We start from the raw sequence: 57303 nt of genomic DNA on the forward strand, positions 1-57303 counted from the left end.
TCATGAAGCAAATCACCTTTACGCCGCGTAATCATCAGCTTACCAATATCAATACCTGGACACCGGACAGCCAGTGGCTGGTCTTTGATGTGCGCCCTTCCGGCGCTTCCTTTACCGGTGAAACAATTGAGCGCGTCAATATCCATACTGGCGAGCTGGAGGTGATTTACCGGGCTACTCAGGGATCGCACGTTGGCGTGGTGACCGTTCATCCAAAGTTGGAAAAATATATATTCATTCACGGGCCTGAAAATCCTGATGAAACATGGCATTACGACTTCCATCATCGTCGTGGGGTGATTGTTACGCAGGCTGGGGTGGAGAATCTGGATGCAATGGATATTACCGCGCCGTACACGCCAGGCGCGCTGCGCGGCGGGAGTCATGTGCATGTCTTTAGCCCGAACGGTGAGTTTGTCAGTTTCACCTATAACGACCATGTTCTGCATGAGCGCTCTCCGGCGCTCGATTTACGCAACGTCGGTGTGGCCGCACCGTATGGCCCGGTGAAGGTCTTCGCGCAGCATCCGCGTGAATACAGTGGCAGCCATTGGTGCGTGCTGGTGAGCCAGACGACACCAACGCCAAAACCGGGTAGCGATGAGATTAACCGCGCCTATGAAGAGGGCTGGGTTGGAGAAAACAGGCTGGCGTTTATCGGTGATACGCTATCAGCCACTGGCGAGAAAGTACCGGAGCTGTTTATTGTTGATTTGCCACAGGATGAAAGTGGCTGGAAACAGCCGGGGGACGCGCCTCTGGAGGGGACTGACATGACCATGCCTGCGCCACCATCCGGTATTCGCCAACGCCGTCTGACGTTTACCCATGAGCGCGCCTTCCCGGGGCTGGTGAATCAGCCTCGCCACTGGGTACGCAGTAATCCAAAGGCATCAGAGATTGCGTTTTTAATGCGTGATGACAACGGTATTGTACAGCTATGGCTGATTTCTCCACAGGGTGGATCGCTGCGTCAGCTTACCCAGTGCGCTACGAATATTCAGTCAGCCTTTAACTGGCACCCATCGGGGAAATGGCTGGGATTTGTACTGGAGAACAGAATTGCCTGTTGTGATGTTCAAACGGGCGAGATTGATTTTTTAACGGAACGTCATGATAACCCGCCGTCGGCCGATGCGATCGTCTTCTCCCCTGATGGTCGACAGGTTGCGTGGATGGAAGACGTCGAGGGTTTCCGCCAGCTGTGGGTGACTGAAACCGGGCGTTAATTTATGGAGCAGACATTTCTGCCGGGGGAATAACGGCGTTCGTGGCCTGGGTTCTCTCCTCGCTCTTTTCTACGCGGGATCTCACCGAGTTATCTTTGCGAAAGAGATCCCAAGGTAGCAATACCGTATCGAGCACCGCGGTAAAAGGCATATCCAGAATCGCCAGCGACTTGGTTCCCCAGTTTGTATCACTTTCGCTAATCATTGTGGCACTGGCTCGCGTGCCAGGATACGTCCCTTCTTTACCACCTGTATGCGACATGATGCTGGAACAACCGCTTACAAACGCCATCCCACTACACATCGTCAGTGTTACCAACATTTTTTTAATCATCATTTATTCATCTGTATTTATCGTGTTTGCATGGTGAGTTAAAGCGATCCGTTGCGAAAATAACATCACCATTTCGTCGCACTGTGGCGGCCATCGCGATTTAACGAGAACAACTGCTCCCCCCAGTGTATGCAATAGACAACAAACTGCAAAAAAAGTCAGATGAATACGCTTGAAAAGTTTGTATTAAGACCCATTTTTAGAGTGTAGACAAATGAAGGGCATGCCTGATGGGTGTCCTGGCTACCTGACCTGTCCATGATGGAAGGTCAATTATTCTCGCTGATTTCAGGAGCTATTGATTATGCGTAACTTTGATTTATCCCCGCTGTACCGTTCTGCTATTGGTTTTGACCGTCTGTTTAACCTGCTGGAAAACAATCAGGGCCAGAGCAATGGCGGCTACCCTCCGTACAACGTTGAGCTGGTAGACGAAAACCATTACCGCATTGCAATTGCTGTTGCCGGTTTTGCTGAAAGCGAACTGGAAATTACTGCCCAGGACAATCTGCTGGTGGTAAAAGGCGCCCATGCGGACGATCAAAAAGAACGTACTTACCTGTATCAGGGTATTGCCGAGCGCAACTTTGAACGCAAGTTCCAGTTAGCGGAGAACATTCATGTTCGCGGCGCAAACCTGGTAAATGGTCTGCTGTATATCGATCTTGAGCGCGTGATTCCTGAAGCGAACAAACCGCGCCGCATCGAAATCAACTAATTCTGTAGGCCGCTTCAGGCGGCCTTGCTAAGTCATCGGCTTGCCGTCAGGGAGCCGAAAGGTACCTACTCGCTTCTTAGAAGGAGATTATTATGCGTAACTACGATTTATCCCCACTGCTGCGTCAATGGATCGGTTTTGACAAACTGGCCAATGCCTTGCAAAACACCGGTGAAAGCCAGAGCTTCCCGCCTTATAACATCGAAAAGAGCGATGATAACCACTACCGCATTACCCTTGCGTTAGCCGGTTTCCGCCAGGAAGATCTGGATATTCAACTGGAAGGCACGCGCCTGACCGTGAAAGGTACGCCGCAGCAGCCGGAAAAAGAGACCAAATGGTTGCATCAGGGGCTGGTCACTCAGCCGTTCAGCCTGAGCTTTACGCTGGCTGAAAATATGGAGGTCTCCGGCGCAAGCTTCACTAACGGCTTGCTGCATATTGATTTGACCCGGAATGAACCTGAAACCATTGCTCCACAACGTATCGCCATCAGCGAACGTCCTGCATTAGATAGTTAAATAGCTCCATGCCTTTGCCCCGCCAGAAATGACGGGGCTTTTTTGTGCTTTACCACCCATACATTGCGACTGTACTCTGCGAGAATCCATTTACTTAATGATGTTATTCACAGGGAACAGGATATGAGTGATATAGCATTGACGGTCAGCGTTCTGGCATTAGTGGCAGTTGTCGGGTTATGGATCGGCAACATAAAAATACGTGGCGTGGGTTTTGGCATTGGAGGCGTGCTGTTCGGCGGTATTATCGTCGGGCATTTTGTCGATCAGGCAGGGATGACCCTGAGCGGCGACATGCTGCATTTTATTCAGGAATTTGGCCTGATTCTTTTCGTCTACACCATTGGTATTCAGGTGGGGCCGGGCTTTTTTGCTTCTTTGCGCGTTTCGGGCCTGCGGCTGAATCTGTTTGCTGTGCTGATTGTCATCATGGGTGGCCTGGTCACCGCGATCCTGCATAAGATTTTTGCCATTCCTCTCCCTGTGGTGCTGGGAATATTCTCTGGAGCGGTCACCAATACTCCGGCGTTAGGTGCGGGGCAGCAAATTCTGCGCGATTTAGGTACGCCTGGCGATGTGGTTGACCAGATGGGGATGAGCTATGCCATGGCTTATCCTTTCGGCATCTGCGGAATTTTACTGACCATGTGGCTGATGCGCCTTATTTTCCGCGTTAACGTCGATGCTGAAGCCCAGCAGCATGAATCCACGCTGACCAACGGGCACGCACTGATTCAGACGATGAACATCCGCGTGGAAAACCCAAACATCAACAATATGGCGATTCAGGATGTCCCGATTCTGAACAGCGACAAAATCATCTGCTCGCGTCTGAAACGTGACGAGACATTGATGGTGCCGTCGCCAGGGACTGTTATCCAGATGGGCGACCTGCTACACCTGGTCGGGCAGCCTGCTGACCTGCATAACGCGCAGGTGGTGATTGGGCAGGAGGTAGACACATCGCTGTCCACGCGAGGTACCGATTTACGCGTCGAACGCGTGGTGGTGACCAACGAACAGGTACTGGGTAAACGAATCCGCGACCTGCATTTCAAAGAGCGTTACGACGTGGTGATTTCCCGCCTGAACCGTGCGGGTGTTGAGCTGGTAGCCAGCAGTGACGCCAGCCTGCAATTCGGGGATATCCTCAATCTGGTGGGGCGTCCCGCGTCCATTGATGCCGTCGCCAATGTTGTCGGCAACGCGCAGCAAAAACTGCAGCAGGTGCAGATGCTGCCGGTATTTATCGGTATCGGGCTGGGGGTTCTACTGGGTTCAATCCCGCTGTTCATCCCGGGGTTCCCGGTGGCGTTGAAACTGGGGTTGGCCGGCGGGCCGCTGATTATGGCCCTGATCCTGGGGCGTATTGGTAGCATCGGTAAGCTGTACTGGTTTATGCCTCCCAGCGCTAACCTGGCGTTGCGAGAGTTGGGTATCGTGCTGTTTCTTGCAGTGGTGGGTCTGAAGTCAGGCGGTGATTTTGTCGATACCCTAACACAGGGAGATGGTCTGAGCTGGGTGGGCTACGGTATTTTCATTACCGCGATTCCGCTTATTACCGTGGGCTTGCTGGCGCGAATCTTTGCCAAAATGAACTATCTGACACTGTGTGGCATGTTGGCTGGCTCAATGACCGATCCCCCGGCTTTGGCGTTTGCTAATAACCTGCATGCCACCAGCGGGGCAGCAGCGCTCTCCTACGCTACCGTTTATCCACTGGTCATGTTCTTGAGGATTATCACCCCGCAACTGTTGGCGGTGCTCTTCTGGGGATTAGGTTAAAACTGACGTATCCGGCCTGCATCTCCTGTAGGCCGGATAAAACGCAACTCTCCATCCGGCATTACAAACACCCTCTCTCTTTCCCATTGTCTCATCACCCGACTCGCCCTCTCGTTTGAGAATCAGGTTCATACTCCTTAACTGTTCCGGTATAACGACCAGACAACAATATTTAAGGAGCTGTCATGAAGATTTCTCGCCTTGGAGAAGCACCGGATTATCGCTTCTCGCTGGCAAATGAGCGTACTTTTTTGGCGTGGATCCGCACCGCGCTCGGATTTCTGGCGGCGGGGGTTGGCCTTGATCAACTGGCCCCGGATTTTGCCACGCCGGTCATCCGTGAGGCGCTTGCCTTGTTGCTGTGTCTGTTTGCCGGCGGTCTGGCGATCTACGGCTACCTGCGCTGGCTACGTAACGAAAAGGCGATGCGACTGAAAGAGGACTTGCCCTACACCCACAGCCTGCTGATTATCAGCGTCATGCTGACTATTGTGGCGGTGATTGTCATGACGCTGGTGCTGTATGCCGGATAGCCGCAAATCCCGACGCATCGCTGACCCAGGGTTACAACCGGAGCGGACTTCACTGGCCTGGTTTCGCACGTTGTTGGGCTATGGCGCGTTAATGGCGCTGGCGATTAAGCACAACTGGCACCAGGCGGGAGCGTTGTTCTGGATATCGGTAGTTGTGCTGGCGATAGTGGCGATTATCCTCTGGCGCTACACTCGCAGCCGTAATCTGATGGATGTGAGTCATAGCGATTTTTCTGAATCTCGCGCGGTGCGTGACAAATTTATGATCTCCCTCGCGGTGTTATCCCTCGCAATGCTGTTTGCTGTAACGCATGTTCGCCAACTTATCGTATTTATCGGGAATTTTGCATGGCAGGATGTGAGAACATGGATGTTAGTGATGATGTTTTAAACGTGGTGATTGACCATCAGAAGTGTTTACAACCGGTTGAAGTGTACCGTGGTTTGCAACAAGGAAATGTTCGCCTGGTACAATTTATTCCGCTGGTTAAGCACGATGGTTCAGGTCATCTGACAGACGAATCGGTTACGTCTGAGGCATGGGGCCGATTTTTAATTACGATATTTGATATCTGGGTACGTGAAGATATTAATCAGATATCTATCCAGCTTTTCGATAAAACGCTTCGCCAGTGGTGTGGTCTGACGGCACAGATTGAACGACAGACCATGTCATCAATGAATACGCGTTGCCAGACATGCTCATTGTTTCAATATTACCACGGTGATTGTCCTGCGTACTGCGAGGAAAATGGAAAGGGCGTGCTGTGTGCAGGCTATCAGGCTTTCTTCAGCCACACCGCACCGCATATGCGCGTGATGCGTGACCTGCTTAAGCAGCATCGCTCACCGATGGAGCTGATGGCGATGCTGCGTTAAGCTCAGCGGTATTTAACGTCCTTTGGCCAGATACTGCGCCATTTCATCTTCCGGGACCATTCCACCGCCGGTCGCCCACACCAGATGAGTGGCGTTATTGAGCTGATCCGCGCTGAAGCCGTGCATGTGCTGATAGTCAGCAGAGGCGCAAACGTGTTGCGGACCGGCCATCCCTGCCAGCGCTGACGGTTCGAGGCGAATACCTTCTTCCTGCGCCAGCCAGCCCAGCATGTCGTACATAGTCTGATCGTCCAGGGTGTACAGACCGTCGAGCAGACGTTCCATTGCCCGGCCAACAAAGCCAGACGCACGGCCGACAGCCAGCCCATCAGCCGCCGTCAGGTTGTCGATGCCAATATCCTGCACGGAAATCGTATCGTGCAGCCCGGTATAAATCCCCAGTAGCATGCACGGTGAATGGGTTGGTTCTGCGAAGAAGCAGTGCACGTTATCGCCAAACGCCAGCTTCAGGCCAAACGCCACGCCGCCAGGGCCACCGCCGACGCCGCATGGTAGGTAAACAAACAGTGGATGGTCTGCATCCACCACGCGCCCCTGCTGGGCAAACTGCGCCTTTAAGCGCTGTCCGGCCACCGCATAGCCTAAAAACAGCGTGCGGGAATTTTCATCATCGATAAAGAAGCAGTTTGGATCGGACTCCGCCGCCTTACGGCCCTGTTCAACCGCCACGCCGTAATCTTCTTCATACTCCACGACCGTCACACCGTGACTGCGCAGTTTGGCTTTTTTCCATGCGCGGGCGTCGGCCGACATATGCACCGTCACCTTAAAGCCGATACGGGCGCTCATTATACCGATCGACATGCCGAGGTTACCGGTGGAGCCTACCGCGATGCTGTACTGGCTAAAGAACTGTTTGAATTCGGGCGAAAGCAGAACGCTGTAATCGTCTTGTGTGGTCAGCAGACCGGCTTCCAGCGCCAGTTTTTCCGCGTGGGTCAGTACTTCATAAATGCCACCACGGGCTTTAATCGAGCCAGAAATTGGCAGGTGACTGTCTTTCTTCAGCAGAATTTCGCCATTGATGCGCTGCCCGTACTCTTTCTCCAGCCGCTTTTGCATGGCCGGAATCGCGGCCAGCTCAGATTCAATAATGCCGCCGGTGGCCGCGGTTTCCGGGAATGCCTTTGCCAGGTACGGCGCAAAGCGCGTCAGACGGGCGTGAGCATCCTGAACATCGTGTTCAGTCAGGCCAACATACGGTAAACCTTCCGCAAGAGAGGTGGTGCCAGGGTTAAACCAGGTTGTCTCCTTGAGAGCAACCAGATCTTCCACTAAAGGATACTGGGCGATAAGTGTTTGAATGTTTTCCATAGTCAGTCTCTTTGCGCTTAGATAATAAAGGAAAGCAGGAATGTGCAAGCCAGTGCAATCACGGACGCGATAAATGTCGCGGTCGTATAGTATTTAAACGTTTCATTCAGGGTGGCACCGCAGTATTGCTTCACCAGCCAGAAGAGGGAATCGGTAACGATCGTGCAGCCAATAGCGCCGGAACCGATAGCAATGGCGATGATCTCCGGGCTGACGTTGGGATAGAGCGGCAGCATCGGTGCAACGATTGCCGTGGCACCCATCATTGCCACCGTGGCGGAACCCACCGCGGCATGCAGGATTAACGCCACCAGCCACGCCAGCAGAATCGGGTGCATATGCATGTTCGAGAGGATCAGCGCAAGAGTATCCGCCAGCCCACTGCTCTTGAGGATAGCGTTGAATGAGCCGCCTGCGCCGATAATCAGCAGAATGTTAGCGATGGAGCCAAAACCGTTTTCAGTGTGGGTCAGCAACGTACCCATACCGATGTGCTGACGCAGGCCGAGAATGTAATAGGCAACGAAAACGGCAATAAACATCGCGGTGATCGGGTTACCAATAAACTCCAGCAGCGTATATACCGTGCTGCCTTTCTCCATGTTCAGCTCAGCGACGGTTTTTACCAGCATCAGGCCAATCGGCAGCAGAACGGTAAACAGCGTAGCACCCAGCGACGGTAGCGTACTTTCGTCACGCACTTTAAGGTCAGAAAACTCAGCCGGAACCGGTTTAAACGGGAGACGGTTACCCAGGAGCTTCAGGTACAGAGGACCACCGATCAGCGAGGCCATCAAGCCGACCAGTAAGCCGTAGACAATCACGGTGCCAATGTCTGCGCCCAGCTTGTTCGCCACGAACAGGGCAGCCGGGTGCGGTGGTACCACGCAGTGCACCGCCATCAGCGCCGTACACAGCGGAATCGCCAGCTTCAGTAATGAAGTATTGGTTTTCTTGGCAATTGAAAAGGCCAGTGGAATCAACAGCACCACGCCGACTTCAACAAACAGCGTGATCCCGCAAATCAGCCCAACCAGAACCATAATGACGTCGGCGGATAGCCAGCGGCAGCGCTGCAGCGTCAGGCCAATGCGTTCGGCTGCGCCAGACACTTCCATCATTTTGCCCAGAATGGTCCCAAGGCCGATAACCGCGGCGAGGAAGCCCAGCGTACCGCCGATGCCACTCTCAATGGCATTGACCATATCCAACGGCCCCATGCCCATCATCGTACCCACGAAGAAGCTGGCTAACAGTAGCGCCAGAAACGGGTGGAATTTGAACTTCACGATGGTCAAAACGATTAACACGATGCTTATCAGCAGCGTGCTCACAACCCAGATTTGAGAGTGCATAACTCACCTTGCCCTGTGATTAATATAGGGTTATTGGACAAAAATAAGGCATGGTCTGACAAACGATATAAATCCCCATTCACATGAGCCAGATTGCATCAAATGCGTGATTTATGTCTAATTGCGCTTTGTTTATGCGATATGGTTCACTCTGATTCACCTTTGAGCTGATTTTTGCAGCGAACTTTTTTACACTCCAGCGCATGAATCAGAAGGAAAGGAGGTGAGAATGGATCCCCTACGCGAAGTCAGAAACCGGCTGCTCAACGGCTGGCAGCTATCAAAGCTGTATACTTTTGAAGTGGCGGCCCGGCATCAGTCTTTTGCGCTGGCGGCAGACGAGCTGTCATTGAGCCCCAGTGCCGTCAGCCATCGCATAAATCAGCTTGAAGATGAGCTTGGTATCCAATTATTTGTTCGTTCTCATCGCAAAGTGGAACTCACTCATGAGGGTAAGCGGGTATTTTGGGCTCTGAAGTCGTCGCTGGACACGCTTAACCAGGAGATTCTTGATATTAAGAATCAGGAGCTCTCGGGGACGCTCACCGTCTACTCACGGCCTTCTATCGCCCAGTGCTGGCTGGTTCCGGCGCTCGGCGACTTTACCCGTCGCTACCCGTCAATTTCGCTAACCATGTTGACCGGGAACGACAACGTCAATCTACAGCGTGCGGGTATCGATCTCGCCATCTATTTTGACGATGCACCCTCCGCGCAACTCACGCATCACTTCCTGATGGATGAAGAGATCCTGCCGGTGTGCAGCCCGGACTACGCCCGCCGCCATGACCTTACCGGTTCGCTGGTGAATTTGCCGCACTGTACGTTGCTGCACGACAGACAGGCGTGGAGTAACGATTCCGGGACCGATGAGTGGCACAGTTGGGCGCAGCATTTTGCGGCGAATTTGCCGACATCGTCGGGGATTGGTTTTGATCGTTCGGATTTAGCAGTAATTGCGGCAATGAACCATATCGGCGTGGCGATGGGCCGAAAACGGCTGGTGCAAAAACGCCTCGACAGCGGAGAGTTGATTGCGCCTTTTGGCGATATGGCGCTGAAATGTCATCAGCATTACTACATCACCACGCTGCCCGGCAGGCAGTGGCCGAAAATCGAGGCGTTTATTGGCTGGCTACAGGAGCAGGTTAAATAAGCGGGTCGCGAATATTTTTTACGCTTTCGCTCTACACTGAAAGTGAAAAAGCGTGCTAAATACGTGATATCACTCCTGATGATTTGCGTAAGGACGACCGTGTTAAAGCCGATTGTTTCCCTTTTACTGTTGGCCAGCGCCACCGTGTGTGCCGCGCAACCTGCGTTGACGGCGGCGCAGTATGTGCAGCAGCTTGGGGTTGGGATGGACGTAGATTGGGCGCGTACCGATCGGGGCATCCGTGAATTCGATCCGCTGGTGGTGAGGGATTATAAGGCGAAAGGGTTGACCCACGTGCGCATTCGCGTGGCGGGTGAGCCTACGGAGGCGCGGCTCATTCATCTGCGCAAGCTGGTGGAAGCCTGCGAGCAGTATGGCGTGATCCCGATAATCGCCTATCAGGCTGACGAGTATAAAAAAGACCCCAGTGCCAGTAACGAAAAAGAGGTGGTTAACTGGTGGGTGGCAGTGGCGCATTACTTTGGTCAAAGTTCGCCGTTGCTGGGTTTCGACCTGATTTATGAACCTGCCGATAAGCTCAACCATAATCAGGCGTCGCTCAATAGGGTGTATGACAAAACCATCCGTACCATCCATGCCATCGATCCACAGCGAATGATATTTATCGCGCCGAAACTGCATGCCGCTCCGGAAGATTTGCCCAACCTAAAGTTGCCGCCGCAAAGTCAGAATACCGTGCTGGCCCAATGGCATATTTTCCCGTGGGGGCCGCTGAAAAATAACGGTAAATACCCGTGGACCTCAGGGACAGCGGCAGAAAAGGCCGCCATTCGCGCCCGTATCAATACCGCCATTCACTGGCAGCAGAAAACCGGTCATGTTAGTTGGGTAGGAGGCTGGTCGCCGGGAGAAACCATCAGGAATGCGCCTTCTGCCTCGCAAATGGCGTTTGCCCGCTTTATGGCTTGCGAGCTGAAGAAAGCGAAAATTCCCTATGCTATCAATGCGGATACGCAGTTCTATGATGGTGAGGAAGGGGCATGGAGACCGGCGCTGGAGCCGTTGTTGAATACCATGATTGCCCCTGAGTGTGAAAAGCCCGGCGAGAAGCCGGGCCATCATACGCTTAAACCGCCTGTCCCTGATGCGACACGCGTGACGCCAGCGGAAGCCAGCAAACAAAAATCAACAGCCCCATAAGGGTCATCAGCAGGCCCAGACTGGCTTGCCCGGTCTGCGGTAGCATGGCAGAGAACCACGCCAGCACGCCGGAACCAATGTTCTGTAATCCACCAACCAGCGCACCAGCAGTACCGGCCAGGAACGGGAAAGGCTCCATTGCGCCGCTGGTTGCCAGCGGAAACAGCATCCCGGCGCCGAAGAAAAACAGTGCGGCGGGAACCAGCAGCGTCCAGACGTTCATCACGTCGAACAGACCAGGGATCCACATCATCAAACCGGCGACCAGACAGCAGATAACCGACTGCCACATTAGCGTCGAGAAACGTTTATTCGGGCGACCTGCGAACCAGGCACCAAAAAATGCCGCCGGAATGGGCAGAATAAACAGGATACTGACCACCATGCTGCTTAAGCCGAGACGCGCGCCTAACAACACCCCGGAACAGGCTTCGAAGACCGCAACGCCCGCCAGGCCGCCGATCAGCATCAGCACGTAACAGGTGAAAGAGCTGTTGCCAAACAGCGTTTTGTAGCTGGCGATAAGCCGTGGACGCGGCGCACCTGCGGGGCGCGTTTCCGGCATCCAGCGCGCCATGCTAAACGTGACGCCTGCGCACAGCACCAGCAGAAAGATGTAACAGGCACGCCAGTTCCACAGGGTATCCAGCATACCGCCAATCAATGGCGCCAGCAGTGGGCTGACCAGAATCCCCATGTTTAACAGGCTATTAGCGTGGCGTAACTGCGTGCCTTCATACAAATCGCGAGGTAACGTTCGCGCCATCACACCGCCGACGCCCGTTCCCATCCCCTGTATTGCGCTGGCGATAATCAATACCGTCAGGCTGTGGGTGGTTATGGCGACCAGCGTAGCCAGCATAAAAATGGACATCCCGGCGAGGATCACCGGGCGGCGGCCAACGCGATCGGAAAGTGGGCCGTAAATCAGTTGTGACAGGCCGTAGGTCAACAGATAGGCGGCCATTACGCTTTGCACCGCCCCTTCGCGAACGTTCAGTTCACGCGCCATATCAGCAATCGCGGGGATATAAATGGTTTGCGCCATCTGACCTACCGCCACCAGTAATACCAACATCAACAACAAATTGACGCTTCTATGCCTTTTCATTTCGCTGATTACTTTTCAAAAAGTGAAAAAATAAGAATAAGGTGCTGCACTTTCCCGTAAATGCGCGTGGAATCTACCACAACAGAAAAAGAAGGCCAGATAGTGGGCTGGAATGTTTAAACGATGAACGGCAGGAAATGTAAACAAAAAGCGGCAACAAATGTTGCCGGATTGCATCGGGTTTACAGAGGTCATGATAAGCGTAGCAAAACTGCGCCTATGGCAATGCCTCCAGCCGCAACAAGACGTATTCCGGCAACCTTCTCTTTCAGTAGCAGCCACGCGAGCAGCGCGCCAAACAGGATGGAAGTTTCACGCAGCGCAGCGACTACCGCCAACGGAGCCTGAGTCATGGCCCACAGCGCCAGACCGTAAGAACCCATTGTGCCAATCCCGCCAAGAATACCTTTCTTCCACTGCTGTACCAGATAGCGCGACGCTTCCCGGCGTCGGACAATCATCGCCCAGCCCAGCAGGCAGGAGCCGTTCAGAAAGAAGGTCCACAGCGTATAACCCAGCGCAGTTTCTGATAAACGTACGCCGGTGCCATCAACCAGCGTATATCCGGCGATAAAGCAGGCGTTAATGAGCGCCAGCACGATCCCGCGTTGCGAGCTGCTGCGTCCGTTAAACGCCATGCCGAGGATCGCCAGACAGATCGTGGCAATCCCCACCCAGGCTAGCACAGAGAGGCTATCGCCAAGAAACAGGACGCTGATAATTGCGACCAGCAGCGGCGCTGTGCCGCGCATTAACGGATAGGTCTGGCTCATATCCGAAACCTGATAGGTTTTGGCGACCAGGACGGTATATACAATTTGCAACGCAGTTGAGACAGCTAAAAATGGCAGGCTGGCGGCGGAAGGTTGCGGCGCAAAGGGTAAGCAAATCAATGCCATAATTGCAGCAGAACCGCTGACACCGATCGCTGAGTACAGTTTATCGTTTCCAGCTTTAACAATGGCATTCCAGCTGGCATGCAGCAGCGCGGCGAACAGCAAAATGCAGAAAACAGAAAGCGTCATGGTGGAATTCTTCCCTGAGAATGTCATAAAAACGTAACATATTGGCGCGACACAAGCACCAGGGAGAAGGTGAAAGGGGAGCGGAGTGTTACCCGCCCCCCTTAGGTGCGACTTGAATCCGAATTACTTAACGTATTTCAGAACGGCATCAAGTAGTTGCAGTGCTGCAACAATGAGTTTGAGGATAAGAATAGCGATATCCACGAGGCTCATACGCTCTCCTTTTGGTACAAGGAGCACGGTGCTGACGTACCTCGCCGCTGCCTGTTGCCAGCACCTTTGTTGACATAACACAGTGTGCTCACACGGGGGTTAAGGCGCTGACGGCACCACCCGTTTCAGCCAGGACTTTGATGCGCCGGTTTACGATGCGGCCCCCGCATAACACATTGCGTACCGAGACATTATAGATAAATACTGTATAAATTAACAGTATTTTATGGACGTTACGCTATTCATGTTCCATACTCAAAACCATCAAAATTCGTGCCGAAATTGCGTGTTCTTCGCAGAACGCGTATACTTTTTTCGTTGACATAACACAGTGTGTTCGGCGGCTACCAACCGCACAGCACTGAAAAAAACCTCGCTCCGGCGGGGTTTTTTGTTTTTCAGCAATGCACAACGAAATGTGATCGTTGACGCATTTTTATGCAGATGAAAATTTTTCCATTGTCACGCTGAAAAACCTGTGTTTGTATAAATCCAGTTAATCAACAAACAGACAGGTCCCTAATGAACCCTTCCATGCTGACTGCGACCCTACTAAAAACTGCGCCATCTCGCGCAGCGGTCGTCGTGCGTGTGGTGGTGGTCGTCGGCAATGCGCCGTAGGGTCCGAATCAACACACGATTCCAAAACCCCGCCGGCGCAAACCGGGCGGGGTTTTTCGTTTCAGAGACCTGCCCGGAGCAAAGGCCCAGAATAAAAGGACTGGAGCATGGCAAGTTCGGGCATAACATCCAAGCGTACGCGTTTTACGGGCGCAGAATTCATCGTTCATTTCCTGGAACGCCAGGGAATTCAGGTTGTTACCGGTATTCCTGGCGGATCGATTCTTCCCGTCTATGACGCCTTAAGTCAAAGCACGCAAATCCGTCATATCCTGGCGCGCCACGAGCAAGGAGCTGGGTTTATCGCTCAGGGAATGGCGAGAACCGATGGCAAACCCGCCGTCTGTATGGCCTGCAGCGGACCGGGCGCAACCAATCTGGTGACCGCCATTGCTGATGCGCGTCTGGATTCCATCCCGCTGGTGTGTATCACCGGGCAGGTTCCGGCCTCAATGATAGGCACCGACGCCTTCCAGGAAGTCGACACCTACGGCATTTCTATCCCCATCACTAAGCACAACTATCTGGTCCGACATATCAGTGAATTACCTCAGGTCATGAGCGATGCGTTCCGCATTGCGCAGTCCGGACGTCCAGGCCCGGTGTGGATAGACATTCCTAAGGATATTCAAACCGCCGTTTTTGACATTGAAGAGATGCCGGAGCCTGCGCAGAAAATGGCGGCACCAGCGTTCAGCCAGGACAGCATTCGCGATGCCGCAGCCATGATTAACGCCGCACAGCGTCCGGTGCTGTACCTCGGCGGCGGCGTGATTAACGCACCTGAGCGCGTACGTGAACTGGCAGAAAAAGCGATGCTGCCCACCACTATGACCTTAATGGCGCTCGGTATGTTGCCGAAAGCGCATCCGCTGTCGTTAGGCATGCTGGGCATGCACGGCGCGCGTAGCACTAACTTTATTCTGCAAGAAGCGGATTTATTGATTGTTCTGGGCGCACGTTTTGATGACCGGGCGATTGGTAAAACGGAGCAGTTCTGCCCGAACGCCAAAATCATTCACGTGGATATCGACCGCGCGGAGCTGGGTAAAATCAAACAACCGCACGTGGCGATTCAGGCGGATGTCGATGAGGTTCTGGCACAATTGATCCCATTAATTGACGCGCAGCCGCGAGAGTCGTGGCATCAGACGGTGGCCGATTTACAACGTGAATTCCCTTGCACTATTCCGCAGGAAAGCGACCCGCTCAGCCACTATGGATTGATCAACGCCGTGGCTGCCTGCGTAGACGATAGCGCCATTATCACCACCGACGTAGGCCAGCATCAGATGTGGGCGGCACAGGCTTATCCGCTGAACCGTCCGCGTCAGTGGCTGACCTCCGGCGGTCTGGGAACTATGGGCTTTGGCCTGCCAGCGGCAATTGGTGCAGCGCTGGCCAATCCCGACAAAAAAGTGCTGTGCTTCTCCGGCGACGGCAGCCTGATGATGAATATTCAGGAAATGGCGACAGCCAGCGAAAATCAGCTGGATATTAAAATCATCCTGATGAATAACGAAGCGTTGGGTCTTGTATATCAGCAGCAGAGTCTGTTCTATAAGCAGGGTGTTTTTGCCGCGACCTATCCGGGGATGATTAACTTTATGCAGATAGCCGCCGGGTTTGGTCTCGAAACCTGCGATCTGAATAACGAAGCGGACCCACAGGCAGCGTTGCAGGAGATTATTAATCGCCCTGGGCCTGCGCTGATTCACGTGCGCATCGATGCCGAACAGAAAGTGTACCCGATGGTGCCGCCGGGCGCGGCAAACACAGAAATGGTGGGGGAATAAGCCATGCAACAGCAGACTCATGACAACGTAATCCTGGAACTCACCGTACGCAACCATCCGGGCGTAATGACTCACGTTTGCGGGCTGTTCGCCCGCCGCGCGTTCAACGTGGAAGGCATTCTCTGTCTACCGATTCAGGACAGCGATAAGAGCCGCATCTGGCTACTGGTCAACGACGATCAACGTCTTGAGCAGATGATAAGCCAGATCGACAAGCTGGAAGATGTGGTGAAAGTGGCCCGCAACCAGTCCGATCCGTCGATGTTTAACAAAATTACCGTGTTCTTTGAGTGAGTTAATCGCCGTCTGAATCCGGGGTGATCACTTTGACAGAGCCGTTCCGGCAGTGGGTTGCGTAATCTGCCGGTAACGGACGGTCGCTTATCAGTACGTCAAAGGTGGAGAGTGGACCAATGCTGGCGGGGGCGACCTCATCGAACAGGGCGTGGCGCGTCAGCAGAATTTTGCGTAATCCGCGTTCCATCGCTTTGCGTTTTGTGGCCAGATCGTCCGGATTGAACCAGCTAACGCCGAAATGCTCATGGACTCCGCTGGCGGAGATAAAGACTTTCCGTGGGTTGAGTGCATCCAGCGGGGAGGGATTGCTGGTGTCGTAAAAGGCGTCACTTTTCGCCCGGTAGGTCCCCCCGCAAAGAATCGCTGTGGCGTTGGGCTTTTCATTTAGCGCTACGAACACCCGGTGCGAGTAGCAAATCCCGGTAAAGGAAATATCGTCCGGGATCATGCTGACCACCAACGGCATTTCCGCACCATTATCAAAAAAGACCAGATCATTTTCACTCACCAGTCCCGCAGCCAGAATGGCAACCGGTAAATCGTCGCGGTGATACTGTTTTTGCGCGGGGAGTGGCGCGTTAACGATGGCAGCAGGTTTGTTCACCATCACAATGTAACCACCGAGCAGCGTGAGTGGTAACGGTTCGTCATCCTGACTGAGATCCCGACGAATAGTCATCACGGAAACTTCCAGCATTCGTGCCGCCTCTTTCAGATGGATTCGGTCGGTCTTCTTCAACAATTCCATCAGACGTCGAATACGTTCTTTTTGCTTAGTTTCCATGTGCTTCTCCACGAATCATGTTCCCATGTTCCTTCAGTAACATTTTTGTGTTTCTGAGAACATGACATTGCCGCATTACTATACGTCTGACTATCCGGAAATAAAAGCGTGTTTTTTCACGTTTTATTGATTATATCCAGTTGATTTTCAGTCAATTGTAAGCAACTTCATCATTTGTATTGTGATGTGGGTGTAACGTTTAGTGCAATAAATAAACAATAAAATGATCTTCCAATCGCGATCCTAGTCACAAATGATACGAAAGTAACATGATAATGTTATTTTAATATCATTGTTGTGTGATTGTTTCTGAGAGGTAGTAAAATGGATATCGCGGTTATTGGCTCCAACATGGTGGATCTCATCACCTACATCAACCAGATGCCCAAAGAAGGGGAAACGCTGGAAGCACCGGCGTTCAAAATTGGCTGCGGGGGCAAAGGCGCAAATCAGGCCGTTGCGGCCGCTAAGCTCAATTCCAAAATGCTGATGCTGACAAAAGTCGGTGATGATATTTTTGCGGATAACACTATTCGCAATCTCGAATCCTGGGGAATTAATACTACCTATGTCGAAAAGGTACCCTGCACCAGCAGCGGTGTCGCACCGATCTTTGTTAATGCGAATTCCAGCAACAGTATTCTGATTATTAAAGGAGCGAACAAATTTCTCTCCCCGGAAGATATCGATCGTGCGGCGGAAGATCTGAAAAAATGTCAGCTTATTGTCCTGCAACTGGAGGTGCAGCTGGAAACTGTTTATCACGCGATTGAATTTGGCAAAAAACACGGTATTGAAGTGTTACTAAATCCCGCCCCTGCATTACGGGAATTAGATATGTCTTATGCCTGTAAATGTGATTTTTTTGTGCCGAATGAAACCGAGTTGGAAATATTAACCGGTATGCCAGTGGATACTTATGACCATATTCGCGCAGCAGCACGTTCTCTGGTTGATAAAGGTCTGAACAATATTATCGTCACCATGGGTGAGAAAGGTGCGCTGTGGATGACGCGTGACCAGGAAGTCCATGTTCCAGCGTTTAAAGTGAACGCTGTCGATACCAGTGGTGCAGGCGACGCTTTCATCGGTTGTTTTGCTCACTATTACGTTCAAAGCGGTGATGTGGAAGCCGCCATGAAAAAAGCCGCTCTCTTCGCTGCTTTCAGCGTTACCGGGAAAGGCACTCAATCATCTTATCCAAGCATCGAACAATTTAATGAGTTTCTTACCTTAAACGAATAATACTCCTGCACTGTAAAAGGTAGCACTATGAACGATAAAAACATCATTCAGATGCCTGACGGCTATTTGAATAAGACCCCTCTGTTCCAGTTTATTTTGTTATCCTGTTTATTCCCGTTATGGGGATGCGCAGCCGCATTAAATGATATTCTGATTACGCAATTCAAAAGCGTATTTTCACTCAGCAACTTTGCCTCGGCATTAGTTCAGAGTGCCTTTTATGGCGGTTATTTTTTAATTGCGATTCCGGCATCTCTGGTGATTAAAAAGACCAGTTATAAAGTCGCCATCTTAATGGGGCTGACCCTTTATATCGTTGGGTGTACGCTCTTTTTCCCAGCATCGCACATGGCCACCTACACCATGTTCCTTGCGGCGATTTTCGCGATTGCGATTGGTCTGAGCTTCCTGGAAACAGCAGCCAACACCTACAGTTCAATGATCGGACCAAAAGCGTATGCCACTTTACGCCTGAACATCAGTCAGACTTTTTATCCTATTGGTGCGGCTGCTGGCATTCTGCTAGGTAAATATCTGGTCTTCTCTGAAGGTGAAAGCCTGGAAAAACAGATGGCCGGGATGAACGCTGAGCAGATCCATAACTTTAAAGTGTTGATGCTGGAAAATACCCTTGAGCCATACAAGTACATGATTATGGTACTGGTTGTGGTGATGGTGTTATTCCTGCTGACTCGCTTCCCGACCTGTAAAGTCGCGCAAACCACGAGTCATAAACGCCCGTCAGCGATGGATACACTGCGTTATCTGGCCAGCAATGCCCGTTTCCGTCGTGGAATTGTGGCGCAATTTCTTTATGTGGGGATGCAGGTCGCGGTGTGGTCATTCACCATCCGTCTGGCACTGGAATTAGGTGATATCAACGAGCGCGACGCCTCAACCTTCATGGTCTATAGCTTCGCCTGCTTCTTTATCGGCAAGTTTATCGCCAACATTTTGATGACGCGCTTCAATCCGGAAAAAGTGCTGATTCTCTATTCCATTATTGGTGCGCTGTTCCTCGTCTATGTTGCACTGGCGCCAAGCTTCAGCGCTGTGTATGTCGCAGTGCTGGTGAGTGTCCTGTTTGGACCCTGCTGGGCGACAATCTATGCGGGTACGCTTGATACCGTGGATAACGAGCATACCGAAATGGCGGGTGCCGTCATTGTCATGGCGATTGTCGGCGCGGCGGTGGTTCCGGCGATTCAGGGCTATGTGGCAGATATGTTCCATTCATTGCAACTTTCGTTCCTGGTTTCCATGCTGTGCTTCGTGTACGTCGGTATCTATTTCTGGCGTGAAAGCAAAGTGCGCAACAACCTGGCTGAAGCGACCGTTTCCTGAGGAGAGCGATCATGACAACACGTATAACGCTGTGGCGAGAACTCTTTGCAGAGCATCCGCGAATCTTACTGAAGAATAACGACTTCACGGTTACCGCATTTCGTTACGCCAGCGGAGTGGAAGGGCTGAAGGTAGAAAACAGTCGTGGACATCTGGTTATTCTGCCCTGGATGGGGCAGATGATCTGGGATGCTCAGTTTGATGGCCATGACCTGACCATGCGTAACATGTTCAGTCAGCCGAAACCGGCGGCGGAAGTGGTGGCGACCTACGGCTGTTTTGCCTTCCACTCAGGTCTGTTGGCAAATGGCTGCCCATCACCAGAGGATTCACATCCTTTGCACGGTGAAATGGCTTGTGCCGCGATGGATGAAGCCTGGCTGGAGCTGGAGGGTGAGAATTTGCGCGTGGGTGGACGCTATGAGTATGTGATGGGGTTCGGTCATCATTATCAGGCGCATCCTGCGGTGGTAATGCACAAAGCGAGCGCGCTGTTTGATATTCAGATGGCGGTTACCAACCTCGCCTCAGTGGCAATGCCGTTGCAGTACATGTGCCATATGAACTATGCCTACGTACCGGAAGCCACCTTCAGCCAGAATATTCCGGATGAGGCCATGAAGCTGCGTGAGTCAATACCCGCGCATGTTAAGCCGACTGAGCAGTGGCTGGCGTTTAATCAGCGGATTGTACAGGGCGAGGCTTCTCTGGCGCGGCTCAATGAACCCCATTTTTACGATCCGGAAATTGTCTTCTTTGCTGACCAACTGGACAGGTACACCGATAAGCCAGAATTTAGCATGATCGCGCCTGATGGCACCACGTTCGTTACGCGTTTCTCCAGCACGGAGCTGAATTATGTGACGCGTTGGATCCTCTATAACGGCGATCAACAGGTTGCGGCATTCGCCTTGCCTGCAACCTGTCGACCTGAAGGATTCCTGGCAGCACAACGCAATGGCACCTTGATTGAAATAGAACCGCAGCACACCCGAACATTTACAGTCACAACTGGCATAGCCTGATCGCTCAAGGCTTGAACACCAAAGCACTTATCGTTAAGGTAAGCGCTTTTGCTGGGTGGAGGCATTAATGCCTTATCCGGCCTACAACGGCACCCGCCCGTAGGCCTGATAAGCGTAGCGCCATCAGGCATGCCTTAGCGCCAGGATGAACCCATGATTACCGTTGCCCTTATTGACGACCACCTCATCGTCCGCTCCGGCTTTGCCCAACTGCTGGGGCTGGAACCTGATTTGCAGGTGGTCGCTGAGTTTGGCTCAGGCAGTGAGGCGCTGGCGGGATTACCGGGACGCGGCGTGCAGGTGTGTATCTGCGACATCTCGATGCCTGATATCTCCGGTCTTGAACTGTTAAGCCAGTTGCCAAAAGGAATGGCGATTATCATGCTCTCTGTCCACGACAGCCCGGCGCTGGTGGAGCAGGCGCTCAACGCGGGCGCGCGTGGTTTCCTTTCTAAACGTTGTAGCCCGGATGAGCTGATCGCGGCGGTGCATACCGTAGCGACCGGCGGCTGTTACCTGACGCCGGACATCGCCGTCAAACTGGCGGCCGGTCGTCAGGATCCTCTCACCAAACGTGAACGTCAGGTGGCGGAAAAACTGGCGCAAGGTATGGCGGTCAAAGAGATTGCCGCTGAACTGGGTCTGTCGCCGAAAACGGTGCACGTGCATCGCGCTAACTTGATGGAAAAGCTGGGGGTCAGCAACGACGTCGAACTGGCCCGCCGGATGTTTGACGGCTGGCAATGAACACGCTCTGTTCCCGGTTAATCACCGTTGTTGCCTGCTTTTTTATCTTCTCCGCCGCGTGGTTTTGCTTGTGGAGCATCAGCCTGCATCTGGTTGAGCGCCCGGAGCTGGCGGTACTGCTGTTTCCGTTTGGCCTGCGTCTGGGGTTGATGCTGCAATGTCCGCGCGGCTACTGGCCGGTGCTGCTGGGCGCGGAATGGCTGCTTCTTTTCTGGCTGGCGCAGGAAGTGGCGCTGGCCCATTTACCACTTTTGATGATCGGCAGCTTCCTCACGTTACTCCCGGTGATGTTGATTTCGCGATACCGCCATCAGCGCGACTGGCGCACGCTGTTGTTGCAGGGCGCGGCGCTCACGGCGGCGGCGTTGCTGCAATCGCTGCCCTGGCTTGGGCAAGGTGAAGAGGCGTGGAACGCGCTGCTGCTGACGCTCACCGGCGGATTAACGCTGGCGCCGATCTGCCTGGTGTTCTGGCACTATCTGACCAGCACGACCTGGCTGCCGCTGGGCCCGGCGGTGGTGTCGCAGCCGGTGAACTGGCGCGGGCGACATCTGGTCTGGTACCTGCTGCTGTTTAGCGTCAGCCTGTGGCTACAGCTCGGTTTACCCGCCGAACTTTCGCGCTTCACGCCGTTTTGCCTCGCGTTGCCGATCATTGCGCTGGCCTGGCACTACGGCTGGCAGGGGGCGCTGATTGCGACGCTGATGAACGCCATCGCGCTGATTGCCAGCCAGACCTGGCACGATCATCCCGTTGACCTGTTGCTCTCGCTGCTGGTGCAAAGCCTGACCGGGCTGCTGCTCGGTGCGGGTATTCAGCGTCTGCGCGAACTTAACCAGTCGCTGCAAAACGAATTAGCGCGCAACCATCGTCTGGCGGAACGCCTGCTGGAAACCGAAGAGAGCGTGCGCCGGGATGTGGCGCGCGAACTGCACGATGATATCGGCCAGACCATCACCGCCATTCGCACCCAGGCGGGTATTGTTCAGCGGCTGGCGCCAGAAAACGCAGGGGTGAAGCGCAGCGGGGTGCACATCGAACAACTTTCTCTCGGCGTGTACGATTCGGTGCGTCGCCTGTTAGGCCGTCTGCGACCACGTCAACTGGACGATCTCACGCTGGAGCAGGCCATCCGCTCACTGATGCGCGAAATGGAGCTGGAAAGTCGCGGTATCGTCAGCCATCTCGACTGGCGAATTGATGAATCTGCACTTAGCGAAAGCCAGCGGGTGACGCTGTTTCGCGTCTGTCAGGAAGGGCTGAACAACATCGTTAAGCACGCCAACGCCAGCGCGGTGACGCTTCAGGGCTGGCAACAGGATGAACGGCTAATGCTGGTGATTGAGGATGACGGTAGCGGCCTGCCGCCAGGGTCGAATCAACAGGGATTTGGCCTTACGGGGATGCGTGAACGGATTAGCGCCCTCGGCGGATCGCTCTCGATTTCCTGTACGCATGGCACGCGGGTCAGCGTGTCGTTACCCCAGCGATATGTGTAAGGCGCGGTCATGTTTTCGTTTTTAAAAGCTCCGGCCAGTGCGCCGCTCATTACTGATAAGCGTGAAGTGGATGCCCTCTACCGCTACTGGCGGCGGCATATCCTGACCACCATCTGGCTCGGCTACGCGCTGTTCTATTTCACACGCAAGAGCTTCAATGCCGCCGTACCGGAAATCCTCACCAGCGGCGTGCTGACTCGCAGCGACATTGGGCTGCTGGCGACGCTGTTTTACATCACCTACGGCCTGTCGAAGTTTGTTTCCGGTATCGTCAGCGACCGATCCGACGCTCGCTATTTTATGGGCATCGGACTGATTGCCACCGGCGTGGTAAACATTCTGTTTGGATTCTCCACCTCGCTATGGGCCTTTGCGGTGCTGTGGGCGCTGAACGCCTTTTTCCAGGGCTGGGGATCGCCGGTCTGCGCGCGTTTATTGACCGCGTGGTATTCGCGTACTGAACGCGGCGGCTGGTGGGCGCTGTGGAACACCGCGCACAACGTCGGCGGGGCGCTGATCCCTATCGTGATGGCGGCGACAGCGCTGCACTACGGCTGGCGCGCCGGGATGATGATCGCCGGGCTGCTGGCGATTGTGGTGGGGATTTTTCTCTGCTGGCGGCTGCGAGACAGGCCGCAGGCGATTGGTCTGCCGCCGATTGGCGACTGGCAGCATGATGAACTGGAAATTGCCCAACAGCAGGAAGGTGCTGGGCTGAGCCGCAAAGAGATCCTCACCCGTTATGTGCTACTGAATCCTTATATCTGGCTGCTGTCACTGTGTTATGTGCTGGTGTACGTGGTCCGTGCCGCGATTAACGACTGGGGCAATCTGTATATGTCGGAGACACTTGGCGTTGATTTGGTCACTGCCAATACCGCCGTGACCATGTTCGAACTGGGCGGCTTCATCGGCGCGTTGGTCGCGGGCTGGGGCTCGGACAAGCTGTTTAACGGCAACCGCGGTCCAATGAACCTGATTTTCGCCGCCGGAATTTTGCTCTCCGTTGGCTCGCTGTGGCTAATGCCGTTCGCCAGCTATGTGATGCAGGCCGCGTGCTTCTTCACCACCGGATTCTTCGTCTTTGGCCCGCAGATGCTGATCGGCATGGCGGCGGCGGAGTGTTCGCACAAAGAGGCGGCGGGCGCGGCAACCGGATTTGTCGGGCTGTTTGCTTATCTGGGGGCATCGCTCTCTGGCTGGCCGCTGGCGAAGGTGATGGAGGTCTGGCACTGGACCGGATTCTTTGTGGTGATCGCTATTGCGGCGGGAATTTCCGCGCTGCTGCTGCTGCCGTTTTTAAACGCCCAGGCTCCGCGCGAACTCAACGAAGCGTGATGTACCTCACCTTTTTGCCCCGAGTGGAGCAAAACTAAGAAATTTTCCCGGTTTCACCTGGACGCTGTCTCAGGCGCGTCTTCCGGCTGATTTTTACAATGCCTGCCATTCGCAGGTATAAAAATTAGCTCGGGAGTGTCAAATGCTGGCCTTTCTAAACCAGGTGCGCAAGCCGACCCTGGATCTGCCGCTCGATGTGCGGCGCAAAATGTGGTTCAAACCGTTCATGCAGTCCTATCTGGTGGTCTTTATCGGCTACCTGACCATGTACCTGATCCGCAAAAACTTCAACATCGCGCAGAACGACATGATCTCCACCTACGGGCTGAGCATGACGCAGCTGGGGATGATTGGCCTGGGCTTCTCCATCACCTACGGCGTGGGTAAAACGCTGGTTTCCTACTACGCGGATGGAAAAAACACCAAGCAGTTCCTGCCGTTTATGCTGATCCTCTCCGCCATCTGTATGCTTGGCTTCAGCGCCAGCATGGGCGCGGGTTCAACCAGCCTGTTTTTGATGATCGCTTTCTACGCGCTGAGCGGTTTCTTCCAGAGTACTGGCGGCTCATGTAGCTATTCCACCATTACTAAATGGACGCCGCGTCGCAAGCGGGGTTCTTACCTCGGTATGTGGAATATCTCCCACAACCTCGGCGGTGCGGGTGCAGCGGGCGTGGCGCTGTTTGGCGCTAACTATCTGTTCGACGGTCACGTCATCGGTATGTTTATCTTCCCGTCGATTATTGCTCTGATTGTTGGCTTTATCGGCCTGCGCTACGGCAGCGACTCCCCGGAATCTTATGGCCTCGGTAAAGCCGAAGAGCTGTTCGGTGAGGAGATCAGCGAAGAAGACAAAGAAACCGAAGAAAACGAGATGACCAAATGGCAGATCTTTGTTGAGTACGTGCTGAAAAACAAAGTGATCTGGCTGTTATGTTTCTCGAACATCTTCCTGTACGTAGTGCGTATCGGTATCGACCAGTGGTCCACCGTCTACGCTTTCCAGGAGCTGAAGCTCTCCAAAGAAGTGGCGATTCAGGGCTTTACCCTGTTTGAAGTGGGCGCGCTGGTTGGCACGCTGATGTGGGGTTGGCTCTCCGACCTGGCTAACGGTCGTCGTGCGCTGGTGGCCTGTGTAGCGCTGGCGTTGATTATCGCCACTCTGGGCGTTTATCAGCACGCCAGCAACCAGTACGTTTATCTGACTTCGCTGTTTGCGCTGGGCTTCCTGGTGTTTGGCCCACAGCTGTTAATCGGCGTTGCGGCAGTCGGGTTTGTGCCGAAAAAAGCGATCGGCGCAGCCGATGGGATTAAAGGCACTTTCGCTTATCTGATTGGTGACAGCTTCGCCAAGCTCGGTTTGGGGATGATTGCCGACGGCACGCCGATTTTCGGGCTGACCGGCTGGGCAGGCACTTTCGCCGCGCTGGATGCTGCCGCTATCGGTTGTATCTGTTTGATGGCCATCGTGGCTGTGTTTGAAGAACGTAAAATTCGCCGCGAGAAAAAGATTCAACAATTGAAAGTAGCTTAAGTTAAGTGTGCATTGGTAACTTTTGCCCGCCTTAATGGCGGGCTTTTTTATGCTCTCAACTGGCTGGTTTCATGTACCAGATTGCGCAGCCACTGATGAGCGGCATCGCGGTGCGTGCGTTCATGCCAGGCCATGCTTTTTGTAAAACCGGCTATGGGCAGCGGGGGCGGTAAAACGTGCATACGGGTGTCGTCATACGCCAGACGGGCAGGAACAACGGCAATCATATCGCTGATAGCGAGGATGTCCGGCAATACCAGGAAGCTGCTAACCGACAAACCAATCTGCCGTTGGCGTCCGACGCTTGCCAGTGCCTCATCGGTGATGCCCCAGAAACTTTCACCCTCATAAGAAACCAGCACATGCTCCAGCGCGCAGAAGCGATCGAGCGTCAGCGGTTGCCCCGCATCAGGATGCGCATGACGCATGAGACAAACGTACTCTTCATCATATAACGCCCGGCTATGCAGGTTGTCGGGCGTGGAATCCGGCGTCAGCAATGCCAGGTCGATTTTCCCCTGCTCAAACTGTGTGGTGAGCAGCACTGGCTCAACCGGGATCACTCGTACACGAATGCCCGGTGCGCGCACGCGAAGCGCGGCAATAAATGGCACGATAACCGCTTTGAGCGCGTAATCCGTAGCGGCGACGGTAAAGGTGAGCGCTGCGGTGAGCGGGTCAAATTGTGTCGGTTTAAGCAGGATATCGATATCGCTGAGGATCTGTTTGACCGGGGCGGCCAACTGTTGGGCACGCAGCGTCGGAACAATGCCATGCGGTGTGCGACTAAACAGCGGATCGTCAAAATAGTCGCGCAGGCGGTTGAGCATACCGCTTACCGCAGGCTGAGTGAGCGATAGCCGCTGCGCCGCCCGGGTTACGCTGCGTTCATCCAGCAGGGCATCCAGCGTTTTTAACAGATTGAGATCGAGCGTTCTGATATCAGATTTCATGATGTCTGCCTGCGAGTTCGATAAGTCACATTATGACACGTTCAGTCGTCGACAGAGGTGAATTTGCCGCTATGATGGGCGTCCTGTCTGGTAATGGATGTGCGCATGATTTGGATAATGCTGGCCACGCTGGTGGTTGTTTTTGTGGTGGGATTTCGGGTGCTAACGTCCGGGTCGCGGCGGGCAATTCGCCGTCTGAGCGAGCGGCTGAACATTGATGTCGTGCCGGTAGAATCGATGATCGATCAGATGGGAAAAGTACAGGGTGAGGCTTTTTTACAGTACCTCCATCGTCCTGATGAATCGCATCTACAAAATGCTGCCCAGGTGCTGTTGATCTGGCAAATCGTTATTGTCGACGGCAGTGAGCAGAACTTGTTGCAATGGCACCGCTGGCTGCAAAAAGCCCGGCTGGCTGCACCGATTACCGACGCGCAGGTGCGTCTGGCGCTCGGTTTTCTGCGCGAGATGGAGCCGGATATGCAGGAGCTTAATGCGTTCCAGATGCGCTATAACGCCTTTTTCCAGCCCGAGGATGGCGTGCACTGGCTGCACTGATATCAAAATTTATGATGACGACTATTTTGAATCGTCATTATCTTTATATCTTACGCGAAAGCATGATGTACCTCGTTAACTCACACGACGAGGTACATCATGAATCAAGCGACTCAACAACGTGCAATTATCTGGCCTGCAGCGTATCTGCCGGGGACGACTGATAACTTTGCCTCAAATGAAATTATCGTTGCCGGACTGAGCGCCCGTGCCGTCTGGGCACAGCTTAATGACACAACGCGCTGGCCGACGTATTACAGCAACGTGGCGGATATCCGTTTTCACGACGGTTCCGGTCCATTGTTAAGCATGGATGCCCGCTTTCGTTTTACGACTTTTGGTTTCCCCATCGAAGCGCAAATCACCGAGTATGTGCCGCCGGTTGACGGCCAGGCCGCGCGTGTTGCCTGGCATGGCTGGGCGGAAGGCGATGCCACTACACGTCTGGATGTGATCCACGCCTGGCTCTTTGAGGATTTACCCGGCGGGCGCGTACGTATTCTGACCCAGGAATCACAAATTGGCGTTCCGGCACAAGAACTGGCACGTACGCTGCCCAATCCGATGATCAACGGTCACCAGGAGTGGATAACCGGCCTGGCCCGGGCTGCGCGTGACGCTTAATTGAGCCAGAAAGGGCTCTCTGTCCTGGGCCGGATAAGGCGCAGCCGATCTCTGGTGAATAGTTGTCAAAACGTTAATTACGTCACAAATTTAATGTTACACTGCGTAACTTTTCTACAATAACCCCACGCAGGTAACAAAATGAGTGAAGCTGTTGAACAAAAATCCCGCGCTGAGGCAAATTCCCGACCTAATTGGTCGGCGGTATTTGCCGTGGCGTTCTGCGTTGCCTGCCTGATAACCGTTGAATTTCTCCCCGTTAGCCTGTTAACGCCGATGGCGCAGGATTTGGGGATTTCTGAAGGCGTGGCCGGACAATCGGTGACCGTGACGGCATTTGTCGCCATGTTCGCCAGCCTGTTTGTGACGCAAATTATTCAGGCGACCGATCGTCGCTATGTGGTGATCCTGTTTTCGGTGCTACTGACGCTTTCCTGTCTGCTGGTTTCCTTTGCCAATTCTTTTTCGCTGCTGCTCGTTGGCCGCGCCTGCCTCGGTCTGGCGCTTGGCGGCTTCTGGGCGATGTCGGCGTCGCTGACCATGCGTCTGGTTCCTGCACGTACGGTGCCGAAAGCGCTGTCGGTTATTTTTGGCGCGGTCTCCATCGCGCTGGTAATTGCCGCGCCGCTGGGGAGCTTTTTGGGCGGCATTATCGGCTGGCGTAACGTGTTTAATGCGGCGGCGGTAATGGGCGTGCTGTGCACGATTTGGGTGGTGAGAGCGTTGCCTTCGCTGCCTGGTGAACCTTCGCATCAGAAACAAAACATGTTCAGCTTGTTGCAGCGTCCAGGGGTGATGGCCGGGATGATTGCCATCTTCATGTCCTTTGCTGGTCAGTTCGCCTTCTTTACCTATATTCGCCCGATCTATATGAATCTGGCGGGCTTTGACGTTGATGGCCTGACGCTGGTGCTGCTGAGCTTCGGTATTGCCAGTTTCGTTGGTACGTCGTTCTCGTCGATGATTTTGAAGCGTTCGGTCAAACTGGCGTTAGCCGGTGCGCCACTGGTGCTGGCGCTCAGTGCGCTGGTCCTGATCCTGTGGGGCAGCGACAAAGTGGTCGCGGCGGGTATTGCGATTATTTGGGGGCTGTTGTTTGCGCTGGTACCGGTCGGCTGGTCGACGTGGATCACCCGTTCGCTTGCCGATCAGGCAGAAAAAGCCGGATCCGTCCAGGTCGCCGTGATCCAGCTTGCCAATACCTGCGGGGCAGCGGTGGGAGGCTATGCGCTCGATACCCTCGGACTGCTGTCGCCCCTGATGCTTTCCGGCAGCCTGATGCTGCTGACGGCGCTTTTGGTGGCAGCGAAAGTTCGCATAAAAGGTATGCAATAATCTCGGTGTTGTTCGCCGGATAAGGCGTTCTCGCCGTATCCGGCACTTCACGACTCACTAATCAGAACCATGCTTCCCACATGGCACCAAGGTTAAAGTCGTCCAGCGTTTCATCCTGCGTGCCGTTGACCCGCGCGGTGCGATCGTTATCCACCTTGCCGCCGGTGACGTAGAAGCGCAGCATCGGGCGGAACTCCGGTCCCATGGCGATTGACATGTTCTGCGACAGCGTCAGTTTCCAGCCGTGGTTATCCCCGCCGTTGTCGTAATCTACGCGCTGATAGCCCGCTTCCAGCCAGGTGGAGTGAACGTCGTTCCAGAAGTACATTGGACGCACAATCGCGCCGTAGTTCTTACGGTTATCGCTCTTATCGGTGCTGTTGTCGTAATCATGGAACGCTAACAGGTATTCCACCTGCGCCTGGCGGGTAAACTTATGACTTCCCTCGAAGCTGGCGTAAACCGTAGTCAGGTCGTCGGTTTTGTTATAGACGCTGTTGTCGGAGTTATCAGAATAACGGGCAATCACTTTATTCACGCCGCTGTCGTTGGTGTGGCTCAGCACGAATGCGCCCTGCCAGGCTTTCAGGCGGTCATCGCTCTCGACGGCTTTGGAGTCAAAACCGTAGTTGGCGTAGATCTCCAGATCCAGCGGGCCCACTTTCATATTGTGAATTTTTGACGTCACAGCGTAGTTGCCTTTATCGCCGGTACCGGAACCGCCGGTACAGGTAATACGCGATGGGTTGGCTTCGTCTTCCATCACTTCCGGGCTGCACGATTCAACTGCGGCAACGGTGGCGACATCAAACTGTACGCCGCCGATGTCGAAGTTCTTCACCCCGGCGCCCTGGCCGTCGTGGTTCATCCAGAAGTAGTCGTTGATACCCTGTTGCGGACGCTGGTGGAAGTCGCGGCCTGCCCAGATATAGGCGTTGGGATTGGATTCCAGTACGTTGGTGACGCCCGCGTAGGCTTTTTTCAGGTTAACTTCGTCGCCCCAGTGGTCGATCATCACGTTGATGTCCCAGATGGCGCCGTTATCGCTTTTGAACGCTTTTGAGAGCTGGAACTCGCCGCCGTTGCCTTCGTTACCCAGGCGACCGATAGCGGAAGCACCGTTGTAGGAGCCATCAACGCCAACGTATTTCTGATCGCCGCTCTGGAAATGCGCGCCGTAACGCGCATAGCCGCTGAATTTCACACCGAACGGAATAGCCATATCCGGCGATTGCGCCGCACTTTGCGGCTCGTTAATGACATCGGTTTTTTTCGCCACGGCGGCGTCCATTTTTGCCTGACGCTCAGCCAGCGCTTTATCGACGGCTTTGGCAACGATGGCATCGATTTGTTCTTGTGTGAATTCCTGTGCGAGGACAGAAATTGGGCACAGCGCGGCGACGACCGCCAGCGTGACTGGAAGTTTTTTTATCATGTTCATGGTTATCTCATCGACACTTTACCCTTCAGTTTGCGTAGAGCATTCTGAATAAGCGTGTGCATTAATTTATTTTAAGATAATAACCATCCCGTCTTGGTTTAATTTGCTATCACCAAAACAAGTTGATTTGTCTATTTAATAACGGGTACAGGGCTGCTTTATTTAATCGTAATGCTTTCTCCGTTGTTGAATGTGTAATTAACGATTAACGCTGATACAGATGAATAATTTCTTCTGACAGTTCGCGGGCTAATAACGACGTCATTAAGTGGTCCTGCGCATGCACCATAATTAATGTCATTGGTTGCCGGGCTTCCCCGGCGTCCTGTTCGATCAATTTGGTTTGCATGTGATGAGCCTGACGGGCGTAACCGTCAGCCTCACGAAGCAGGCTTTTTGCCTCGTCAATATTGCCGGCGCGCGCGGCATGCAGCGCTTCAAAGCACAGACTGCGGGATTGCCCGGCATTGACGATGATTTCCATTACTGCTTCTTCTAATGCAATCATGTTGTTCTCTTCCTAATCGAATCCGTTATTTTCGGCGGTCTGGGCAAACCATTCGCCGCTTTTTTTCACCGTACGTTTTTGCGTTGCTAAATCTAACTGAACAAAACCGTAGCGGTTTTTATAGCCGTTAAGCCATGACCAGTTATCAATAAAGGTCCACATATGGTAGCCAAGACAATTACAGCCTTCGCTAATTCCTTTATGTAGCCATTTAAGATGCTCAGAAACAAATTCAATACGGTAGCTGTCGTTGATTTGCTCTTGCTGAATAAAACGCTGCTCATTCTCGACACCCATACCGTTTTCAGAAATAAAACAGCGCGGGTTGCCATAATTATCACGCAGATTGGTAATAATATCGTAAATACCCGGCTCATAAATTTCCCAGCCACGATAAGGGTTCATTTTCCGACCCGGCATTTCGTAATAATCAAACAGCCACTCCGGCATAAACGGTGCATTCGGGTTGACGGCGCTATCACGACATTTCACGCGACGCGGCTGATAGTAGTTGATGCCGAGCAGGTCGATTTTGCCCTCGGCGATTAACTGGCTGTCGCCTGGCTGGCATGTTGGTAACTGATCATACTCTTTCAGCAGTCCAACCAGATCCGCTGGATATTCACCCTTCAGCACCGGGTCGAGGAAGCTGCGGTTAAACAGCAGATCCGCATAGTGTGCGGCTTTTACATCCGCCGGATTTTGTGAGCGCGGGTAGGAAGGCGTTAAATTCAGCACCACGCCGATTTCACCGTCATGGTTTGCGGCACGATATGCCCGAACCGCCGTCGAATGCGCCAGTACGGTGTGATACGCCACGGTGGCTGCACGTTTGAAATCCACCACATTAGGGTAATGGAAGTCATACAGATAGCCGCCTTCAACCGGGACAATTGGCTCGTTAAAGGTAAACCAGTGCTTAACCCGGTTGCCGAACAATGTAAAACACGTTTGTGCATAGCGGCCAAACGCCTCGACCACTTCACGGTTTTCCCAGCCACCTTTCTCCTGCATCACCATAGGCATGTCGAAATGGAACAGGGTGATAAATGGCGTAATGCCTTGTGCCAGCAGCTCGTCGATAACGTTGTTATAGAACTCGACGGCTTCAGGATTAACCTCGCCGGTACCGTCCGGAATCAGGCGCGACCAGCTCAGAGACGTACGGAAGCTGTTGTGCTTCAGCTGTTTGAGCAGTGCGATGTCCTGTTTCCAGTGCTGATAAAAGGTCGAGGTAGTTGCCGGGCCAACTCCCTGATGGAAACGACCTGGCTGACGGTCGAACCACACGTCCCACGTGGTCTGGCTTTTGCCGCCGTTCAGGCTATCCCCTTCGGTTTGCAGCGCTGAGCAGGCACTGCCCCACCAGAAGTTTTCAGGAAAACGGTATCTCATTGTTCTGACTCCTTGATTCATTATGAGTTGCTACGGGCAGCGTTCGCCACGGAGACGGCATCCTGTGCTTTTTGCTCTTCGGTTTTCAGCAAAGAACGTTCGTAAGCACGCAGGAATGGAAGGTACATCAGCGCTGACATCGCCATACAGATAAAGCACATCACCACCGGACTTAATGCCCAGTTTGCGGCCCAGGAAGCACCGATTGGCGCAGGCGTAGTCCACGGCGTCAGTGAAACAACCTGTGCCAGCCAGCCGAGTTTGGTGGCGCTATAGGCCAGCACGGCGTTAACCAGCGGGACGCAGACAAACGGGATGAACAACATCGGGTTCATGATGATTGGCGCACCAAACAGAATAGGCTCATTGATATTAAAGAAACTAGGCACAATTCCCATTTTGCCGATAGTACGCAGATGCGCGACGCGACTGCGCAGCAGCAGGAATGCCAGCGGTAAAGTTGAACCGACGCCGCCAATCAGCAGGTAGTGATCCCAGAAACCTTGCAGATAGACATGGGGCAGCGCAGCGCCCGCTGCCAGAGCGGCCTGGTTAGCGGACAGGTTCGCCATCCAGAATGGGTTCATGATGCCGGTTACGATCAATGAGCCGTGAATGCCGGCAAACCAGAAAATCTGGCACAACAGCACGGAAAGTAGAATAGCGGGCAGTGAGTCAGAAGCGGAAACCAGCGGCTCCAGCAGGTGCATAATCGCCTGCGGGATGATCATCCCGGTTTGTGCTTCGATAAACAGGTTCAGCGGATGCAGGGTTGCAATCACCACCAGTACCGGAATGAGGATCTCGAATGAACGCGCGACGCCGGTCGGGACTTCCTTCGGCAGGCGGATTGTCACGTTATTCTGCTTCAGCCATGCATATATACGGGTGGAGTAAATGGCGGTGATGAGGGCGGTAAAGATACCCTGACCGGAAAGATACTGCGTCGAGATTTTACCGTCGGCATAGGGCGCAGCAACCAGTAAAAACGCCATAAAGGCCAGCAGGCCAGACATCACCGGATCGAGGTTAAACTGACGGCCCAGGCTGGCACCAATGCCCACGGAGATAAAGAACGTCATAACACCCATGCTGAGGTTAAACGGCAGCATCAGCTGTTCACGATAAGTTGCCGAGAAATCGAGCCAGCCCCGGGCAAAGCTGTTGGTGGTATCGGCAGAGAACGGCGGAAAAATAAACACCAGCATGAAGGAGCCGATGATCATAAACGGCAGCGCCGCCGTAAAACCGTCACGAATTGCAATCACATACTTTTGCTGCCCTAACTTGCCAGCGAGCGGGGTGATGGATTGTTCAATGACGGCAACCATTGACTGATATAACGAACTCATAATGACACCTTTCTAGTGTGTCGCTTCAATCAGCGACAGAGCATAATCCAGCACTTTGTCACCGCGTTGCATACCGTAATCCATCATATCTATGGCTTTTACGGGTATACCCTGGGTGGCAGCCTTTTCGGAGAGCGTATTAAGCATGTACTTTACCTGGGGGCCGAGTAGCACCACCTGGTAATTTGGAAACTGAATGTCAAATTCGGAAACACCGTAGGCCTCAATCTTCACAGGCAATCCGCGAGACTCTGCCTCTTCAACCATTTTGCGAACCAGCAAACTGGTGGACATCCCTGCCGAACAACACAACATAATCCTGAACATAGTGAACCATCCTTTAAATGTAAAAACTTATTGCGAGTCTGATTTGATATCATACGGAAACCGGTTTCCATTCATGGAAAACAGAACTGTGACGGCCATCAAGATCTTATTCTTATAAGGCTAATTATTTGGATTTAGCTCACGAAATTAGCTGTGAAGATCTCTTTTTGAGTCCAAATGGAAAATCGGTTTCCATGAAAAACGGAAACAGCTATACTGCGGATGGTGATTATTTGAGCCAATGTTAAATTCAGGATGGAAAGGGCCTGGCGGGTCCTGTCAGGGGAGAATGATGTCTACTATCAACGATGTATCGCGTTTGGCTGGCGTGTCAAAAGCCACTGTGTCACGCGTGTTGAGCGGATCGCGTGGCGTAAAAGAGGCCAGCCGCCTCGCCGTGTTGAAAGCGGTGGATGAACTCAATTATCGTCCGAACGTGATTGCGCAGTCGCTACTCAGCCAGTCTACGGGCTGTATCGGCGTGATATGCGCGCAGGACAACATTAATCAGACCACGGGTTATCTCTACGCGCTGGAAAAGCATCTTAGCCAGCATCAAAAGCACCTGCTGCTGCGTTTTGCCAATACCAAAGCGGAAGTCATGAGCGCTCTTGATGAATTAAGCTGCGGCTTGTGCGATGACGTCCTGATTATTGGCGCGCGTTTTCCGCTGAACATCAATCAGGAGAATGTCATTCTGGTGGATTGTCTGGATTCCGGCGATGACGTCAACAGCATCCAGTTCGATCATGAGTTCGCTACCGAAACCGCCTGTAACTACCTGATAAGTCAGAACCGACGCCAGATTGCTTTAATTCATCCGGACGGGATGGGTTTCTCCGATCAGGTGCTGTTGGGCTATAAACACGCGCTGGAAAAAAACTTCCTGCCGTTTAACCGTAACCTGGTATTTATGGCTGCAACGTCATCGTCAGTGGCCTTGCAGGAGCTGCTGAACAACGCGTCCACGCTGAATTTTAACGCGCTGCTGGTGGCGGATGAACAGCAGGCACAGCGGGTGATCCCGCAGTTGCAGGCGTTTAATAAATCAGTACCGCAAGACATTATGGTCTTTAGCCTGGCCGGTTCGCTGCATCTGCCGGGAATCCCTACGATCCCGGCGATTGAATATTCCATGGACGCCATGGCGTCGCGGATCGTCAGTTGGCTCAACGAGAAAACCCAGAGCGTGCTGGGGTCGTACGTGCTGCGCGGCGACTTAATTATTCCTCAGCGTTAACGCTTTCCCTCTGGCGTGGGGCTATTTCGCTTCACGCCTATAAATCCGGGCATTCAACTTTGCCAAGCGCTTCCCAGTAGTTGTTTTGATTGTTTCTTTGAATTGCCAGAATGGCTTCGCGGATGTGCTGCTGATTACGCGTATCAGCCATAATCGTTTTTTCCCACACCTCATCAGATGGCGACCCTTGCGGGGTGCAAATCTTACGTAAATCCTTCATAACAGTATTCTTTTCGTGTACAGCCTGCAGACTGCCATAAGCCGAGTCGGCATGTGCCAGACCGGGTAGCGTGAAAAGGACGGCAATAATCGGAAAAATGACTCGTTTCATGATAATAATCCTTGTTGTCTATGCGCATCATCTCAAGAGTAAGTGTAGACGGCATACGACTCACTCATCACCCTGTGTTAATGTCTAAAAATAAATCAGCCAGAAGTTGTAGTTATTTCAGGAGGATAGGATGCAAATACAGATTACAGATACGATTACCGAAGACGATCAAAATGCCCTGCTTGCCGGATTGCGCGCTTACAACCAACAGTTTCTGAGAACCACCAATTTTGGCGACCTGGCGGTGTACTGGCGCGATGAGCGCAATGACATTCTGGGTGGGCTGATCGGCAAAATCAAAGGCGAATGGCTGTGCATTGATTTTCTGTGGATGCATGACTCGCTGCGTAAAGGTGGTTACGGCACAAAATTGATGCAGGCCGCAGAACAGACGGCGCGTGAGAGAGGATGCCTGCATGCGCTGGTGGATACCATGAGTTTCCAGGCGCTGCCGTTTTATCAGAAAAACGGCTATCAGCTGCAAATGACCCTCGATAACTTCCCGGAAACCGGTTCCGCGCGCCATTATTTGTCGAAAACGTTTTGATGACCGGAAGGTCTGGATGCTGCCGCCAAAGAGGATTTAGGTACTTGCCCGGAGGTGATCACGCTTACCGGGCATTTTTGCGAGCGTTATTCCCTGAAAATGAATACATTGCAAAAGCATGTATTTATCCGCCAAGCCGCCTCGCAACTAGAAAAGTTCACAGATGTTGTGTGTGCGACTGGCGAGTATGGTTCCGTCATCTTGTTCTTCTGGTGACGGACCGCCATGAAAAAACCAACAACTTCTACGCCGCATGATGCGGTATTTAAAAAGTTCTTAAGCCATCCAGAAACGGCACGGGATTTTCTTGATAGCTATCTTCCCGCACCATTACGTGAACTTTGCGATCTGAACACACTGAAGCTGGAGCCAGGGAGTTTTATTGAGGAAGACCTGCGTGCCAGTTATTCCGATGTTCTGTGGTCGCTAAAGACGAGAACTGGTAAAGGCTATATCTACGCGTTGATTGAACACCAGAGTTCACCGGATGCTCATATGGCATTCCGAATGATGCGTTACGCCATTGCCGCGATGCAGAATCACCTTGATGCTGGCCACAAAACGCTGCCGCTGGTGGTTCCGATACTTTTTTACCATGGCGTTGCCAGCCCGTACCCTTTTTCGCTGTGCTGGCTGGATGAGTTTGACGATCCAGAGACTGCGCGGCAGCTTTATAGCGCGACCTTCCCGCTGGTCGATATCACGGTGGTGTCTGATGATGAGATTATGCAGCACCGGCGAGTGGCACTACTGGAACTTGTCCAGAAGCATATACGCGAGCGCGATTTGATGGTGCTGGTCGATAAACTGGTTGCCCTGTTGATTAAGGGACACGCTAATGACAGTCAGGTAGAAACGCTATTTAATTACCTGGTGCAGTCTGGCAGCGCACCGCGTTTTGAGGCGTTTATTCGAGAGGTTGCCCTGCGCGTTCCCCAGCATAAGGAGAGATTAATGACGATTGCAGAATGCTTACGTGAGTCGGGGCGAAGGACAGGGTTGCTAGAGGGCAAACTCGAAGGCAAACGCGAGGGCAAAAAGACGAAGCGTTGCGGATAGCCCATGCCATGCTTGAGAAGGGGATCGATCGTGAACTGGTGCTAATTATTACCGGGCTTGCAATTGATGAACTAACAGTATCTTCCGACTAATTTATCTTAGCCCCATTATGCTTTTTTCTTCTTGCTGATGCTTTTTCGTTTTTTAAACCGCAGCGGCCTTCCCGCTATAGTCATTTCATTACTCATCAGGCGGTTATTGCAAAAGGATAAAACGTGAAGCTGAAGATACCTTATTTCGGGGCCGGGGCGGCGGTATTACTGGCGGGATTATTGCTGGCAGGATGCGATCAACAGAGCAGCGATGCAAAGCATATCAAAGTGGGTGTAATTAACGGTGCAGAGCAGGATGTGGCGGAGGTCGCGAAGAAAGTCGCTAAAGAAAAATATGGTCTGGAGGTGGAACTGGTGGGTTTTAGCGGTTCTCTGCTGCCCAACGATGCCACCAATCATGGTGAGCTGGATGCCAACGTCTTCCAGCATCGCCCGTTCCTTGAACAAGATAATAAAGCACACGACTATAAGCTGGTTGCGGTGGGCAATACCTTTGTGTTCCCAATGGCTGGTTATTCGAAGAAAATCAAAACGGTCGCTGAACTAAAAGACGGTGCAACGATTGCGATACCTAACGATCCAACCAACCTGGGCCGGGCGCTGTTGCTGCTGCAAAAAGAGAAGTTAATTACGCTGAAAGCGGATACCGGCCTGCTGCCAACAGCGTTGGATATTACTGATAATCCGCGGCATCTGAAAATTATGGAACTGGAAGGTGCGCAGTTGCCGCGTGTGCTGGACGATCAGAAAGTGGATGTGGCGATTATCAGTACCACCTACATCCAGCAAACCGGGCTTTCCCCGGTACATGACAGCGTATTTATTGAAGACAAAAACTCACCGTATGTGAACATTCTGGCGGCGCGAGAAGACAACAAAGATGCCGAGAATGTGAAAGAGTTCCTGCAATCTTATCAGTCACCTGAAGTGGCGAAGGCGGCAGAAACTATCTTTAACGGTGGCGCGGTTCCGGGCTGGTAATCATAACCTTTTGCCGCGCCGGTTGGTGTTAAACCGCTCTGGCGCGGCGACGTGAGTCCATTGAGATAAGTATTACCGAAGAGAGGATCAAAAGCGTGCCCAGCCAGTCTGGCAGGGTAAAGGTAATACCTAACAGCAGCAGGGACAGCAACGCGCTGCTCAACGGTTCCGCGCAGCTTAAAATGCTCGCTTTCGGTCCGCCAATCATCTGCGCGCCTTTCAGGTACAGGCTAAACGTCAGCGACGTGCCGATGACCACCAGATAGAAAAACGCCAGAATCAAACTGCCATTCACCACGAAATTAGTGCCCTGTCCGGCATAAAACGGCAGCAGGATCATGCCGCCGATTAACATACTCCAGCCGACGACCGGCAGCGTGCCGTAGCGCGCGATAAGCGTTGAGGGGTAGGTGGTGTAGAACGCGGCGGCAAACGCCGAGGCAATTCCCCAGAACAGCGCGGCAGGTGAGATAGACAGCGACGTCGGGTTACCGTGGGTGACCAGCAAGAAGGTGCCGATAAGCGATGTGAAGATCGCAGTCAGCACTAAAATCCCCGGTCGTGCTTTGCGCACCACGGAAAACCACGCCACGATTATGGTCGGTGACAAAAATTGCAGCACCGTCGCGGTGGCTGCGTTGGATTTTTCAATAGTCAGCAGAAAGGTTAGCTGTACGGTGAGCGCCCCAACCACGGAAAAAATCAGCAGGCTGATGGCGTCTTTGCGGTTTTTGATAATGGAGAACACTTTGTCGCCGTGAACGAAAGAGAGCATCAGCAGAATGAGCCCGGCGAAAATCAGGCGCGTCATGGTCAGAAACTGCGACGACATCTGGCTTTGCTCCATGATGTATTGCGCGCAAACGCCTGAACTTCCCCATAATACGGCGGCAATCAGGACGTTCATCATCCCTCTTCTGGTGGAACTCATCTTTCCCTCGGCATGTTGTTTTGTTTTATTTGTGTGCAGGCATCATAGCAGAGATGGTTGTGATTTCTGCCAGCACATCCGCAATCAGCCAGTCATTAAAGACTTTTACCTCCGGGCGCATTACCGCGTGCTGTGGCGTAACAATGTAGTAAGACCACGCCAGAGGCCAGCGGGTGTTGGGATGAAGCTGAACCAGTTGTCCGTCTGTCAGTAGCTGCTGCACCAATGCCCTACGCACAATGGCGACACCTTGACTGCTGAGCGCCGCCAGAATCACTGCAGAGGTAGAGTTGATGTGCAATCCACTGTCGCGAACGGCAGGTGCCTGGGTGGCGGTCAGGACATCATTCCAGTCCGGGAAATTGGCGCCGGGGTGGGGAGTGTCATCATGGATAAGCTTCTGTGCGGCCAACCATTCTCCACAGGATATTTTATCTACTGGCACAATACGTGGGCTACAAACCAGAACCGCTTCTTCATCCATCAGCCAGGTTTTATTTACCTCAGGCCAGTCGCCTTTACCGCAACGTACGCCCAGATCCGCTTCGCCATGAGCAACATCCATCAGCTTTTCCGTCACGTTCAGGCGTAATTCTATGTTTTCATGCGCTTGTGAGAAACGATTGAGGCGGCTCATCAGCCAGTTCATCACCAGTACCTGAGAGGCCGTGATGATCACCACCGAGCGCGCCCGTCGGCCGCGTAACTTGTTCAGCCCGGATTCCAGGCTATCCAGTCCCTGGGTTATCTCGCGCAACGCGTCCTGTGCTTCGCTGACCAGCGTGAGACGCTCTTTGCCTGAACGGGTTCGATGCAGCAGCGGGTGGCCAACCCAGTCTTCCAGCGCACGAACCAGTTGCCCAACGGCAGCCGGAGTGACCCCCAGTTCCTGCGCCGCACCAGTAAAACTGCCGTGGCGGGCTGTGGCCTCAAAAGCGTGTAACCATTTAAGTCGATTAAGCGAGCGCATCAGGTCATTTCCCGTTTTGTGAATATCTTCAGTATATGCCATCGAGATAGATTTTCTTTCTCGGTTCGCTATTTCTTCTCATTCGTCAGCGCCTCAGGGGAGTGGCATTGTTAGCGCATTAACGAATACGTGAAACGAGGCTAGCGATGAACACATTATTTGTCGGCAAAAAACTGTTAGTGGTGGGCGGTACCAGTGGTATCGGATTTGAAACCGCAAAACTGATCCTCCAGGGTGGTGGTCGAGTGGTGCTGGTTGGCAATCGCGTCGAGAAAGCGGAACGGGCCCGTCAGGCGTTGGCGGAGCTGGGTGACGTCTCTGTCATTGTGGCGGATCTGATGTCAGAAGCGGGCGTTAAGCAGGTGATGGCAACGGTGAATGCTGAGCACAAAGACATCAACCTGTTAGTAAATGCAGCTGGGGTTTTCTTCCCAAAACCTTTCACTGATCATGAAGTTGAAGATTATGAACTGTACATGAGCCTCAACCGCGCGACGTTTTTTATCACCCGCGATGTCGTGCGTAATATGGTGGCGGCTAACATCCAGGGTGCCATCGTGAATATTGGTTCGATGTGGGCGCAACAGGCAATTGGCGCAACACCTTCTTCAGCGTACTCAATGGCAAAAGCGGGCCTGCATGCATTAACTAAAAATCTGGCCATCGAGCTGGGGGCGAATGGGATCCGCGTCAATGCCGTTTCGCCAGCAGTGGTGCATACACCTATCTACGAAGGATTTATCCCGAAAGAAGACGTACAAGGTGTGATGAGTAGCTTTGACAGCTTCCATCCGATTGGTCGGGTTGGTACGCCGCGTGATGTGGCTGAATCCGTCGCCTTCCTGTTGTCAGACAAAGCGCAATGGGTAACTGGCGCCATCTGGGATGTGGATGGCGGTGTTATGGCCGGACGCAATGGCTGATGTAAATCCCCCGCATAGCTGCGGGGGCGCGTCGAGACATTAAGGCTCAATCGGCGTCAGATAATCCAGCCGTAGCGGTTCGGCTAGCAGATCGTTCATTTGTAGAATGAACGCCTGGAAATGTGGCAGAGCGATATGCTCATCCAGACCGGCCTGACCGCGCCAGGATTCGCGCACGTAGAACACATCCGGCGTGTCGCGTAACTGGAACAGGGCATATTCAATATTGCCCGGCTCCCGGCGTGTGGGCAGCAGCAGAGCTTGTAGCGCCTGTTTCAGCGCGTCGATTTTCCCCGGTTTGGCTTTCAGTACCGCAATAATTGAAATCACGTCAGAATCAGACATGTTAAAACCCCTCCAGCACAATCTTGCCGACCGAGCGACCGGTTTCAATTTGCGTGTGGGCTTTTTGCAGATTTGCCGCGGTAATCGCGCCAAAATGTTCGCCCAGCGTGGTACGGAGGGTGCTGTCGTCGATCAGCTGCGCCACGCGGGTCAGTAACTGATGCTGCGCAATGATGTCGTGGGTGGTAAACATCGAACGGGTAAACATAAACTCCCAGTGCAGCGAAATGCTTTTGGCCTTCAGCGGGCGCGCATCGAGAGTTTGCGGATCGTCAATCAGCGCCAGTTTGCCCTGCGGCGCCAGTGCGGCAATAATTTGCGAATAGTGCTGCTCGGTATTGTTCAGGCTGGCAACGTGCGTCACCTCTTTAATGCCTATCCGTGCCAGCTCTTCCGTCAACGGCTTGCTGTGGTCAATCACATGATGAGCGCCCGCTTCACGTACCCATTTCTGGCTCTGCGGACGTGATGCGGTACCGATGACGGTCATTTTGGTCAGCTTACTGGCCAGTTGCGTCAGAATAGAACCGACGCCGCCAGCCGCGCCAACAATCAATAACACATCATCTTCATTGCCATTTTCCTCAACGCCCAGACGGTCGAACAGCATTTCCCAGGCGGTGATAGCGGTCAGTGGCAGCGCCGCAGCAGAAGCATTATCCAGTGTTTTTGGCTTCAGCGCGGTAATACGTTCATCAACCAGCTGAAATTCACTGTTACTGCCAGCGCGGCCGAGCGCTCCGGCGTACCAGACTTCATCGCCGGGTGCGAACAGGGTGACGGCTTCGCCCACGGACTTCACCTCGCCAACGGCGTCCCAGCCCAGTACGCGCGGCACATCAGCGTTAAAACCTTCGCGGACCTTGGTATCAACGGGGTTGACGGAAATGGCTTTCACTTCAACCAGCAGATCGTGCCCGGTAGCAACTGGCATGGGCAGGTCAATCTCTTGTAAAAATTCAATGTTATTGCCGTCGGTCGCGGCGCGGGTAATGGCGATGGCTTTCATATTATCTCCGGTCACAGGAATCAGTTGAATAATTCGATGGTAAACCGGTAACAGAACGGGAAAAATAGCCCTATGGCGACAGGACTTATACTCGGGGAGTGAAAATGTTCCGGCTTGAAGATCTCACGTTGTTTGTCCGCGCCGCGGCGCTGAATAGTTTTAGTGATGCTGCGCGCGAAGTCGGCGTTCAGCCTGCTCAGGTCAGTTCAGCTATCAAGCGCCTGGAGTCTACGTTGGCTATCCGCTTGTTCGCTCGCTCCACGCGCAGCCTGCGCCTGACGCCAGAAGGTGAAGTCTGGTTACCCTATGCCCGCCAGATGCTGGATGTAATGCATGCCGGGCTGCAAAAAATTCAGACCCCGGAAGATGAAGTTTCTGGCACGCTGCAAATCGCCGTGCCTTCCGATCTCGGTCGTAACCTGCTGCTGCCGGTCTTTCAGTCGTTTCGACGCCGCTATCCCGCGCTGCGCCTGCGGATTTTTTTCTCCGACCAGGTAACGGATGTCTTTAAAGACCCCGTCGATGTTGCGTTTCGCTATGGCAACACCGAAGACGCGTCTTACATTGCGCTGCCCGTTGCAGCGGGTAACCGACGCGTGCTGGTGGCATCACCGGAATGGGTTGAGCAAAACGGAGCGCCGCAAAAACTGGATGATTTAACACAGCTCAACGCCATGACTTTCGTATTACGCGGCCGCCTGCACGATCGCTGGACGTTTACGCGCAACGGCGAGGTCAGCAGTGTGCAGGTTAACGGCACCATTATGAGTGACGATGCGGAAGTGATCCGGCGCCTGGCGATTGCCGGAGAAGGTGTGGCGTACAAGTCGTGGCTGGATGTCAGCGAGGATGTGCGTGACGGTCGATTACAACTGCTGATGCCGGATTATCAGGGAGAGAAAGTCCCGCTGAATATGATTTGCCCGCATCGGAAGCAGCTTTCAACGGCGGTTCGTCTGCTGCACGACGCAGTGAAGGCGCGGTGTGAAACATTGATGATGCTTCCTTCTGAACATGTTTAACTGCAGGCATATTATTCTATAGTCATATGCATAAATTGTCGTTAATCTCTCTGGAATTAAACTGATCGGAACTCCGATCAGTTTGTGATAATAGGCTTGTTGTTTATTGTTGCCATAATAAATATTACTTTTGTAATAAGTTCAGTATTTATAATATTACGGGGGATAATATCTTGATTGACTTCTGATGTGTGTATATTTATTAAAAGGTATTTGACGGTATCCATCTCTCTGAGATATAAAAATAATAGCCTCGCTATAGGTTTTTTGCTGCTGTATCTGACTGTCAAATGGATTGACGGTCATTTATACCACATGGTTTATTGGGGAAGAGAGAGGACCTGTTGAAGTCAAATACTATTAATGATGTTTTGTTTTATATTGAGGATAATTTTGTTTCGGGTGTGGATATTGATGATATTACCCGCTTTTCTGGGTATAGCCGAAGGCATATTCAGGATATTTTAAAGCAGCGTATTGATATGCCGGTTGGCCTCTATATTCGTAAGCGACGCATCACCAAAGCTGCATCTTTATTGCGCCTGACCTGTATGGATATTATTGATATTTCCGTCAGGTTAGGATTCGATTCTCAACAATCTTTTTGCCGTGAATTTAAAAAGTTAACAGGTTACACCCCCAGAGAATACCGTAAAAATCTCAGTTGGGATCTCGCACCATTGTTTTCGCTTACACCACAAAGCGGTATTGTTGTTAGCGAATTGCAACTGTGTACTTTGCCTGTCGATGTGGTTCATGGTGTTCAGTACAACTATGACTCTCCTGTCCCGCCAGCCAGCGACTCACATCTGCATCGGTTAAACCTGATTTTTGAACAGCTTAACAGTTCGAGACAAAATGTGTGGGCATTAACTGAGTTTTCACCTAATCCTAACTCAACAACGCGTCTGAAAATAAAAAGCATCATTGGTATTAAGAATCACCATTCGGCTAATAGATATAATCGCTATGATTGCCCCTCGGGAAACTATGCTTGCGTTACGTTCAGATTCAGTAAGGAATCCTATCCTCAGTATTCAAAATATATTTATTTAAAAGTCATGTCGCAACATAAATTAAAACGAAATCCAGGTTGTGATATCGAAGTATTTCATTACAACGAACAAGACATTAATAATAAAATAATTACTTGTGATCATTATATCCCTGTGAATATATAATAAAAAAAGCTCCACTTGTGTGGAGCAAAGATTACGCATTGTACCTGATTTAGGGGGGCTATTCATATTCTGCATTGAAATACAAAACGGAGCGAACAACGCCCGGAGTGACTCGTTTCCCTGTCTGATAATATTGCGCATAAAAAGGAATAGAGTGCTTTCCCTGATCCCGGTGCGTTACATGGATATATGCAGGTGTATTAAAACTGATAGGTTGTTGTTGTTGATCTAAAACCTGAATACCGATACCGCCACCTCCTCCTGGCTGGAGATTCGGTAACACGCCGATGCGACTGTCATGGCCATTATCGGTATCGCGCCAGGTCAGTGTTACGCGGGATGGTGTTGTAAAATCGCTTTTACAGATAAGGTCGATGTTAAACGATTTTCTTCCGGCCGTACTGCCGCGACCGGTGAAGTTTTCTATCTGTACGCCAGGTAGTTTTACGTTAATCGTTCGGTTACCTTTTACCGTGCAGGAACGGTTTAGCATTGTGACATATTTTGCTGGCAGAGTGATATCTACCACGGGTAAGGATTGGGTCTCGCTGCGAATTTGCAGGTTGAGTGCGCCCGCTGCAGGGCTTACCGTAGATTGGGTATCCAGTTTGATGAGCTCAATATTGATTTTGCTGTTTCTGAATTCATCTGCTGAAGCCCTGAATGCCGATGGCCATTGGACTATTCTCCCGGTCGATGTTTCCAGGGTGACTTTGATGCCAATACCATGCACATTGCTGCGCAGAATACCGGGCTGTTTCATCACCGACCAATCACCGATAACCTGAGCAGTATAAGGATGGCTCTCAGTACAACCTGACGCCTGAATATTTTGCACCGCGAGCGTGCGCGTCTGAATAATCCCCCCTGATTGGACTGCACGTTTATCGGTAACGGTTACCGGTGTCACAATCACTTTCTGTGTGGTCAGGGTGCATGTGGCGTTGGCTGTCTGGTGAATACCTAATGCGCAGCCCAGGATAAAAGCAGTACGTATTACCGACATATGGCCTCCTGGCTTTTGAGTACAATCGTACATTTCCCGTTTTCCAAAAAAACAAACACTTCAGGTGATGAGTTTTCATCGATATAAAGTGCTCCACCTTGTCCCACGTAGCCAACATGCTTATTGGCATGGTCACGGATAATTGCGCCGAACGGCATTTTCCACTGCCCCTGAAGACGGGGATAAATAATCTTCTGTTTTCTTAGCGTTGTTTCGACGTTGACAGGAATGACGTTGCCCTCGTAAGGCGCAACTTTTCCCTGGGTTTTGTTGAAGTGCAGGCCTTCGGGAGCGCCTTTTGAATCGATGGTGACATCATTTACGCGCCACGGGCGAAGCCACGGCATAATGGCATAGCCACTTTTATCGAAGCGGGTTCCGGGCACGCCTTCCAGATGTGCGCCATAAGCATCTGGTGCATAGACCAGTGCGACGGTGTCAGAACGCTCCGGTGAGAAGGTTATCCCTCCTGCGTGCGCAACCAACATTCCGCTTACTCCGCTGCTCATCTGGTGCCATGAATTACTCTGGCTCCATGTCCCGTTAAGTGATGTGTAAGGTGTGCGCACCATCGTGTTTACCCCCCATTCCACATCGCCACCGCGGGCATAGCCGGTATTGACGCCCCAAACGATATTGTTTTCCTCGTCAGAAGAGGTCGTGAAGCCGAGTCGGGTGTTGCTGGCTTTGCCATTGTTGCTGTAGCTGTCGGAGGAAATCTGCGTAAAACCGGCGTTATTCCGTGGCAGGAAATAGTTAAATGAAAGCATGATTTGGTCGTCTTTAGTGACGGAACCACGTTCATCCTCATTCCAGAAACGCTGCGCAGATACACTCCAGGTCAAGTTACCCCAGGTATTGGTGTACCCTGCGGCATACTGACGATAATTATCCTGCTGATTCCAATACGTCTTTAGAGAGCCGGACAAATAGAAAGAACCCCATGTGGCAGCCAATGGCTGATTGATGCTGGCGCTAACTGACAGTTTTTCTCGTAATGACGAATACGTATTCATCGATGTCACTGCATCCAAGGCGTCAAGGGCGTCGCGTTGGCCGTAGAAATGGTGTGAGCCGTATTTTGCCTCCAGCCATAGTGAGGTTTCAGACCATTGGAGAGTACGATTCCACGTCAGACGATACTGTTGTCCCTGGTGCCGATCGTCGTTGAGATTCAAACGAGATTGAGTAACATCAATGGCAAATGCTCCCAGCCCGCTATTAAGACCGCTGCCGATGAGGGCCGACTGGTAGCGTTCGAATCCGGAGGCACCGGTATACAGCGTGATATAGTTATTCAGGCCGTATTGCCAGTAAGCTTGGGCGGTAAAGGGGTCTTCCTCATCATTATCTTCATCGACGGTACCGAGGGTGAAGCCATATCGTGAAACGCCGGGTTTAAGCAGTTGTGGCACGGAGGAGTAAGGTACGGTAAAGCGACGGATACGCCCGTCCGACTCCTGAATTGTAACCAGCAACTCGCCCCCGGTATTGGCGGGAAGTACGGATTCAATAGAAAATGGCCCGGCTGGAACGGAGGACTGATGAATAGTCTGACCGTCCTGGGAAATGGTCACCCGGGCGTTTGTCTCCGCAACGCCACGAATAATCGGGGCCCAGTTCAATGTGCTATCCGGGCGCATTAAATCCTCTGAAGCCAGTCCCATCCCGAGAATAGCGATACTGTCGAACATCTGGCTGTCGGTATAGAATTTTCCGGCGCTGAACATAGACTTCAGACTAGTTATTGGCCGTTTTAGCGTTGTTCGATTATTTGCATAATGGCTACCGGAATCGCTGTCCCAGTTCTGGCTACCGAAATGTTCAATTAACCATCCTCCTGCTGAACCGCGGATGTCCATGCCCAACCAGGCGCTGTCTGTACTGGAACGATCGTTACCCCGCTGCTGGGTGCTGTAATAATCTGCGTTGTAGCCGAGATTAATAGCAGGGATCCCCTGTTGCCATAATTCAGGTGGGACATAATTACTTTCCAGATTATCGACATAGGCTTGTGGGAGGGTAATGCGTAGATCAAGCTGGCTGGTGTTAAGCCGTTCTGCGGTTTTGCCACTGTTATCCCATTCCGACAGAGGACTACAGCGTAACGGTTGGTCAGCAAGCATCTTATTCATTTTAGCTGGGTTGATGCCAATACCCTGCAAGAAAGGTGCTGAGTAACAGCTGACTAACTCCCCATTGGTATTTTGTTTAAATTCCAGTTCGCGGCGTCCGCGCCAGTTATCATTGATATAAATGTCTACAATATACTTCCCGGGTAATAAACCAGCGGTATTAAATGAACGCAAATCATTTAGTGAGGCATTACCCATTAGAATAGCGTTATCAAACTCATAGCGGGTGTTGTTTTCTGCATACAGGTTAAGTGAAAATAATGAACCATGTAAAAATATAAAACAGGGTATGGTGAAGATCCTTTTACATAAACCCATTTTTTATTCCTTTCTATCCTTTTTATTTGTTTATAGCTGTTTTGAATTCCACGATACCGCCGTAATCACTGATTGCCTGTAAAACGACCGCCTCGCCACGTTCAACGTTTTGTTTTGCAATAATATGGGTCCTACTTTTGGGGGCGACCATGACACCTTCACTCAGCAGTCCATGGCCAGAGGCGGTTACAACATCTGCGATTGTAATGAAGAACGGTGTGGGGTTTACCAGCGTAAGGTCACGATGGTTGGCGATAATTTCTACCTTACTTTCTGCATTCTGACGGTCACCTAACCCGCTCGGTCGCCAAATAAATTTGAAGCGTGAACGAATGGCTAAATTGAGCAGGGCTGAATCCCCTGTGATGTTATTTTTATCTACAGAGGGAATGTCGAGCATGTTGAGCCACCAGAGTGACTCTCTATCTTTTGCGGCAATATATTTATCTGCTGCTTTTTTTATTCTGAGGGACTGTCCATTTCCAGCATCAACGCGGACAATGGGGGGCGATATTATAAAAGGAGTGGAGATTTCCTCGGGCAGTTTATCTGGGTTGCCTTCATCCAGCCATACCTGGGCTAGCGACGGCGATTTCCCCGTATTAGTCATTTGAATGGTAATTTCTGCGACATCTTCAGAATAAATAAACCGGGTACCATTAACAATAATATTACTTGCGTGTGTGGCATAAATTGAGAACACAGCCACTAAGGAAACAACGATTTTCATGAGGCCTCTATTGAAATAAATGCTATAGCGCAGGGGAGCTATAGCATTGAGTGCTTAGAGATAAGTAATGCTATAGTTTGCTTGGGCGCTTACCGGTCCCGGTTTGACGCGCTCCCATATTTGTGTTTCAGCAGGAATAATATAACCGACGCTAAATTTATAGGTTAGCGTCGGTTTGTCACCTTTGAGGTAATCTTTTTCTGGTTCAAAACGATTATTCTCATGGTGCAGATTAATATTCGCTCCCTCATTATCCTTCAATACTAACGCTACGTTTTCAGCACCATGACTTGCCATGTTTATAAGATACCCTTGTTCGGTCAATGAACCGTTATGATTCCAGGTGAGTTTGGGGACTAATTTTTCATGAATATAACAATCATTCACCTGGATGCTGAATGATTGAGATTGTGTCGCAGATAGTCTGTTCAGCTGTGTGTTTAATACCGGGCTCAATTTAACCTGTTTGTTTTCATCTCCGTTTGAAATCTTGCAAGACCCGGAATAAACATGGCCGTTGAACTGAACTTTTCCTTGTGGATTTTTATAGTGACCATTTTCAACCCCTGCCATAACGAAAGGTGTTGAAATAGTACATGCAATTAACGTCACAATGGATAATTTACTCATAATGTGCTCCTCATTGAGAGATACATTGTCTCTATTATCAGTAACATTGTTTTGGATACACTTGTTCTGTATCCGATCAGGCTGATGCCTGCTATCAATTATGTAAGATAACGTATTGTTGTACATCGTAGATTAAACGTATTTCACTCATCCGATGATATTAATAATGGTCGTTAAATATGAGTCTTCATGAAACATTATCATCTCTCGCCAACACAGGGCTGGGATTATTCTTAACGTAACGATTAAATGAAAAAATCATGTAATACATATGGTTATGATTGTTGTTTTATGATTCTAAAAATTGAAAAGAGAAAATTCGAATGTTGCATTCGGAAAAAGCGAATGATCGCATTGCACAATTAGCTAAATTTTCATAATTCAATCAGATTATCTTTAATCTTAAGTAGTGACTTGTTGTTGGCTTTCTATGCAATAGCGACATGGAATATTTTCAATCATCATTTGAATGAAGGCTGCATATGCTTAACATGGATAGTAAGATAATACTTATTAGCAACCAATCAATACAGACACAGCTATTGTTGGATTACCTCAATAAGCAAAGCGATCTACTGGTTGATTTTGTTAATATTAGCAGGCCAGATATGTCATTTATCGCTGAGGGAAGTATCATCCTTTATGATATTCAGGCATCCAGTCGAAAATTAAAAAAAGTCTGGTCAAGATTACTCAATGACAGTAGGTGTGGTTTGCGTATTCATATCATTAATTGTCTGAGATCGCTGTCACTTTATGAGAACATGTCATGGCCAAATTTCGAGTCTGTTGTCCCAAATAACTGCAGTACTGAATATCTGTTGGACATCATTAAAAACGGATGTAGAACTCCTCGCATGCAAGTATCACTCTTACCACCAACAGAAAAATTAGATCTAATGCCACCAGGGGCAGAAAATGGAATTTTAACTGAGAGAGAATATGAAATTTTGACCGAACTGTCGAAAGGGGCATCTAATATGGAAATTGCTAGTGCTTTTTTTATCAGTGAGAATACGGTAAGAACACATATCTATAATATTTTTAAAAAAATATCGGTGAGCAACCGAACGCAGGCCGCCTGCTGGGCTAATGTGCATCTCCGGAACCAGGTGCTTGATGAACTTCCCTGGAAGTAATGGTACCTGTCTTACTGGCGCAAAGTGGTGATATCCATTTTGCGCCAGCATACTATCGCGTCGTTACTCAGTCTTTTTTCGTTGCATTCGCAAAGAAAATATCAGACTGAATGTCTTTAGTGCGGATGGTAAATAGCTGATTGGTTAGATCTTCCGTCAGCTTCTCGGCGTCGGCCATGATGCGCAGGTTGAAGTCATTCAGCATCTTATCCGCGGCGGGTTTATCGGTTTTCGCCATCTTCAGATACTCTGCTTCGACCTCTTTTTGCTCCTTCGCCACTTTGTCTTCCCACGCTTTGTAGGCTTTTTTGACGATTGGCGCGAGCTTCGGATAATCGGTCATCGTCAGCGTTTGTAATTTACGATATTTCCAGTAGATAGACTGATCGTCCGCTTTATCGGTACCCATCGTGTAGTTAGCCGGATACGCTTTCAGACCGCTGTAGTACGGAACGAAGGCGGTGAGGTCAGCCATGCCCAGGCCAATGTAGGTCGTTTCACCAATCTCTTTTGGCAACCACGGACGGACCTGCATGACGTGCGCTTCATAGGTACGGAAAACGCTGACCGGACGCCATGGCTCTTTGCCATTCAGACCGTTGGTGTACGGGTCATGGCTGGTCCCTTCATAGTGACTACGCAACACGGCTTTCACATCGTCCAGCGTCATTTTCTTCTCTGGCGTCATGAAGACCGGGAATTCGCGCCCTTTGGCCATATCCTGATTTACGGAAGGATTGAACTCTTTCTGGATGGTCCATACGCGAGGGTCGTTATACGTGCGGTCACGCTCGTCATCACGGGTATAGGCTTTGGAGAAGTTGAATTTACCGTCTTTCGCCGGATCGTACAGCCCTTTTTCAGTCGCAAATTGAATCAGGTTTTTTGACGCCATCATGTCCGGACTTTTAGGATCGTAATCCTGTAAGCGGCCCTGATTACCGGTGGCAAAATACTGGTTATTCGGCAGACGCTGCGCCATCCACTGGTGGCCGCTACCGGTTTCCAGGTACCAGATCTCGTTATCGTCGACGACGGCAACGCCAAAACCTTCGCCTGCGCCGACGGTCTCAACGATATGGCCCAACAGCGCCACAGCTTCACGTGCGGTTTTACTTTGTGACAGCAGAATATCCGGGATATCGTCTTCGGTGATCCCTTTATCCTCAACGTACGGGTCGGCGGCCAGTGCTTTCGGTGAGGCAAAAATGGATTCTGTACCGCTCACGCCGACACCCAGCTCGTTAAACCCGGTCGCGCCGTGCAGTTGGGTTTTCCAGTTTGGGACAGTGGTATAACGCAGAGAGTTTTTCGGCAGTGGCCAGGTAAAATCATTCGCACCATTATGTGCTTTGGTACTGTATACCCCGGTCTGATTTTGCTTTGCCGGATGAATGACAAAATGCTGTGCTTTCAGGGCATCGCTGTCTGCGCTACGGGCGACCAGCATGGAGCCGTCCGTTGATGCTTCGTTGCCGACCAGCAGGGTCGTACAAGCAAAACCTGATGAAACAACGGCCAAATTTATAGAAAGTGCAATCAGGCACTTTTTAAAAGTAAACATTACGTATCCCTCATATGTACGCCAAAAATACACCGGAAACACACCGTTTCCTGAAATGCGATAACGCCTGAACGCTCAGACATTGCTCGCGAGAGAGATAAACGCCCCTGCCCACGTCTTCTCCAAATATCCATCCGTAGGTTGAAGTCTTCTGGGCAAAATATAACGCCCATTTCGCTTAATTATTACGCAACGGATATTATGATATTCAGGATGTTTCCTGATTCGCGATGAAGAATAGCAATGGGTTATGTGTGGATTCAGTGACCCATGTCGCGTAAGTCAATGATGACAAATGTGAATTTCATTGAGGGGCCGTACTTTTTGTTTCCGGATATGACGCTACCTTTTGCGGCAATACAGCGAGGGCACATTGGAGCTGGCAAAAATCCATGCACCTTTATACTCCTCCATGACCAGGCTCAGGCTTCGTCCGCTTTGGCGGTAAAATCCAGGTAATGTGTTGTTAATATCCGCTTCATCAGCGGTGTCAGCGAAGGTTTTGACGACCTGCATCGCCTGTAGCACTCGGGCATCGCGCTTTTGGGTGTAGTTAAAATAGATGTTCCTGCTAATGTCTGAGGTATTACGCCCGTACAGTTTGCCGGTAATAGTGGCCAGGCCTTCACTGTTGTACATCCGAAACGATAACGTACCGGTAAAGCGGTTGCTGCCAATATTCCATTCCATGTTACCGATGCAATTCAGCGGTTTGTCGGCATAGCGTGAATGCCATAACCATCCGCCTGAACCGAGCACAGTAACCAGCCCGGCCACGAGCACTATAAGGTGGCGTGTTTTTTTCATTGCCCGCGCATCCAGTAATAATGAGTAGTACAAAATGCGTTAGCATCCACCCGTGCATCTTTATCACAGACAAATGCCACGATCCTTTCCGCTTTGCTGTAACCGGTAAGAAATACGTGCTTGTTGTTTTCACAGAGATAGGGATGTAACTGCATCAGATTGAAATAGCCTTGCTGGTCGTGTTCATTTGGTGAGTAATAGATTTTGCAATTTTGCCGCGATGGGGTCTGCATGGAAGCCTGGACAAATTTACTAAACGGCATAACAGGGCGCGTTTGATACCACACCAGCCAGATGATCAACGTGGCAATCACGACACTGGCGCTAAATAAAACCTCAAACCAGGGTATCTGCGTCGTTTGTTGTGGTGTCGAAGGAATTATCTTTGCGGGGGGGATTTCTTCAATAACCGGCGGCGGGGAAACTTCACTCTGTTGAAGCGTTATTGTCTCTACTTGCGTATTCTCATTTAATCTGAGCCCGCGTCGGGAAATAGTTTTCACCGTATCACGAGGCAACCCCACGTCCGCCAGCGCATTTCGTAGCGTCAGAATAGCCTGGTAAAATGTGTTGGTGGTGGTCACATTATTTCTTTCACCCCAACCAATTGTCATCAACGTGTTCTGGGAAACAATGTCACTTGCGTGAGTAATTAAATAGAGAAAACAGAGCGAGGCAGGGAGCTGGAGCTGAATTGCTCGCCCGGTCTGACGATTGACCAGACTTTTGCTATCAGGATTAAATTCGACCAACTGATTGATAAGGTACAATTGCCCAGCCCTCAGTAACCAAAACGAATCACAGCGTGTGCTAACGCATCCTTTAAATTTTACATCCAAATCGAAAATGCGCCTCACTCTTTGTTCATGAACGAAGATAAGAATTTCACCAATTCATTAAAACTTCTTTAAATACAACATGTTAGCAATCTTATTTCTTAGGTGAGAATTAACTAAGGTTAAATAATGAGAATTCATTACAGTTTTATCTGAATTATCTTTATATTTGTCCACAACATGACAAGGGTGATTGAGTTATCAGAATTACGTAATTAGTAAGTAACTTTTATGCAGGTTGTTTTTTAGCAAATAGTGCTTTTTTACTGTTTATCTTAGAGTCTGAATTTATGCATAAAATTCCTAAAGCATAGGTTGTTATTCTGAGATAAAGCGTAAATAAGCTTAGCGCAATCGTATTACTCACAGCCCATACATATTAGTGCATCAGGAGTTTATTACATTTTATTAGCGCCACTGTTATTAACTGACAAGGAACGTACAACGTGTTGGATTGACACATTTATTTACCAATGAAATATTTATGGAAAAATAACAGGAGTCATTTTTGATGAAGAGATCACCGTCACAGACTGTTCGTTGCATAAGCTGTGAATTATCCTGTCAATTATTTCCGGATACTGCGGTTCGCGCCAGTTACTGCCACCGTGCCGCTTTTGCGATCTGGCCTGAGGGGAATGGTTTTCTGCAAAAAGGAATTATTGAAAAGCTTCTGCTTAATAATCAAAACCATTTGTCGCGTGGGTTTATTTTTGTGGACTTTTCTTTCCCGAATCTGCGCTTGTTTGCCGACCCGCAATGGGTTGACCGGCTTGCCTACAGCGGTATGCATATTGTGTTGATAGCAGACAGGAACCTGGCGCCGTTAGCCAACTACTGGCTGTCCAAAAGCAATAAAATACAAGGGATTATATATTCTGATGATGATGACGAAGTTCAACATCAGAAAATTAGGCGACTCTTTACTGGTCATCTCGCTAACAGCAAACGTGGACGCTCACTTAACTATACTGAAATGATATTACTGAAGCGTTTTGTGTCAGGGAAAAGTATTCAGCAAATTACCAAAATAGATAATATCGATATTAAGAAAATATATGTCTACAAGCTCAGGCTTGAAGATAAGTTAGGCCATAGTATTCATCAAATATTGTCGAATATTTTATAACGTTTTTTTGAATTTTATTATTTCACATCCTTGCGATGTGGTGGACGCTCTACGCCTGAAAGCAGGAGGCTAATATGCCAAATCCCAAATCTTATTCTCGTATTGCCATAGCGGTTTCAGCCGCATTAACCTCTATGGTATTTTCAGCTCAAGCGGCATGGGTTGACGTTGATAGTCTACCCTCCACCGGACTGGTTAGCAGTCTGCCCCCGGAATTGCAGGCAATAATTCCAGCGCAGGCAAATGCCAGTTTCGCTAAAACCAGCGCCATGCCGAATTATGTTTATCAATGGAGTGCGGGCACGATTCCCGTTTATGGCAATGGATTAACGATTAATGGACCCGGCGCTGAAGCTTTTGAGCACTCAGTTACCGTTATTCAGAACAGTACAACGGGTAGTCCGGGCGTTATTTTTGGGGATGACCTGACGATTCGCACGCAGTCGAAGAATGCCGCCAATAATGGTAAAGATGTTGACGGTATCCGCACGCACGGGGCCAATACGCCGGATAACCCGGTCTTTATCATCACCGGGGATCGCACCAGCATTTATGTGGACGGTCAGGATGGTGACGGTATTAACGCCGGTTACAACTCCTATAGCCAGGGTTGGAAGGGCTCGGCCAGCATTTACGTCGGTGACGATCTGTATATTCAGACCACCGGTTCCCAGGGACGTGGTATCACAGCAAACGCGATGAAAGACGCCACGCAGGCCAAAAATACAATTGTCGTTGGCGACCGGGCACACATTGTGACGACAGGTGACAGTTCAGAGGGTCTTCGCACCGGGCAGAATGGTTCCTCGATACTGCTTGGCAATGACGCCACCATTGAGACTTCGGGTGCTTCTTCAACGGGGATTTATGCCGCCTCATCGTCCAAAACGGAACTGGGCAACAACGCGACGATTACGGTCAACGGCGTCAGCGCTCATGCGGTTTATTCCACCAACGCGACCGTGAATCTCGGTGAAAACGCAACGATCAACGTGAACAGTTCGGCGAAAGCGGCGTCATACAGCAAAGCGCCACGCGGCCTGTATGCGACTTCACGCGGGGCGATAAATCTGGCAGGCGGTGCCGCCATTACCATGGCGGGCGATCACAGCAACGAAAGTTATGCCATCAGCACCGAAACGGGCGGCATCGTAGACGGTTCTACTGGCGGGCGTTTTCTTATCGACGGCGATCTTCATGCCGCTGGCGCGACTGCTGCAACCAGCAGCCTGCCGCAGCAAAACAGTACCATTAAGCTCAACATGACCGACAACTCGTTGTGGAGCGGGGCGTCATACATCACCAGCGTCACTGCCGGGACGGGCGTTATCTCGCTGCAAATGAGCGACGCGACCTGGAACATGACTAACAGCTCAACGCTCACCGACCTGACGCTGAACGGCGGGTCAGTGGTGAACTTTGGGCATGCTGACGGCGAACCGTGGCAGACGCTTACCATCAATGAAGATTTTACCGGGAACGGCGGCAAACTGGTTTTCAATACTGTCCTGAATGACGATACCTCCGAAACCGACAAGCTGAAAGTGCTCGGCAACACCGCGGGTAATGCGTTTGTGGCGGTGAATAACATTGGCGGAACTGGGGCGCAGACCATTGAAGGTATTGAGATCATCGAAGTGGCCGGTAATTCTGACGGTACTTTTGAGAAAGCGGGCCGTATTGTTGCCGGTGCGTACGACTATAACGTGGTGCAGAAAGGCAGTAACTGGTATCTGACCAGCTTTATTCCTGCTCCGCCGGATCCGGAAGACCCGGACCCCGTCGATCCGCATGACCCGGACCCTGTTGATCCGGACCCGGTTGACCCTATTGATCCAGACCCGGTCGATCCTGTAGACCCGATTATCCCTGAGCCGGAAGAACCTGTTGCGCCTCCTGTCACTGAGCAGCAATACCGTCCGGAAGCAGGCAGTTATCTGGCGAACAACTATGCGGCTAACACGCTGTTTATGACCCGACTGCACGATCGTCTGGGTGAAACGCAGTACGTCGATATGCTGACAGGCGAGAAGAAAGTTACCAGCCTGTGGATGCGTAACGTTGGGGCGCATACCCGCTTCAAAGACGGTAGCGGGCAGTTGAAAACCCAAAGCAACAGCTATGTGATGCAGCTAGGCGGCGACCTGGCGCAGTGGAGTAGCGACGGTCTTGACCGCTGGCACCTTGGCGCGATGGCCGGTTATGCCAACAGCCAGAACCGCACGCAGTCCAGTCTGACCGGCTACCATTCACGTGGCCAGGTCACTGGTTACAGCGTGGGGCTGTATGGCACATGGTATGCCAATGACGCCGACAAGACCGGCACCTACGTGGATACC

The 57303-nt window shown here is 51.5% G+C and carries 56 protein-coding genes, 1 pseudogene and 1 other annotated feature (1 of these 58 cut by a window edge); of the genes and pseudogenes, 32 read left to right on the plus strand and 25 right to left on the minus strand.

Translation table 11 applies throughout. From position 1 onward, the window contains the following. The first annotated feature begins 2 nt into the window (after window positions 1-2). Window positions 3-1229, plus strand: coding sequence for a YidR family protein (locus OGY04_RS00335; protein WP_286584532.1), 1227 nt, complete (start codon window positions 3-5; stop codon window positions 1227-1229). Window position 1230: 1 nt separating this feature from the next. Here OGY04_RS00335 and OGY04_RS00340 read toward each other — a convergent pair whose 3' ends face one another. Next, complete coding sequence (locus OGY04_RS00340) at window positions 1231-1563, minus strand: YceK/YidQ family lipoprotein (RefSeq protein WP_003023879.1); 333 nt, start codon at window positions 1561-1563, stop codon at window positions 1231-1233. A 238-nt stretch (window positions 1564-1801) separates the two neighbouring features. Beyond that, window positions 1802-1874, plus strand: a sequence feature (ROSE (Repression Of Heat Shock gene Expression) occurs in the 5'-region of heat shock genes and acts as an RNA thermometer to modulate expression.). On the opposite strand from OGY04_RS00340, the gene ibpA reads away from it, so the two are divergent. The 6 genes from ibpA (at window position 1868) to OGY04_RS00370 (ending at window position 5999) form a co-directional block, all read left to right on the plus strand. Further along, the gene (gene ibpA / locus OGY04_RS00345; RefSeq protein ID WP_003023882.1) at window positions 1868-2281 is read left to right on the plus strand and encodes a small heat shock chaperone IbpA; all 414 of its coding nucleotides are present in this window, start codon (window positions 1868-1870) and stop codon (window positions 2279-2281) included. Its footprint overlaps the feature before it by 7 nt. 92 nt (window positions 2282-2373) lie before the next feature. Beyond that, entirely contained in the window at window positions 2374-2802 is a 429-nt protein-coding gene (gene ibpB / locus OGY04_RS00350; RefSeq protein WP_003827096.1) for a small heat shock chaperone IbpB, read from the plus strand. Window positions 2803-2925: 123 nt separating this feature from the next. After that, window positions 2926-4587 (plus strand): putative transporter, encoded by a 1662-nt coding sequence (locus OGY04_RS00355; protein WP_048227364.1) that lies wholly within the window; start codon window positions 2926-2928, stop codon window positions 4585-4587. A gap of 185 nt (window positions 4588-4772) precedes the next feature. Further along, window positions 4773-5120, plus strand: coding sequence for a YidH family protein (locus OGY04_RS00360; RefSeq protein WP_003023888.1), 348 nt, complete (start codon window positions 4773-4775; stop codon window positions 5118-5120). Beyond that, window positions 5110-5511, plus strand: a complete 402-nt coding sequence (locus OGY04_RS00365) for a DUF202 domain-containing protein (RefSeq protein ID WP_286584534.1) — start codon at window positions 5110-5112, stop codon at window positions 5509-5511. Before OGY04_RS00360 ends, OGY04_RS00365 begins: the two co-directional genes overlap by 11 nt. After that, on the plus strand, window positions 5487-5999 hold the full coding sequence (locus tag OGY04_RS00370; RefSeq protein WP_003827104.1) for a radical SAM protein: 513 nt from the start codon (window positions 5487-5489) through the stop codon (window positions 5997-5999). The genes OGY04_RS00365 and OGY04_RS00370 overlap by 25 nt, the downstream gene beginning before the upstream one ends. 12 nt (window positions 6000-6011) lie before the next feature. Here OGY04_RS00370 and dsdA read toward each other — a convergent pair whose 3' ends face one another. Together dsdA and dsdX are read right to left on the minus strand one after the other, a co-directional pair. Beyond that, window positions 6012-7334: a D-serine ammonia-lyase gene (gene dsdA / locus OGY04_RS00375; protein ID WP_003827105.1), complete on the minus strand. Its 1323-nt coding sequence runs from the start codon at window positions 7332-7334 to the stop codon at window positions 6012-6014. Between the two features lie 17 nt (window positions 7335-7351). Further along, complete coding sequence (gene dsdX, locus OGY04_RS00380; RefSeq protein ID WP_286584537.1) at window positions 7352-8689, minus strand: D-serine transporter DsdX; 1338 nt, start codon at window positions 8687-8689, stop codon at window positions 7352-7354. 229 nt (window positions 8690-8918) lie between these two features. Between dsdX and dsdC the strand changes: the two genes are divergently transcribed. Then, window positions 8919-9845, plus strand: a complete 927-nt coding sequence (gene dsdC / locus OGY04_RS00385; protein WP_003827110.1) for a DNA-binding transcriptional regulator DsdC — start codon at window positions 8919-8921, stop codon at window positions 9843-9845. Between the two features lie 78 nt (window positions 9846-9923). Next, window positions 9924-11006, plus strand: coding sequence for a cellulase family glycosylhydrolase (locus OGY04_RS00390; RefSeq protein ID WP_032945440.1), 1083 nt, complete (start codon window positions 9924-9926; stop codon window positions 11004-11006). Here OGY04_RS00390 and emrD read toward each other — a convergent pair. The 3 genes from emrD to tisB all read right to left on the minus strand — a co-directional run bounded on the left by emrD (window position 10933) and on the right by tisB (window position 13355). Beyond that, complete coding sequence (emrD, locus tag OGY04_RS00395) at window positions 10933-12117, minus strand: multidrug efflux MFS transporter EmrD (RefSeq protein ID WP_032934162.1); 1185 nt, start codon at window positions 12115-12117, stop codon at window positions 10933-10935. The two genes, OGY04_RS00390 and emrD, sit on opposite strands and share 74 nt — an antisense overlap. A gap of 191 nt (window positions 12118-12308) precedes the next feature. Further along, complete coding sequence (locus OGY04_RS00400) at window positions 12309-13142, minus strand: EamA family transporter (RefSeq protein ID WP_286584540.1); 834 nt, start codon at window positions 13140-13142, stop codon at window positions 12309-12311. 123 nt (window positions 13143-13265) lie between these two features. Then, window positions 13266-13355, minus strand: coding sequence for a type I toxin-antitoxin system toxin TisB (tisB, locus tag OGY04_RS00405; RefSeq protein WP_003023909.1), 90 nt, complete (start codon window positions 13353-13355; stop codon window positions 13266-13268). A gap of 522 nt (window positions 13356-13877) precedes the next feature. On the opposite strand from tisB, the gene ivbL reads away from it, so the two are divergent. From ivbL to ilvN, 3 genes are all read left to right on the plus strand, one after another. Beyond that, window positions 13878-13976: an ilvB operon leader peptide IvbL gene (gene ivbL, locus OGY04_RS00410; protein WP_003827118.1), complete on the plus strand. Its 99-nt coding sequence runs from the start codon at window positions 13878-13880 to the stop codon at window positions 13974-13976. A 107-nt stretch (window positions 13977-14083) separates the two neighbouring features. Then, entirely contained in the window at window positions 14084-15772 is a 1689-nt protein-coding gene (gene ilvB, locus OGY04_RS00415; RefSeq protein WP_048215245.1) for an acetolactate synthase large subunit, read from the plus strand. Between the two features lie 3 nt (window positions 15773-15775). Continuing rightward, window positions 15776-16066, plus strand: a complete 291-nt coding sequence (gene ilvN / locus OGY04_RS00420; RefSeq protein WP_003023914.1) for an acetolactate synthase small subunit — start codon at window positions 15776-15778, stop codon at window positions 16064-16066. A 1-nt stretch (window position 16067) separates the two neighbouring features. Here ilvN and OGY04_RS00425 read toward each other — a convergent pair whose 3' ends face one another. Further along, window positions 16068-16853 (minus strand): DeoR family transcriptional regulator, encoded by a 786-nt coding sequence (locus OGY04_RS00425; protein ID WP_003827122.1) that lies wholly within the window; start codon window positions 16851-16853, stop codon window positions 16068-16070. Window positions 16854-17177: 324 nt separating this feature from the next. On the opposite strand from OGY04_RS00425, the gene rbsK reads away from it, so the two are divergent. From rbsK to uhpT, 7 genes are all read left to right on the plus strand, one after another. Further along, entirely contained in the window at window positions 17178-18098 is a 921-nt protein-coding gene (gene rbsK, locus OGY04_RS00430; protein ID WP_286584542.1) for a ribokinase, read from the plus strand. 27 nt (window positions 18099-18125) lie between these two features. Continuing rightward, the gene (gene fucP / locus OGY04_RS00435) at window positions 18126-19442 is read left to right on the plus strand and encodes an L-fucose:H+ symporter permease (protein WP_003827126.1); all 1317 of its coding nucleotides are present in this window, start codon (window positions 18126-18128) and stop codon (window positions 19440-19442) included. Window positions 19443-19453: 11 nt separating this feature from the next. Then, window positions 19454-20467, plus strand: a complete 1014-nt coding sequence (locus OGY04_RS00440; protein ID WP_032945437.1) for an aldose 1-epimerase family protein — start codon at window positions 19454-19456, stop codon at window positions 20465-20467. 153 nt (window positions 20468-20620) lie between these two features. Next, a complete protein-coding gene (gene uhpA / locus OGY04_RS00445) occupies window positions 20621-21214 on the plus strand; it encodes a response regulator transcription factor UhpA (RefSeq protein WP_003023923.1) in 594 nt (197 codons plus the stop codon). After that, the gene (gene uhpB / locus OGY04_RS00450) at window positions 21211-22713 is read left to right on the plus strand and encodes a signal transduction histidine-protein kinase/phosphatase UhpB (RefSeq protein ID WP_286584545.1); all 1503 of its coding nucleotides are present in this window, start codon (window positions 21211-21213) and stop codon (window positions 22711-22713) included. Before uhpA ends, uhpB begins: the two co-directional genes overlap by 4 nt. Window positions 22714-22722: 9 nt before the next feature. Continuing rightward, window positions 22723-24051, plus strand: a complete 1329-nt coding sequence (locus OGY04_RS00455) for an MFS transporter (protein WP_286584548.1) — start codon at window positions 22723-22725, stop codon at window positions 24049-24051. Between the two features lie 142 nt (window positions 24052-24193). Continuing rightward, on the plus strand, window positions 24194-25585 hold the full coding sequence (gene uhpT / locus OGY04_RS00460) for a hexose-6-phosphate:phosphate antiporter UhpT (RefSeq protein ID WP_008786520.1): 1392 nt from the start codon (window positions 24194-24196) through the stop codon (window positions 25583-25585). 47 nt (window positions 25586-25632) lie between these two features. On the opposite strand, the gene OGY04_RS00465 is transcribed toward uhpT, so the two are convergent. Then, window positions 25633-26538 (minus strand): LysR family transcriptional regulator, encoded by a 906-nt coding sequence (locus OGY04_RS00465; RefSeq protein WP_218658832.1) that lies wholly within the window; start codon window positions 26536-26538, stop codon window positions 25633-25635. A gap of 105 nt (window positions 26539-26643) precedes the next feature. Here OGY04_RS00465 and OGY04_RS00470 point away from each other — a divergent pair, with 105 nt between their 5' ends. The 3 genes from OGY04_RS00470 (at window position 26644) to nepI (ending at window position 29055) form a co-directional block, all read left to right on the plus strand. Then, on the plus strand, window positions 26644-27096 hold the full coding sequence (locus OGY04_RS00470) for a DUF1198 family protein (protein ID WP_003827141.1): 453 nt from the start codon (window positions 26644-26646) through the stop codon (window positions 27094-27096). 99 nt (window positions 27097-27195) lie between these two features. Beyond that, window positions 27196-27720, plus strand: a complete 525-nt coding sequence (locus tag OGY04_RS00475; RefSeq protein WP_003827143.1) for an SRPBCC domain-containing protein — start codon at window positions 27196-27198, stop codon at window positions 27718-27720. 141 nt (window positions 27721-27861) lie between these two features. Beyond that, window positions 27862-29055: a purine ribonucleoside efflux pump NepI gene (gene nepI, locus OGY04_RS00480; protein ID WP_008786516.1), complete on the plus strand. Its 1194-nt coding sequence runs from the start codon at window positions 27862-27864 to the stop codon at window positions 29053-29055. A gap of 61 nt (window positions 29056-29116) precedes the next feature. Here the strand turns inward: nepI and OGY04_RS00485 are convergent, their stop codons facing one another. The 5 genes from OGY04_RS00485 to OGY04_RS00505 form a co-directional block, all read right to left on the minus strand. Further along, a complete protein-coding gene (locus tag OGY04_RS00485; protein ID WP_008786515.1) occupies window positions 29117-30496 on the minus strand; it encodes a carbohydrate porin in 1380 nt (459 codons plus the stop codon). 205 nt (window positions 30497-30701) lie between these two features. Then, the gene (locus tag OGY04_RS00490) at window positions 30702-31004 is read right to left on the minus strand and encodes a PTS lactose/cellobiose transporter subunit IIA (protein ID WP_008786514.1); all 303 of its coding nucleotides are present in this window, start codon (window positions 31002-31004) and stop codon (window positions 30702-30704) included. A gap of 12 nt (window positions 31005-31016) precedes the next feature. Then, complete coding sequence (gene gmuD, locus OGY04_RS00495; protein WP_286584554.1) at window positions 31017-32399, minus strand: 6-phospho-beta-glucosidase GmuD; 1383 nt, start codon at window positions 32397-32399, stop codon at window positions 31017-31019. 20 nt (window positions 32400-32419) lie between these two features. Beyond that, window positions 32420-33751, minus strand: coding sequence for a PTS cellobiose transporter subunit IIC (locus tag OGY04_RS00500; RefSeq protein ID WP_008786512.1), 1332 nt, complete (start codon window positions 33749-33751; stop codon window positions 32420-32422). Between the two features lie 12 nt (window positions 33752-33763). Further along, on the minus strand, window positions 33764-34078 hold the full coding sequence (locus OGY04_RS00505; protein ID WP_008786511.1) for a PTS sugar transporter subunit IIB: 315 nt from the start codon (window positions 34076-34078) through the stop codon (window positions 33764-33766). A gap of 292 nt (window positions 34079-34370) precedes the next feature. Between OGY04_RS00505 and OGY04_RS00510 the strand changes: the two genes are divergently transcribed. Beyond that, the gene (locus OGY04_RS00510) at window positions 34371-35318 is read left to right on the plus strand and encodes a LacI family DNA-binding transcriptional regulator (protein ID WP_286584556.1); all 948 of its coding nucleotides are present in this window, start codon (window positions 34371-34373) and stop codon (window positions 35316-35318) included. 37 nt (window positions 35319-35355) lie between these two features. Here OGY04_RS00510 and OGY04_RS00515 read toward each other — a convergent pair whose 3' ends face one another. Then, on the minus strand, window positions 35356-35649 hold the full coding sequence (locus tag OGY04_RS00515; RefSeq protein ID WP_008786509.1) for a YicS family protein: 294 nt from the start codon (window positions 35647-35649) through the stop codon (window positions 35356-35358). Between the two features lie 130 nt (window positions 35650-35779). Between OGY04_RS00515 and OGY04_RS00520 the strand changes: the two genes are divergently transcribed. From OGY04_RS00520 to nlpA, 3 genes and pseudogenes are all read left to right on the plus strand, one after another. Further along, window positions 35780-36196, plus strand: a complete 417-nt coding sequence (locus OGY04_RS00520) for a GNAT family N-acetyltransferase (RefSeq protein WP_235126101.1) — start codon at window positions 35780-35782, stop codon at window positions 36194-36196. Between the two features lie 225 nt (window positions 36197-36421). After that, window positions 36422-37347: pseudogene (locus tag OGY04_RS00525) on the plus strand (Rpn family recombination-promoting nuclease/putative transposase). Window positions 37348-37470: 123 nt separating this feature from the next. Next, window positions 37471-38289, plus strand: coding sequence for a lipoprotein NlpA (gene nlpA / locus OGY04_RS00530; protein WP_286584563.1), 819 nt, complete (start codon window positions 37471-37473; stop codon window positions 38287-38289). 28 nt (window positions 38290-38317) lie between these two features. Here nlpA and OGY04_RS00535 read toward each other — a convergent pair whose 3' ends face one another. Both OGY04_RS00535 and OGY04_RS00540 read right to left on the minus strand, forming a co-directional pair. Continuing rightward, the gene (locus OGY04_RS00535; protein ID WP_003827166.1) at window positions 38318-39220 is read right to left on the minus strand and encodes a carboxylate/amino acid/amine transporter; all 903 of its coding nucleotides are present in this window, start codon (window positions 39218-39220) and stop codon (window positions 38318-38320) included. Between the two features lie 25 nt (window positions 39221-39245). Next, window positions 39246-40190: a LysR substrate-binding domain-containing protein gene (locus OGY04_RS00540; protein WP_286584620.1), complete on the minus strand. Its 945-nt coding sequence runs from the start codon at window positions 40188-40190 to the stop codon at window positions 39246-39248. Window positions 40191-40336: 146 nt separating this feature from the next. Here OGY04_RS00540 and OGY04_RS00545 point away from each other — a divergent pair, with 146 nt between their 5' ends. Then, a complete protein-coding gene (locus OGY04_RS00545) occupies window positions 40337-41113 on the plus strand; it encodes an SDR family NAD(P)-dependent oxidoreductase (RefSeq protein WP_071444556.1) in 777 nt (258 codons plus the stop codon). A 39-nt stretch (window positions 41114-41152) separates the two neighbouring features. On the opposite strand, the gene OGY04_RS00550 is transcribed toward OGY04_RS00545, so the two are convergent. Together OGY04_RS00550 and OGY04_RS00555 are read right to left on the minus strand one after the other, a co-directional pair. Next, window positions 41153-41443, minus strand: a complete 291-nt coding sequence (locus tag OGY04_RS00550; protein WP_162623446.1) for a putative quinol monooxygenase — start codon at window positions 41441-41443, stop codon at window positions 41153-41155. Window positions 41444-41459: 16 nt separating this feature from the next. Beyond that, a complete protein-coding gene (locus OGY04_RS00555; RefSeq protein WP_071444557.1) occupies window positions 41460-42467 on the minus strand; it encodes a zinc-binding alcohol dehydrogenase family protein in 1008 nt (335 codons plus the stop codon). A 104-nt stretch (window positions 42468-42571) separates the two neighbouring features. On the opposite strand from OGY04_RS00555, the gene OGY04_RS00560 reads away from it, so the two are divergent. Both OGY04_RS00560 and OGY04_RS00565 read left to right on the plus strand, forming a co-directional pair. Then, a complete protein-coding gene (locus tag OGY04_RS00560) occupies window positions 42572-43489 on the plus strand; it encodes a LysR family transcriptional regulator (protein WP_286584568.1) in 918 nt (305 codons plus the stop codon). Window positions 43490-43833: 344 nt separating this feature from the next. Then, window positions 43834-44670, plus strand: coding sequence for a helix-turn-helix domain-containing protein (locus OGY04_RS00565; protein WP_286584571.1), 837 nt, complete (start codon window positions 43834-43836; stop codon window positions 44668-44670). 58 nt (window positions 44671-44728) lie between these two features. On the opposite strand, the gene OGY04_RS00570 is transcribed toward OGY04_RS00565, so the two are convergent. From OGY04_RS00570 to OGY04_RS00585, 4 genes are read right to left on the minus strand one after another with little or no spacing between them, the layout of a single operon-like run. Beyond that, window positions 44729-45676, minus strand: coding sequence for a fimbrial protein (locus OGY04_RS00570; protein ID WP_286584573.1), 948 nt, complete (start codon window positions 45674-45676; stop codon window positions 44729-44731). Continuing rightward, complete coding sequence (locus tag OGY04_RS00575; protein WP_286584575.1) at window positions 45667-48129, minus strand: fimbria/pilus outer membrane usher protein; 2463 nt, start codon at window positions 48127-48129, stop codon at window positions 45667-45669. The genes OGY04_RS00570 and OGY04_RS00575 overlap by 10 nt, the downstream gene beginning before the upstream one ends. Before the next feature lie 22 nt (window positions 48130-48151). Continuing rightward, on the minus strand, window positions 48152-48859 hold the full coding sequence (locus tag OGY04_RS00580) for a fimbrial biogenesis chaperone (RefSeq protein ID WP_286584577.1): 708 nt from the start codon (window positions 48857-48859) through the stop codon (window positions 48152-48154). 54 nt (window positions 48860-48913) lie between these two features. Beyond that, window positions 48914-49489, minus strand: a complete 576-nt coding sequence (locus OGY04_RS00585) for a fimbrial protein (RefSeq protein ID WP_286584579.1) — start codon at window positions 49487-49489, stop codon at window positions 48914-48916. Between the two features lie 482 nt (window positions 49490-49971). Here OGY04_RS00585 and OGY04_RS00590 point away from each other — a divergent pair, with 482 nt between their 5' ends. After that, window positions 49972-50628 carry a LuxR C-terminal-related transcriptional regulator gene (locus tag OGY04_RS00590; protein WP_286584580.1) on the plus strand — a complete coding sequence of 219 codons (657 nt, stop codon included), beginning with the start codon at window positions 49972-49974 and terminating at the stop codon, window positions 50626-50628. Window positions 50629-50695: 67 nt separating this feature from the next. Here OGY04_RS00590 and OGY04_RS00595 read toward each other — a convergent pair whose 3' ends face one another. The 3 genes from OGY04_RS00595 to OGY04_RS00605 form a co-directional block, all read right to left on the minus strand. Then, a complete protein-coding gene (locus OGY04_RS00595) occupies window positions 50696-52192 on the minus strand; it encodes a C69 family dipeptidase (RefSeq protein ID WP_286584581.1) in 1497 nt (498 codons plus the stop codon). Window positions 52193-52534: 342 nt separating this feature from the next. Beyond that, window positions 52535-52999 carry a YqeJ family protein gene (locus OGY04_RS00600; protein WP_149280807.1) on the minus strand — a complete coding sequence of 155 codons (465 nt, stop codon included), beginning with the start codon at window positions 52997-52999 and terminating at the stop codon, window positions 52535-52537. Beyond that, the gene (locus OGY04_RS00605) at window positions 52996-53769 is read right to left on the minus strand and encodes a winged helix-turn-helix domain-containing protein (protein WP_020996049.1); all 774 of its coding nucleotides are present in this window, start codon (window positions 53767-53769) and stop codon (window positions 52996-52998) included. The genes OGY04_RS00600 and OGY04_RS00605 overlap by 4 nt, the downstream gene beginning before the upstream one ends. Window positions 53770-54346: 577 nt before the next feature. Here OGY04_RS00605 and OGY04_RS00610 point away from each other — a divergent pair. Next, window positions 54347-54964: a helix-turn-helix transcriptional regulator gene (locus OGY04_RS00610; RefSeq protein ID WP_032945410.1), complete on the plus strand. Its 618-nt coding sequence runs from the start codon at window positions 54347-54349 to the stop codon at window positions 54962-54964. 74 nt (window positions 54965-55038) lie between these two features. Then, window positions 55039-57303, plus strand: the 5' portion of a protein-coding gene (gene misL, locus OGY04_RS00615) for an intestinal colonization autotransporter adhesin MisL (protein WP_286584584.1). The gene runs 540 nt beyond the window's last position; the window shows 2265 of its 2805 coding nt (coding positions 1-2265); the start codon lies at window positions 55039-55041; its stop codon lies off the right edge, out of view.

Origin of the sequence: Citrobacter sp. Cpo091, from assembly GCF_030332645.1 — a bacterium.
Lineage (GTDB): Bacteria > Pseudomonadota > Gammaproteobacteria > Enterobacterales > Enterobacteriaceae > Citrobacter > Citrobacter portucalensis.

Bases quoted from the DNA above. Each gene is read 5' to 3' on its own strand.
- OGY04_RS00335 (WP_286584532.1), top strand. From the start codon at position 3: ATGAAGCAAATCACCTTTACGCCGCGTAATCATCAGCTTACCAATATC.
- OGY04_RS00340 (WP_003023879.1), bottom strand. From the start codon at position 1,563: ATGATTAAAAAAATGTTGGTAACACTGACGATGTGTAGTGGGATGGCG.
- ibpA (WP_003023882.1), top strand. From the start codon at position 1,868: ATGCGTAACTTTGATTTATCCCCGCTGTACCGTTCTGCTATTGGTTTT.
- ibpB (WP_003827096.1), top strand. From the start codon at position 2,374: ATGCGTAACTACGATTTATCCCCACTGCTGCGTCAATGGATCGGTTTT.
- OGY04_RS00355 (WP_048227364.1), top strand. From the start codon at position 2,926: ATGAGTGATATAGCATTGACGGTCAGCGTTCTGGCATTAGTGGCAGTT.
- OGY04_RS00360 (WP_003023888.1), top strand. From the start codon at position 4,773: ATGAAGATTTCTCGCCTTGGAGAAGCACCGGATTATCGCTTCTCGCTG.
- OGY04_RS00365 (WP_286584534.1), top strand. From the start codon at position 5,110: ATGCCGGATAGCCGCAAATCCCGACGCATCGCTGACCCAGGGTTACAA.
- OGY04_RS00370 (WP_003827104.1), top strand. From the start codon at position 5,487: ATGGATGTTAGTGATGATGTTTTAAACGTGGTGATTGACCATCAGAAG.
- dsdA (WP_003827105.1), bottom strand. From the start codon at position 7,334: ATGGAAAACATTCAAACACTTATCGCCCAGTATCCTTTAGTGGAAGAT.
- dsdX (WP_286584537.1), bottom strand. From the start codon at position 8,689: ATGCACTCTCAAATCTGGGTTGTGAGCACGCTGCTGATAAGCATCGTG.
- dsdC (WP_003827110.1), top strand. From the start codon at position 8,919: ATGGATCCCCTACGCGAAGTCAGAAACCGGCTGCTCAACGGCTGGCAG.
- OGY04_RS00390 (WP_032945440.1), top strand. From the start codon at position 9,924: ATGATTTGCGTAAGGACGACCGTGTTAAAGCCGATTGTTTCCCTTTTA.
- emrD (WP_032934162.1), bottom strand. From the start codon at position 12,117: ATGAAAAGGCATAGAAGCGTCAATTTGTTGTTGATGTTGGTATTACTG.
- OGY04_RS00400 (WP_286584540.1), bottom strand. From the start codon at position 13,142: ATGACGCTTTCTGTTTTCTGCATTTTGCTGTTCGCCGCGCTGCTGCAT.
- tisB (WP_003023909.1), bottom strand. From the start codon at position 13,355: ATGAGCCTCGTGGATATCGCTATTCTTATCCTCAAACTCATTGTTGCA.
- ivbL (WP_003827118.1), top strand. From the start codon at position 13,878: ATGAACCCTTCCATGCTGACTGCGACCCTACTAAAAACTGCGCCATCT.
- ilvB (WP_048215245.1), top strand. From the start codon at position 14,084: ATGGCAAGTTCGGGCATAACATCCAAGCGTACGCGTTTTACGGGCGCA.
- ilvN (WP_003023914.1), top strand. From the start codon at position 15,776: ATGCAACAGCAGACTCATGACAACGTAATCCTGGAACTCACCGTACGC.
- OGY04_RS00425 (WP_003827122.1), bottom strand. From the start codon at position 16,853: ATGGAAACTAAGCAAAAAGAACGTATTCGACGTCTGATGGAATTGTTG.
- rbsK (WP_286584542.1), top strand. From the start codon at position 17,178: ATGGATATCGCGGTTATTGGCTCCAACATGGTGGATCTCATCACCTAC.
- fucP (WP_003827126.1), top strand. From the start codon at position 18,126: ATGAACGATAAAAACATCATTCAGATGCCTGACGGCTATTTGAATAAG.
- OGY04_RS00440 (WP_032945437.1), top strand. From the start codon at position 19,454: ATGACAACACGTATAACGCTGTGGCGAGAACTCTTTGCAGAGCATCCG.
- uhpA (WP_003023923.1), top strand. From the start codon at position 20,621: ATGATTACCGTTGCCCTTATTGACGACCACCTCATCGTCCGCTCCGGC.
- uhpB (WP_286584545.1), top strand. From the start codon at position 21,211: ATGAACACGCTCTGTTCCCGGTTAATCACCGTTGTTGCCTGCTTTTTT.
- OGY04_RS00455 (WP_286584548.1), top strand. From the start codon at position 22,723: ATGTTTTCGTTTTTAAAAGCTCCGGCCAGTGCGCCGCTCATTACTGAT.
- uhpT (WP_008786520.1), top strand. From the start codon at position 24,194: ATGCTGGCCTTTCTAAACCAGGTGCGCAAGCCGACCCTGGATCTGCCG.
- OGY04_RS00465 (WP_218658832.1), bottom strand. From the start codon at position 26,538: ATGAAATCTGATATCAGAACGCTCGATCTCAATCTGTTAAAAACGCTG.
- OGY04_RS00470 (WP_003827141.1), top strand. From the start codon at position 26,644: ATGATTTGGATAATGCTGGCCACGCTGGTGGTTGTTTTTGTGGTGGGA.
- OGY04_RS00475 (WP_003827143.1), top strand. From the start codon at position 27,196: ATGAATCAAGCGACTCAACAACGTGCAATTATCTGGCCTGCAGCGTAT.
- nepI (WP_008786516.1), top strand. From the start codon at position 27,862: ATGAGTGAAGCTGTTGAACAAAAATCCCGCGCTGAGGCAAATTCCCGA.
- OGY04_RS00485 (WP_008786515.1), bottom strand. From the start codon at position 30,496: ATGAACATGATAAAAAAACTTCCAGTCACGCTGGCGGTCGTCGCCGCG.
- OGY04_RS00490 (WP_008786514.1), bottom strand. From the start codon at position 31,004: ATGATTGCATTAGAAGAAGCAGTAATGGAAATCATCGTCAATGCCGGG.
- gmuD (WP_286584554.1), bottom strand. From the start codon at position 32,399: ATGAGATACCGTTTTCCTGAAAACTTCTGGTGGGGCAGTGCCTGCTCA.
- OGY04_RS00500 (WP_008786512.1), bottom strand. From the start codon at position 33,751: ATGAGTTCGTTATATCAGTCAATGGTTGCCGTCATTGAACAATCCATC.
- OGY04_RS00505 (WP_008786511.1), bottom strand. From the start codon at position 34,078: ATGTTCAGGATTATGTTGTGTTGTTCGGCAGGGATGTCCACCAGTTTG.
- OGY04_RS00510 (WP_286584556.1), top strand. From the start codon at position 34,371: ATGTCTACTATCAACGATGTATCGCGTTTGGCTGGCGTGTCAAAAGCC.
- OGY04_RS00515 (WP_008786509.1), bottom strand. From the start codon at position 35,649: ATGAAACGAGTCATTTTTCCGATTATTGCCGTCCTTTTCACGCTACCC.
- OGY04_RS00520 (WP_235126101.1), top strand. From the start codon at position 35,780: ATGCAAATACAGATTACAGATACGATTACCGAAGACGATCAAAATGCC.
- OGY04_RS00535 (WP_003827166.1), bottom strand. From the start codon at position 39,220: ATGAGTTCCACCAGAAGAGGGATGATGAACGTCCTGATTGCCGCCGTA.
- OGY04_RS00540 (WP_286584620.1), bottom strand. From the start codon at position 40,190: ATGCGCTCGCTTAATCGACTTAAATGGTTACACGCTTTTGAGGCCACA.
- OGY04_RS00545 (WP_071444556.1), top strand. From the start codon at position 40,337: ATGAACACATTATTTGTCGGCAAAAAACTGTTAGTGGTGGGCGGTACC.
- OGY04_RS00555 (WP_071444557.1), bottom strand. From the start codon at position 42,467: ATGAAAGCCATCGCCATTACCCGCGCCGCGACCGACGGCAATAACATT.
- OGY04_RS00560 (WP_286584568.1), top strand. From the start codon at position 42,572: ATGTTCCGGCTTGAAGATCTCACGTTGTTTGTCCGCGCCGCGGCGCTG.
- OGY04_RS00570 (WP_286584573.1), bottom strand. From the start codon at position 45,676: ATGTCGGTAATACGTACTGCTTTTATCCTGGGCTGCGCATTAGGTATT.
- OGY04_RS00575 (WP_286584575.1), bottom strand. From the start codon at position 48,129: ATGGGTTTATGTAAAAGGATCTTCACCATACCCTGTTTTATATTTTTA.
- OGY04_RS00580 (WP_286584577.1), bottom strand. From the start codon at position 48,859: ATGAAAATCGTTGTTTCCTTAGTGGCTGTGTTCTCAATTTATGCCACA.
- OGY04_RS00585 (WP_286584579.1), bottom strand. From the start codon at position 49,489: ATGAGTAAATTATCCATTGTGACGTTAATTGCATGTACTATTTCAACA.
- OGY04_RS00590 (WP_286584580.1), top strand. From the start codon at position 49,972: ATGCTTAACATGGATAGTAAGATAATACTTATTAGCAACCAATCAATA.
- OGY04_RS00595 (WP_286584581.1), bottom strand. From the start codon at position 52,192: ATGTTTACTTTTAAAAAGTGCCTGATTGCACTTTCTATAAATTTGGCC.
- OGY04_RS00600 (WP_149280807.1), bottom strand. From the start codon at position 52,999: ATGAAAAAAACACGCCACCTTATAGTGCTCGTGGCCGGGCTGGTTACT.
- OGY04_RS00610 (WP_032945410.1), top strand. From the start codon at position 54,347: ATGAAGAGATCACCGTCACAGACTGTTCGTTGCATAAGCTGTGAATTA.